A 57,671-nucleotide genomic window follows, 5' to 3' on the forward strand; every position below is an offset into this window, starting at 1 on the left:
GATAAGCTCGACGAACTAAATCTGCAGTCACTCCCCGATTTCCGTGCCGTTAATGGCCTTGTGCCCAATGTGGCCGCCTACTGTTCCGAAATCGAGAATAGGTGCACAGAGTATAATCTGTTCCGTTTAAATAACGAGCGCACCTACGCGGCGTCGTGTATGGGGCTGCTGGCCCAGATTGCAGGCAATGCCCGTTTCTCGGCTGCCGAATTGGAGCGCCAGAAGCAGTTGGCCATCAACGAAATCACCAACAGCCGTTACAATCTTGCCCTGTCCGAGGCCAACTACTTCAAGGCCGCCTTCGTAGATGGATGTACCCTCGATGATCTGATGAACAAACAAATCGCCAGCATTCGCAGTATTACCCTCCAGCAGCTCCAGTCGTACTACCAGCGCTGGTATGTGCCGCAGAATCAGTGCCTGTATGTGTTTGGCAAGGCGCCCGCCAATATTGTTGATATCATCAAGCAGCAGTTCGGCAGCCGCCCCAGTATGCCCGCTCCCGAACCAACACCTATCCAGCTGAGCAACCAGTTGGTGCTGATGATCCAGCAGGATGTGCCTGCATGTATTATTCAGTTCTGTTTCCTGAAGCCTCGTGTGGCGCCATCCGATACAAAGAATCTCGATGATCTTCGTAAGGCAGCGGCTTACAATCGTCTTGGCGAGGTGATTGGTACAGCTTTTAATGCACATGTTGTGTCGGCGTTCGATGATAACCACAAGCTTTTCAACCGCCCAGTATTCACCTTGACTGTTGTAAAGGGCTTAGAGCCTAATGCCGACCAGCAGCAGTTTGGCGATTTTGCTGATGAGGTTATTCAAAATCTCAATGATGTCATGCGTAACGGCGTGCAGGCCCATATCACCCAGTTGCCCATCGAAAAGCGAAAGCAGCTTCAGCAGCAGGAGTTAGCCCGTGTTCGCAACTATACGGTGCTCGACACTCATACCTGTATTAAGAACAATTTCGTGTATGGCAAACCACTGCTCAAGGAGACTATGCCTTACCAGTATTTCAAGCACGAGGTGAGCGATCAGGATATCCGCAACTGCTGCCAGGAACTGTTCAGCAATGCCGATCTGCGCGTTGTGTGCGTCACTCCCAATGGCTATCCCGATGCCGGCATCAATGCTAAACTCGAAGCTTTCTTGACTGGTAAGTAAGGACTAAAGCGAGGTGAGGCGGTAATTATCCATGCGTGGATAGTAATCGCCTTGCCCTTCGCTGAATATTCTTGCTGTTTCTTGTTCGGCTTGGTATTGCTCCAGCATATCCTCCCATGCTCCAATGGGTTCGTCGTAGTAACCATCGTACTTTTCGGCAAACAGGTAATAATAGCTGGTGCCAAAGTTGGTGCTGGTAAGGCGTTCGGTCCGTTCGTCCCACCAGGCATACTCCTTAAAACCCAACTTACCCCAGAGGTCGATCCATCTGCGTTCAAGTAGCTCGTACTCTGGTTCCGATATCACATCGCGAAGCCTCACCCGGTTGTTGTCGAACCACACATACCGCCAGTCGTCGTAGTCCTTGCTCTCTATCAGCATGGCGGTAAAGCGCCAAACCTTACGCGCCCACCCAAAGTGCCCCGTTTCGGCACACAAATCACCTATCCGCATGCCCCGTTTGTATTTCACTTTGCAACTCTCGGCACAGCGTATCGGGTGAATTTCTCTGTTTACAATCTCCCTCAACAGCCGTGCTTCAAGATGCGTCACAACACCATCGGGCATGCATCTGCACACCCGATAAGGAATCTTTCTTCTCATACCAATAAAAACTAAAAACCGATTTTGGCTTTGGGGCGCGGAATCTCGATGGGCACGATGTCATCTGCTGTTAACTGGCGCCATTCCTGCTTGTCATCTGGCTTCTGCATCACACATCTTGTGGCGTGCTGTATGTAGATGCGCTCCAGTTGGTTGGCTACAAATCGGGCATTACCCCAAGTCTGAGGGTCGCGGACCTGATACGCCTGCGCCATCATGTTGCGATACTTTTCCCAAGCCCCATCTGTAAACTGATACTCGTAGTCCTTAATCCTGCTTTTGGTTATTTCTAGCAGTTCGTTCACGCTGAAGTCCTGAAACTCAAATTTGTTGGGGAATCTTGACTGCAGTCCAGGGTTCATGTCCAGCAGTTTCAGCATCTGGTCCTTGTAGCCGCATAGCACGATGGCGATATCACGCTGCGTTTCGTCGGCCAGGATGTTCATCAGCAGTTGTATCACCAGCTTGCCTGGGTCGTTTTCATTCTTGCCGTTCAGCAGATAAGCCTCGTCAATCATCAGTACGCCACCCATGGCCTTTTCTATCACCTGTCGCAGCGATCGTTCCTCGTCGCCCCAAAGTGTGCCGATAAAGGTTCCACGGTCGCACACCACCACATGTCCTTTCGATAGTGCACCTGCATCATGTAGCAGCGAGCCGAATATCTTGCAAACGGTTGTCTTGCCAGTACCCGGCCTGCCTAAGAACACGCTGTGAAGCGACACTTCGTGTTGTTTGCTGTTAGGAAACATCTCCTGCATCACCCTGTTGTAACTGGTTAGCGCCACCAACTCATCCATGCGGTGCTTAATGTCCTCGCAACCTATCAGTTTGTCCAGTTCCTCGCGCGGATTCTCGATGGGATCCAGTATTTTGATATCAACACTTAGGCCCATATTCTGGTCTATCGTCTCGCTCTTGGTCGTAGGCGTTGCTGGTTCCTCTGGCTCATGCGCTTCAGGCTCTTCTTCATCAGCATCCTCTTCATCCTCTGTGGTATAGTCTCTTATTGACAGTCCCATGATGCCATCAGGTTCTTCGTTCAAGTGATCATTCGCAAGGTCGAAGAGCATCTGTTCGAACTCATCGTAGTCTTCATCTGCTGTTTCTACCTTTGGCTCCGGCTTAGCATCAATACTTTCGTCGGTCACAATATCGAAGTACACCTTACCAGCAAGATCGTCGTCATCATTCACCCCAGCCCTACGAAGTTTCAGGTTACTGCAGTTGCTGATCACCTTGATGTCGTTCTTTTCCCAGTCATCCTCCAGTTCGTAAGCGTTGTTGATGGCATCCTCTGTCAGCAGAATGCCGTAAACTTTCAGACTGGCTTGAGATTTTGTCAGCCGACTTTTCATGATAGCCATCGTCTCCTTTAGCTTCCACACAGTACTTTCGCGAGGTTCGCATCCAGGTTCATAAATCATCATGTCTATGTTCTGCGTTTCCTCGTAATATTGTTTTTGTCGGTGCTTGTTGCTGTCCACGCATACCACCACCATGTTTATTGAGTCGGCATAAATATAAATATCGCAGTTGTACAAATACGGGGCAAAGCCCTTTATCCGATTAGAGTAGACGGCATAGTTGACCGCCATAGCGTTCATATGTTTCCAGATAGTAAGATTTGTCTGGTTTCTAAAGTCGTTAATCAGTCTGTTCAAGTTTCTCATAAAACTAAAATCAATACATCGTTCATATATATAAAATAGGTATGCCCCTGTGTGTGAAAGGGGCGCAAGAGTCATCGGGCCAGACGTTTGCACACCTGCCCCTTGGTATTATAGAGGTTTCCTTTCAGATTTCTCTATCACATCATCCAAACAATTGTAGCAAAATGTCAAAGAACGCGCAAGCCGAATGCAATGCGAAAGCTCGCTTTCAGGCTTTGCTGAGTGACAACGCACAATCCACCTGTCGATTCTCAGATTCAGTTTTACCCTCGTCTTAGAACCGCTCGGCACTTGATTGCAGTCATTGTCATTCTGTTCATTTTGCTTTTAAAATTTTGTTTGTTTTGTGATAGAATTATGTTTATCGGCGGCAAATGTAGATAATTTCCTCGAAACTTCCAAATTTTTTCGCAAAAATCGGTCGAAAAAAACAAAAAGTGATATTCGGAGCGAAAAAAAATAATAAAAATGACAAGAATTCAGAAAATTGTTTTATTTTTGCACTCAGTTACCAATACTTAAGCCAGATGTTTAAAATATATATCACCGAAACTATCTACCATCATGTTGTCGATGCTGAAGCGCAAAAGGCAGCATCAGCTTGGTCTAACCTCTATAAACTATTAAAACAACAGCCCGTAGAGATCCTTTCGGTAGCTGATACTGAGAGATATAAAGCTCATCCTGAAGATGTACTAAAGCACCCTTCGGCTCTTTATATCCTGGATGTGCCAAGTGTTGAGGCTTTGGCCATACAAAAGCAATATGGTGTGATGTGTCTGAGTGGTGCTAATCCTGATATTTCTTCCTTGATAGATGTTAATGATATTCATATATCAAAGGAATACGAAAAGTTAGGTCGAGGATGGGATACTGTTCTGGATAGTGTCGAAACGCTGCCGTCAAATGCTTTGCTTCTTACAGATCGCTATCTGTTTGCTTTCAGAAAGCCAACGGCTGGTGATGGTATTGCTAACATCCGTGATATCCTTAACGAGTTGTTACCCAAGCAGTTTCTTGGTGGTAATTACCATGTTACTATCATCTTTGATAATATGGCAAAAGATACAACATACACCTTTAATGAAATCGCTTCTCAATTAGAACTGGTAAAGCAGCAGCTTAAGCGCGACTATTCTATTACGATGGAGTTGCTTGGTATCACCCCAGATTGCTCTATCTATAATAAACTTCATAACCGTATGATTATATCAAACTATTATATGGTAGAAGCCAGTCATAAGTTAGCTGCATTTAATAAAGAGGTAAGTACTGCTCGTCAGTTGCTTTTTCCTTTATCACTCTTTACGGAGAGTAGTTTAAACAATAATTCAACTCCACCATTGGACGCGATAAACCAAACGCTTACTACTCTTCGTGACTTCTCAAAAGCTCTTTCGTTACCATACACCAATCACGATAGCTACAACTATGCTGTTAATGGTAAGTTGATGGAAAAGTGCATTGCAATTAGAAATAGGCTCATCAAATAATAGCATACAGGATTATGGGAATCATCGGAACAGTCATTTTAGTCATTATCGTTATCGTTGTTTTCTTAGCTTTAGTAATAATAAGAAAAGGTAATGTTTTAACATCGTTAAAAACACAGACGTTGAAAGTATTAAAGGGTATAATATCATATACGTTGCCTCCATTTAAGCAATCTTTGAAACAACTTGTTTCTATCCGTTCCTTGTTGGCATGTATATTGGCTTTATTATTCTCTTTAGTGTTTAAACTAATGCTTTCTTCTTGTTTTTCAAGCGAATTAGGTGAAAGAGAAATTATTGATCCTATAAGTAGCGATTGGTACATAAATGCTTTTTTTACAAAATGCAATGAGAACCAGGATTCTATTCCGTCTGGTGATGAAGACATTGTGATAATTAATATATTGGATTCCGTTTCTAGTCGATCGAATATAGCTAAAATAATCGAGACTATTTCAGATCAACATCCCAAGGTGCTTGGTATAGATATTTTTTTATCAGAGAACAATGATTCGACAAACGAAGCTGTTTTGAAGGCTATATTACACGCTAAGGACTCTACAAATATAGTAGTCTCTGCGTATTGGGATGATGTAATGGATGAATTGCGTATTCCTTTTTATTCTTCTGTTCTTGATTCTACAGATTATGGCCTGGTTAATCATGTTAGTTACACTCAACTATGTACAAATTATAATAATCACCCCACGTTCTCTGCGCAGGTCGCAAAAAAATATGGCATTGTTTCTATCCCCACCGATAAAATTGTTAACTATAGATATAAAGAATTTAGTGCAGATTGGATATCCGATGTAGATAGTATTTCCGTTGGCGACATCAGTAACAAAATAGTTTTGTTAGGGAATACATTCACTCCAAGTGACAAGAAAGACCTTCCTTTTGTAGTCGGAGGAGTCAATCAGTTGTCCGGCGTCGAAATGTTGGGCTATGAGATTTCCTCTTTATTGGCGTTGAATAAGAAAATGGATATTTTTAAAACGCCTTTAGATTACTTAAGTCCTGTGATAAATCTGGCTGTATGTATATGTTCTCTCATGCTCTACTTATTCTTTGTTTTTATCATTAATTATATCGGAGAATGCAGAAATAATTGGTGGTGGAAAATTATTATGATAATTGGAAAACTGTTTTTCTTGATAATTTGTGAATTATTGATAATTCAGTGTTGTTTCAGGCTAACAATGTATTGGCTAATTGTTCCTGATATTACATTGTTTATTATTGCAATTATATTTGTTGAAGAAATCCACAAGAATTTACCAAATATTACTATAGGAAGATTATATTTACTACAAAAAAAATGATGCGTATGAATACTTTAAAGTTCATGTTAATCGTTTTGATGTCAGCGATTCAAAACGTTTCATTTAGTCAAAATTACAAGTTGTACAGTGCTTATATGCCTGTAGAATTTCAAAAAGACGGGAAATGGATGAAGGTGATGCGTGGTGAAACAAAACTTAATAGCAATACTTATTTGCGTTGTAAAAGTGATTTTACAATTAGGGAAATAGGCGGTGCCGAAAAATTGCATTTCTGTTCTCCATCTAAATCAGGTAAGAAGTTGGGTGATTTGATAGAAAAGGTTGTTAATAAGAAAAAACAATCGACTGTAACTACGTGGTTTAGAAGTGGAAGTGCCTATGAAATATTGGAAATCGATTTACCAATAAAGAGTGACAGCTTGGATAATGTACCATACAATTTCCAATACCTCATAGTCGATGTAAACCATTTTGAAGATAATACTTGGGGTAATTTAGGTTTTCCTGCATTAAACGTGGATTCAATCGATCATTCAATACGATTTATCATGTTGCCAGAAACTGGTTATAATCTCAAAATGCGCAAGGTTTTATGCTCTCCATATAATACAACAGCAGATTCTATCAATTGGCATATTAATGACTTGATTGAGAAAGTGGATGATAATCAGAAAAATATTGTGATGCTTTACCTTTCTAGTCATGGAGAACGAACAAAAGATAAAAAGTTCTGCTTTATAACATCTGATACAAAGTACGATTTTATAAATAAAGGAAATCTTACAAATTATATTTCTGGCACAGTAATTAACGATTATGTTCGCAAACTTGTAGAAAAACGTGCTATTGTTTTATTATTTGTAGATGCTTGTTATGCTGGTTCTTTGATTTCGGAATTAAATAATGACGATATTATTAAAAATGGAAGTGTTGCATATTTTATGTCAACAGATGGTGATTTGAAAGCGTATCAAGACTCGGATGGAAGTCCGTTTGCTGACGCTTTAATAAAAGTTTTAACAAATGAGGAACAATTGTTCTTTGGCGAGAATGATAACAAAGTTACTCCATATTACTTAGAACTATACTTGCAGAAACATGTTAATAAAAAGCATATAGGACAGAATCCAAAGTCAATGCGTGGAAATGGACTTGATAAAGATTATGAATTATGGAAAATTAAACCTCTATTTACAAGAAGTTTGATTGATGATTTAATAGAAAAGGCTGAGGGCGGTGATACTGAGTCAATGGTCAAGTTAGGCGATATATTCCTTTGTGGTAATGATGATAATAGCATTAGCCCTGATTATGGAAAGGCATACAATTATTATAAGACTGCTTATGTCAGAGGTAATCAAAACGCAACAGCAAAAGTAGGATTATGCCACTATTATGGCTATGGTGTTGATATAGATTATGATAAAGCCTTTGACCTCTTTTCTTTAGGAGAAAGTGAAGAGAAAGATTTGGCTAGATATTATTTAGGTGTTTGTTATGCCAAAGGATTAGGAACCAAAAAGAACAAGAAACTTAGTAAAAAAGTTCTCTTGAAAATTGAAAAATGGTCTGATAAAGAGATAGTATCAGCGATGGAGAAAGAGCAGATCCAGATTCCTGGTGTCGCGATTCTGTACAACGATGGTGCATTGTCGCATTTGTTTGAAAAAGAGTTGAATGAAGATAAAATTGTGGTCAAGTTTGAACGTGCTGTTACTGATGGTACAACTGTTCCTGATATAGAATTTCAAGCCTCACTAGGTAAAGAAAAAGCACAAGCAATGATAGGAAAAATATATTTATATGGATTAAGAAATACACCAGTTAATTATGATAAAGCCATTAAGTGGTTGTCAAAAGCCGTAAAGGCAGGAAATGCATCAGCTATGTGTGATATGGGGTATTGCTATGCTTATGGTTATGGCGTACAAAAAAATATTCAAAGAGCATGGGAACTGTTCCAAAAAGCAGCTAATAAAGGCTATTCTTTAGCATATGTTATTATTGGTAATTACTATTTCATTGGTTCAGAAAACGTTGAACAAAACGATAGAGAGGCTGCTGAGAATTGGCTAACAGCTGCGCGTATGGGCGATGTTATCGGTTTGTACAAATTAGGCTTATGTTACAAATATGGAATCGGTGTCGAACAGAATGATAAAGAAGCCGTTAAATGGCTAACAAAATCAGCAAAAAAAGATTATGAGAAAGCCCAATACGAATTAGGTAACTATTATCTTTTTGCAGGTGACTATAAGACCGCTTATAAGTGGTTGAGTAAGTCAAAGAAAAATGGTGTTCCCGAAGCAAAGAAATTGATAGAACAGCATTTTTATGTTGATGGTAGGGTAAAACCTGCAAATTGATATGCAACATACAAGTTTATGTTACTTAAATTAAAAACATATAGTATTATGAGTAAAGAATGCAAAAAACAGCGGCAGGAGAAGAAACGTAGACTACAGAAAGCCAACTTCAGTATCAGTCTAACGGGCAAGCATGTTTTTGGCGCCTATTTTAATATGGCGCGTACCAATTTTGTTAAGACCATCAACTATATTTTGCCGATTGCAGGAGTACGTGGAAACTATTCCGAAAACCAAATAAACAAAATGCTTCATGCTCTGTTTTTGATACAGGCAGGACGCAATGAAGAATTGACTACTGAGCAGAAACAATGGGAGAAGAAACTGCGTCTTAATCCAGAGCAGCAAACTAAATTCCAAAAGCTCCTCTTCAAACATTTCCCTGTACTCGGCCCAATGATGGCAGATGTGGCTGACCATAAAGCCTATCTCAATAAGAAGAAATCAACGGTGCAGACAGAGGATGAGACTTTTGCCATGCTTAAAGGTGTGTCATTGGCTGACTGCTTGGATATCATCTGTCTCATGGCTGATACTCTCACAGAATGCCGCAATTTCTATACCCACAAAGACCCTTACAACAAGCCGTCGCAATTAGCTGATCAATATCTGCATCAGGAGATGATTGCCAAAAAGTTGGATAAGGTAGTGGTTGCAAGCCGGCGTATTTTGAAAGACCGCGAAGGGTTGTCTGTTAATGAAGTAGAATTCCTAACTGGAATCGACCATTTGCATCAAGAGGTGTTAAAAGATGAATTTGGTAATGCGAAGGTAAAAGATGGCAAGGTGATGAAGACTTTTGTTGAATACGATGATTTCTATTTTAAGATCTCTGGTAAACGTCTTGTCAATGGCTATACCGTCACAACTAAGGACGATAAGCCTGTTAATGTAAACACTATGTTGCCAGCCCTTTCCGACTTTGGACTACTATATTTCTGCGTCCTGTTCCTTTCAAAACCATACGCTAAATTGTTTATTGACGAGGTTCGTCTTTTTGAATACAGCCCGTTTGATGACAAAGAAAACATGATTATGAGCGAGATGCTCAGTATCTACCGTATTCGTACTCCACGCCTGCATAAGATTGATAGTCATGATAGCAAGGCAACACTGGCTATGGATATCTTCGGAGAACTGCGTCGTTGCCCCATGGAACTCTATAACTTGCTCGACAAGAATGCTGGACAGCCATTCTTCCACGATGAAGTGAAACATCCCAATAGTCATACACCTGATGTTTCAAAACGATTGCGATATGACGACCGTTTCCCAACGTTGGCCCTTCGTTATATCGACGAAACTGAGTTATTCAAGCGCATTCGCTTTCAGCTCCAGTTAGGTTCTTTTCGTTACAAGTTCTACGATAAGGAGAATTGTATCGACGGAAGAGTACGTGTGCGTCGTATCCAGAAAGAAATTAATGGATATGGACGAATGCAAGAAGTGGCTGACAAGCGTATGGATAAATGGGGAGACCTGATTCAAAAACGAGAAGAACGTTCAGTGAAGCTGGAACACGAAGAACTATATATTAACTTGGACCAGTTTCTTGAGGATACAGCCGATTCAACTCCTTACGTTACAGATCGGCGACCCGCCTACAATATTCATGCTAATCGTATTGGATTGTATTGGGAAGATAGCCAGAATCCTAAACAATATAAAGTGTTTGATGAAAACGGAATGTATATTCCAGAACTAGTTGTGACTGAAGATAAAAAGGCTCCCATTAAGATGCCTGCACCTCGTTGTGCACTTAGCGTCTACGACCTGCCTGCTATGCTTTTCTATGAATACCTTCGCGAACAACAAGATAATGAGTTCCCTTCTGCCGAGCAAGTTATTATTGAATATGAGGACGACTACCGCAAGTTCTTCAAGGCTGTAGCAGAAGGAAAACTGAAGCCATTTAAGAGGCCCAAAGAGTTCCGTGATTTTTTGAAGAAAGAATATCCGAAACTCCGGATGGCTGATATACCCAAGAAATTGCAACTTTTTTTGTGTAGTCATGGTTTATGTTATAACAATAAGCCTGAAACGGTGTATGAACGTTTAGATAGACTTACTTTGCAGCATCTTGAAGAACGCGAACTTCATATTCAGAATCGTTTGGAGCACTATCAGAAAGATCGTGATATGATAGGCAATAAGGATAATCAATATGGAAAAAAGAGCTTTTCCGATGTTCGCCATGGTGCTCTTGCACGTTATCTGGCTCAAAGTATGATGGAGTGGCAACCTACCAAACTTAAGGATAAAGAAAAGGGTCATGATAAGTTAACGGGATTAAACTATAATGTTCTTACAGCCTATCTTGCCACCTATGGCCACCCCCAAGTTCCAGAAGAGGGTTTTACACCTCGCACTTTGGAGCAGGTTTTAATAAATGCACATCTCATAGGAGGCAGTAATCCTCATCCTTTTATAAATAAGGTTTTGGCTCTTGGCAACAGGAATATTGAGGAACTATATCTGCACTATTTGGAAGAAGAACTCAAACATATCCGCTCTCGTATACAGTCATTGTCGAGTAATCCTTCTGACAAGGCATTATCTGCATTACCTTTTATTCATCACGACCGCATGAGATACCATGAACGTACCAGCGAAGAGATGATGGCTTTGGCAGCACGCTATACCACTATACAACTGCCAGATGGTTTGTTTACTCCATATATCCTGGAAATACTGCAAAAGCATTATACTGAGAACTCTGATCTGCAAAATGCTCTCAGCCAAGATGTTCCAGTCAAGCTTAATCCAACGTGCAATGCTGCTTATCTCATAACATTATTCTATCAGACAGTATTAAAGGATAATGCCCAGCCTTTCTACTTGTCAGATAAGACCTACACTCGGAATAAAGATGGTGAAAAAGCAGAGTCATTCTCGTTTAAACGCGCCTATGAATTGTTTTCCGTATTAAATAATAACAAGAAGGATACTTTCCCATTTGAAATGATTCCGCTGTTCCTAACAAGCGATGAGATTCAGGAACGCCTGTCTGCAAAACTCCTTGACGGCGATGGAAATCCTGTCCCAGAAGTAGGAGAAAAAGGTAAACCTGCAACAGATAGTCAGGGTAATACTATCTGGAAGCGACGCATCTATTCTGAAGTGGATGATTACGCTGAAAAATTGACTGACAGGGATATGAAAATTAGTTTCAAAGGCGAATGGGAAAAACTGCCACGCTGGAAACAAGATAAAATTATTAAGCGAAGGGATGAAACTCGCCGGCAGATGCGCGACGAACTGTTGCAACGGATGCCACGTTATATACGTGATATCAAGGACAACGAACGTACACTTCGTCGCTATAAGACGCAGGATATGGTATTGTTTCTCCTGGCTGAGAAGATGTTTACAAATATCATCAGCGAACAGAGCAGTGAATTTAATTGGAAACAGATGCGGCTTTCCAAGGTATGTAACGAGGCTTTCCTGCGTCAGACGCTTACTTTCCGTGTTCCAGTAACAGTTGGTGAAACAACCATATATGTAGAACAAGAGAATATGTCGCTCAAGAACTATGGTGAGTTCTATCGTTTCCTTACAGATGATCGTCTGATGAGTCTGTTGAATAACATTGTGGAAACGCTAAAACCTAATGAGAATGGCGACCTTGTTATCCGTCATACCGATTTGATGAGCGAGCTGGCTGCATACGATCAGTATCGTTCTACCATCTTCATGTTGATTCAGAGTATCGAGAACTTGATTATTACGAACAACGCTGTACTTGATGACCCTGATGCAGATGGCTTCTGGGTTCGTGAAGATCTTCCTAAACGCAATAACTTTGCATCATTATTGGAACTGATAAATCAGTTGAATAATGTGGAGTTGACTGACGATGAACGTAAGTTACTCGTCGCCATCCGTAATGCCTTCAGTCATAATAGTTATAACATTGACTTCTCTCTGATTAAGGATGTTAAGCATCTGCCAGAAGTCGCCAAAGGCATTCTGCAACATCTGCAATCGATGCTTGGCGTAGAAATAACGAAGTAGTTGTATAAAAGAATGGGTTTATGGCAACAACAAAATATTCACATGCATTCCTGGTGGGTAGTTTTAACGGAATAATTACGCCCCAAGAATTGGATCAAGAATGGGAGAGAGTTAATAATCAAGACGAGTATGAGTGGATCTGTTCTATATATTATAAAGGACATGTAGATGCCATGCTTGATGTTAATAATTGTCGTCCTCCTTTTTTGAAAGACGTATGTCATTACAAATTGTCTTTTGGCGGAATAGATGCCAAAGGCGAGAATATCGTTGGTAAGGAGATTGAGATGAAGATGAAAAAGAACATGGGGAAAGACGAATTTATGTATCGTTTCCGCTTAATGAATCTTCATTTGTACTTCTTTCCATATAATATTGCGCTTCTTGCTATAGAAATAGATGATACAGGAACAGAGCTTAATGAACTGACTGCTGCGCATTCTTCTTTGACACAATGTAACACATATGCTAGAGAAGAAATTAAATTCGCTTTTTCTTCTTTATCTCGTTTTCTTTCTAATCCTTCAGGTATTCTGGGGGTAGGAAACAAGTTTAAGTTATATCAAGTAATTGAGATAAATTCAGAGAAGATAGAGGATAGAATGTTGTACGAAATTGCAACCTCATCGCCTATCGGCTGTGTTGGCACCAGACATCCGTTAGCTCCGTCAGAGCAATACTATAATAAAATCATTGGACTTAATACTGTTTCGGCTTTTAATGACTGGAAGGGTCTGGCATTGATGGATAGTTTTACGATGATAAGCAATGCAGAAAAACGTGATGATTCATGGGATAAACATTTCTATTTGTGGAACAATCATTACTTCCAATTAATATATCTACGTTGCTTATTTGAGAAAACGTTCTGTTTTCGTCAGAATATTGCCTATAGAATGGGTGAAAGTTCACCAGATCTGTCAAAGATGATATCAGATATGGAAAGGTATTATTTCTATAACAAAATATCATATAATTTCCTTCCTAATCTTCTTTATGAGTCCATGTCCAAGGGCATGGAACTTAAAGAAGAACGAGATGAATTGTCAAAACAGATTAAAGAAAGGGCCAAGGAAGAAGAAGCAATAACAAAGGAACAAGAGAAAGCTGCAGCCCAAACTTTAAAAGAACAACAGGAGGAGCAGAAAGAAAAGGATGACAAAAGGTTTAACAACATTCTTGCTTATGTTTCAATCTTCGCTGTGTTCTCAGTAATATGGGATATCTGTTCTATTCTTATGGCTTCTTCATATATGTTAAAAGAATCTGTTTGGACAGCTAGAACTCTATTTTTGTTTGGGGTCGTATTATCATTGTTCTTTATTTGGCTAATCAAGTATAACAGCAAAAAAAGAAATGAAATTAAATAGAATAAATATCTCTCCAGAAGTCCGCTCACATCTTGCTACGCACTTCCATCAAGATCTTCCGGGCTCAAAATTCTATAGCGAATCGCCTGAGGATTTGTTAGAGGAAGCTATGCGATTATTTCCAGACACCTTCCGTAGGGCAATACCTGATGATGATGGACGTATTCGCATCTCCCTGACATTTCCCAGAGAAATTGGTACTAGTAATGTGGCGAGCATTGGAGAGTTGTCTGATGCAGAAATAAAACGGATAGAGATGGTTGATAGGAATGGCAGGAAGGTTCGTTTTGTTAATTCTGATAGGATAATTCCAACCCATGAATGTCAGATTATCCTTTCTTCTGATTGGCAACTTATTACAATGTTTCCCGGTGAGTTGGCTCCACCATTGCCAGAATCTCCAGATATTCATGATGACTACTGGGATAATCATGTATTTGTAGAGCCAGAATCTTAGAATTATACGTATTTTGTGATCTTTGACATGTTGATACCTCGAAATTAGGTGTGAGTTATTGTGGCAAATAATCCGCTATAATTAAGAGTTAATTATTTAAGAATAATATTATGTCCAACCGACTTCTTCAAAGTCCTATAAACAGGGTTGTTGTAGAAGCTTATCGTTTGGATAGGTATGACAACATTTTTTTACTACGCCTGATATAACCGACTACATGTTGTAGAAGCTTATCGTTTGGATAGGTATGACAACTAACTCAATATGTCTACGAGACTCAGGATAATCAGTTGTAGAAGCTTATCGTTTGGATAGGTATGACAACTTGCAACTTTGAGCTCCAGTTTCCAAGGCTCCAGTTGTAGAAGCTTATCGTTTGGATAGGTATGACAACTTGTACGAGGCTCACACCAGTGGTCGTGAGACTTGTTGTAGAAGCTTATCGTTTGGATAGGTATGACAACTTCCAATTGTAGATAGCTTGCATTTTTTTGTTGCGTTGTAGAAGCTTATCGTTTGGATAGGTATGACAACTTATTTATATTTTACCTGTCATAAAGTTGTTTAAGAGTTGTAGAAGCTTATCGTTTGGATAGGTATGACAAACTTGTAATGATTTTTGCCTTTATACTGTGAGGGTGTTGTAGAAGCTTATCGTTTGGATAGGTATGACAACAGTTGATTAAAACAAAAATCCCCGCATTGCTTTTTGAATTTGCAATACGGGGATTTGTATTTTTGTTTAAAAATGTTTGTGAATTAAAAGATTTATTGTATTTTTGCAATCGAATGTTTGTGTAATGTTTTATGGCTTATACTTATGCATAAATACCTGATACTATTGGTGCTGATGATGTGTATGTTCATTGGCGTATTACCTGCAAGGAGCGAGAATAGGCTCCCTGCGGTATGTATTACTACGTCCAATCTGAATGTAAGAGAGTATGCAAGTACGAATAGTCGTAAACTAGAGACGTTGCCTTCAGGAACAAAGGTAAAGGTTTTGAGAATGACAAACGATGAATGGGCTGTGATAGATTATAATGGCAGCACAGCTTATTGCTATGCTAAATATCTGATGTATTGGGAGTATATAGATACAACTCCTCCTCCTGTTGAGACACAGAGAGATAGCGATGGCGTAAGATTGGCTCTTTAATTCACTTGCAATTAAAGATATTTTTGATTGAATAATCCCTCTCGGTTAGTTATCTACTTACATCTTATCCTTCTCTACCAGTGCCAGGATTTTGGCGTGGGCGCGCTTGTGCATTTTGATGCAGAAGTAGATGAGGACGACGTAGCAGATGCTGCCAATGTATGGATTCACCATTCCCGTCATGGCTAGGGCGTCGTAAATGCCATGGGCTAATACGGGTGCCAACAGCGTGCAAACTGCTATCTTGGGCGAATGGTTTACAAAATGGTAAACCGAGTAGTAATAACCCATCAGTACGGCAAAGGCATAATGACCTGGTACTGCCAAGAGCGAACGGCTTAATGCTACTGATACCCAATCTTCGGACGAGAATACGTACGATATGTTCTCAACAGCAGCAAACCCTAAGCCTATGCAAACAGCATATACGATGCCATCAAAATGCTCGTCGAAATATGGATTCTTACGCAACACTATCCAAAAATTATTCCGATGCCCCACGTCACAGCCTTAATCAACATATAGGACGGCTCTTTCTGTGTATCCTTATTCCAGATATACAGCAGCAGTAAAACGGCTGGCAGCAGTGCTGCGATTAACATTAATATCATATTCTTTTTACTTTTTGACCACAAAAATACGATGTTTTCATGATATGAACAAGAATAATTGGATATTTTGAATAAAAAACGAGGGTGTGCCTGTTGTTTAGCACACCCTCTGATTCTTACTTACATGCCCATGCAGCTCGTGGCGCCTAGGGCCGTTACAATCGCCGTTGCGATACTTGCTATCATCTGTACGATGAACTTTAATGTCTCTTTCTTACTCATAACTTCTTAGTTTTTTTCATTCTTACATTTTTTCATTTTTACATTGGTAGAGTAGGCTGGGGCCTAAGCCCCAAGCCTTACCCCTTAGTCGCCGTTGGGCTCGTCGATAGGCTCGTAGCCACCGCCACCGGTATTGCCACCAGTGTTTCCACCGGTATTGCCACCGCCATTGCTTGGCTCGTCGGGGTCCTCCACCGTACCAGGGTCAGTACTGGTCACACGCTTAATCTCCTTACCATCGCGGTCGTAGCAGGTAATCTGGATGGCTGTGCCTGCCAGCTCGTCCTTCAGATCCACCGCAGGGGTGAAGATGATGCGGCGACTGGTTACGAGGCCCGCTTTCACCTCATCTACTTTGGCCACACTCTTGGCGCGGATACCGAATCGCATGGTTCCCAAACCTGGCAGCGCAACCGAGTGACCCTCAGTGGCCCATGCCTTAATCACCTCGCCAGCAGCATCCCAGCAGGCCTGCATAATGCCTTTGCTAACTCCGCTGCGCAGGGCAGCCTCCTTAATCACCTTTTCCTGAGAGAGTGAGGTGTACAACTCCGGCATCATGATGTAGCGATAAGTGCCCTCATACTTGCCAATCTTCTGCAACTTTTCCTGTGCTTTAACTTTCAATGCCATAATTCTAGTTTAATTTTTGTGTTGTTGTAAAATAATTTTTAATTATGAATGTTTAATGTTTCATGTCTCAACTCCGATGTTGGTTTTGCGGCCACGTGAGGGAGATTTTCTTAGTGCACGTGGGAGAATCTTTTTCCTCGTGTGGGAGCATTATCTCCATCTTCATCTTGACAATGCAAAGGTACGAAATTTTCGTCATATAATACAATATCAACTGTTAATGAATTGTTAAAACCTGTGAGTATACCGACATGAGCACAGAGCACAGAGCACAGTTTTCTCATGAGTACCTCAAAAATGTAAACACAAAACATACTTTATATATAATATATATATTATATATAAAGTAATTAATAATTGTATAAATCCTCCTCATAATTGTACCCCCTCCACAAATAAACTGTGCTCTGTGCTCTGTGCTATTTTCGATATTTTATGTTATGTTACACCCTTTTGGGGGGGAATTTTACATAAATTCCACTCCATTTCAAAATTTTATTTAAAATTATTCCTGCAACTAATTTTGTTTGTAGGAAAATGGTTAAATTTGTAGCCAATTATATATCAACAGATGAACTGAGGATTTAGAATAGAATGATTAATATAAGAAAACTTGAATCAGAACTGTGGGAGTCAGCCGACCTGCTACGTCAGGGAAGCAAATTAACAAGCAGTCAGTATTGTATGCCTGTGCTGGCCCTGCTGTTCTTACGCTACGCATATAGCCGCTACAAAATGGTAGAGGCAGAGATCTTGGAAAATCGCCCCAGCCGTGGTGGTCGTGTGATGCCTGTAGAGGCCAGCGACTTTGCGGCAAAAAGTGCATTGTTTCTCCCTAAGGAAGCACAGTTCGACTATTTGGTAAATCTGCCAGATAACATTATTTCGGCAGGTTTAAAAACAAAAGATGGTCAGGACATCAATTCGTTAGGAGAAGCCGTAAACAATGCCATGCAGCTTGTGGAAGACCAGAGCGAACAGCTGACAGGTGTTTTGCCTAAGACCTATACCAGCTTTGCTGACGACCTGCTGCGTGAACTTCTTCGTATCTTTAATAATAAAACGATTGATGAGGTAGGAGGCGACGTGATTGGCCGTATCTATGAATACTTCTTGTCGAAGTTTGCCAAGGCTGTCGCCAGCGACGATGGTGTCTTCTTCACGCCAAAGTCATTGGTGAAAATGTTGGTCAACGTACTGGAACCTAAACAGGGCGTCATGCTCGATCCTGCTTGTGGTAGTGGTGGCATGTTCGTACAAACAGGTGACTTCGTAAACCAGGCTGGTCTCAGCGCCAATACACAGATGACATTCTTTGGTCAGGAGAAAGTGGAATACAACGCCCAGCTCTGTTTGATGAACATGGCCGTTCACGGACTCAACGGAAGAATCATTTCAGGCGACGAAGCCAACTCATTCTATCACGACGCGCATAACCTGGCTGGTAAGTGCGACTATGTGATGGCTAATCCTCCATTCAATGTGGATAAGGTAAAGGCTGAGTCAGCTTCTGCTGCCGGTCGTTTGCCATTTGGTTTGCCTGGCGTAAACGCTAAAACCAAAGAGATTGGTAACGCCAACTATCTTTGGATTAGCTATTTCTACGCCTACCTGAACGAACACGGTCGTGCAGGTTTTGTTATGGCCAGCTCAGCCACCGACAGTGCAAACAAGGATCGTGATATCCGCGAGAAACTGGTTCGTACAGGCGACGTAGATGTGATGGTAAGTGTGGGTAATAACTTCTTCTATACACTCTCGCTTCCTTGCTCATTGTGGTTCTTCGATCGCAACAAAAACGCAGATATCCGTGATAAGGTGCTCTTTATTGATGCCCGCAACTACTATACAGTAGTAGATCGTACGCTGAATGAATGGACGGAATGGCAATTGCGTAATCTGCAGGCCATTGTACATCTGTATCGTGGCGAGAAAGGTAAGTATCAGCAGTTGTTGGCCGATTATAAGGCTGTATTAGGTGACACAACGGTTGCTTCTGCTCAAAAGGCACTTGATGAGCAGAAGGCCGCAGCCAAAGAGGCAATTGCAAACGCTCAGCGCAAGGAAAAGAAACGCATTGAGGCAGAACAAAAAGTTATAATTGACGAACTGGAAGATACACTCGAGACTGCTCGTCAACATGAATGGCTCACAGAAAAGTTTGGCGATGGCGAATATCAAGACGTGCTGGGGCTCTGCAAGATTGCAACCATACAAGAGATTGAGGAAAAGAACTATTCGCTCACTCCGGGAGCCTACGTCGGTGTTGCTGAAGTCGAGGACGATGGCGTTGACTTCCATGAGCGTATGAATGAAATCCATGCCGAACTCGCCTCTCTCAACAAAGAAGCCAATGTGCTAATGAGTGAGATCATGAAGGAATGGGAAACTCTTAACACGAAGTAAATCATGGCAAACGAGATAAAACCAATAGGGGCAACCGATATTTCAGCAATGAACGCAGTAGTTGGAATTTTGATGACTGACCTCCGCCAAATCATTGACGAAGCGCGAATTCATGTGGCATCTACAGCCAACTATGAGCTTACCATGATGTACTGGCATATTGGCGAGCGAATTAACCGCGACGTGCTTGGAAATGAACGAGCTGATTATGGAAAGCAGATTGTCGCGACAGTGTCACGACAATTACAGAATATCTACGGACACAAAGGATTTGACGTAAAAAGCCTGTATCGTCATATGCAGTTCGCAACCCTTTTTCCTGATTCTCAGATTGTCTCGACAGCGTCGCGACAATTATCATGGTCGCATTTCGTGGAGCTACTGCCATTGAAAGACGAACTGCAACGTGATTATTATTTCACGCTGGCATCAGCCAATAGATGGAGCGTTCGTCAACTTCGCAAAGAAATTGATGGAATGCTATACGAGCGTACTGCATTGTCTTCAAAGCCTGAGGAAGTTGTAAAACAGGAACTTGCCAATGTCAGAGATAATAAAGTTGTTTCTCCTGATGTAGTATTCAAAAGCCCTTATTTCCTTGAATTTGCTGGGTTAAAAGGCTTGTATAGCGAGAAGGACTTGGAAGACAGTCTTGTGGCACATCTGGAACAGTTCATTCTTGAACTTGGAAATGGGTTCTGCTTTGTTGAGCGTCAAAAGCGAATGATTATTGATGGAGAGGATTTCTATCTTGACCTGCTATTCTATCACCGCAAACTACATCGCCTTATTGCCATTGATTTGAAACTTGGTCGTTTCAAAGCTCAATACAAAGGTCAGATGGAACTGTATCTACGTTGGCTTGAACAGAATGAAATGGAGCCTGGTGAGGAAAGCCCGCTTGGGTTACTGCTTTGTACTGAGGGCAGTGAGGAACAGATTGAACTTCTCCAACTCGACAAATCGGGCATTAAGGTCGCTCAGTATATGACTGAACTGCCTCCGCGTGATGTCCTCGTGCAACAGATACAGAAGTCCTTTGAAGTTGCAAAAGCTAAATGGGGAAACGAAAGAAAGGAGGATGAGGTATGAGGAAGCCAATAACTATAGGTGATTTGGGCACTATCATTACAGGTAAAACACCTCCTACCACAAATAAGAACTATTATGGTGATTATGCGGTGTTCATTAAGCCTACTGATATTTCTGAGCAATGCAAGTTTACCTACGAGACAGAAGAAATGTATTCAAAACTTGCTGCAGAGAAGTATGAAAGTAGCTTAATTCCTAAAGGTGCTATCTGTGTTCCATGTATTGGAACAATAGGAACAAAGATGACGATGGCTCCTTGTGATTGTTATACCAACCAATCCATTAATTCTATCGTCTGTAATGATAGATATGATAATGAGTATGTTTACTATCTGATTAAAAATTTCCTACCAGGACTAAAATCCTATAATTTAGGAACGGCATCAGGTAGAGAATATGTTTCAAAATCTAACTTTGAGAAGATTGAGTTAGTTGCTGAGCAAGACAAAACAATTCAAAAGAAAATCGGAGAGTTCCTCTCTCGCTACGATTCTTTGATAGAAAACTATCGGAAGCAGATAAAGCTTTTGGAGGAAGCCGCGCAGCGCCTTTATAAAGAATGGTTTGTTGACCTCCATTTCCCCGGCCACGAAAACACAAAAATCGTAGATGGTGTGCCAGGGGAGTGGGAGAAGAAGAAACTGGTAGAAATTGCAGAACTAAAGGCTGGAGGTGATAAACCTGAAATAGTTTCAGCTAAAAGGACAAATGAATGTTCGGTACCTATTTTTTCAAATGGTACTACTAATGAGGGACTATATGGCTATACCAATCTTCCTGTAATTTTAGAACAAAGTGTGACAATATCTGCAAGAGGAAGTGTTGGTTATACAGTGTTTAGGAGAACCCCTTTTGTTCCTATAGTAAGGCTAATTTCTGTAACTCCTCATAATATCTATGTTGGTTACATATTTTACTGTTTAAAATCTACTACGCTAGATAGTAATGGGGCTGCGCAACAGCAAATAACTATACCAATGATTAGGAATAAGGAAATAATGATTCCATCAAAAGGTATACTTGAGTTATTCGAAAGTCAAACAGAACCAATTTTTAATCAAATAGACATTTTAAAAGAACTAATCCGCCTCCTCACCGAGGCCCGCGACCGCCTGCTTCCCAAGTTGATGAGTGGAGAAATAAAAGTCAGTTAAATATGGATAGATTTGATTTTATAGAAACGAGAGACGATGTGATTCGTAACATCAAAACGCTCTATCATTATTTACGTGATGAGAAAGATGATGATACGTATCAATGGGCAACAAGTATATTCAAAAATGGGAGAATATACGTGATTGAAATTATCGACTCTCACATCTGTTTTTCTCCAAGCCGTTTTGTTGGATATAAAGATAACACCAAGGACAAACATCAAAAAAATCATGGAGATGGGAATCAGACCAATGATATTTTAAAGAGTTTCTACCAAAAAGTGCAGGATGAGAGATTGGATGTTGTTTTTCAAAAAGAACTGTCCCGATATAACTTGTCGTCAGGCACAAAGAAATATTGGATTCCAAACGATCTTACAATCGAAGATATATTGAAATACGATAATAACAAATGTATGTCTATGAATAGCAAGCAAGACAAGTATTGGCACATACAGATGCACTTGCCTGATGGTAAGGGAGGCATGGAAATTGACTCAAAGCAAATGCTTTTAGAGAAAGAGCCTGTTATTGGCACTGGAGAATGGGAAGATAAGCAATGTGTTGATTTCAAAACGATTGCAAAAGGCAATATTGTCTTAGTTAGGAAAGGTAGTGAAGCTATTGCTCTATGTGAAATTATTGGAGATAATTTTAAAGATGAAAAATTGACAGAAAAGTATCATAACCTCAATTACAGAAAGGTTCGTATTCTTGGTTGGGCTGAGCATTATAAACAGCCCAGATCATCCCTCTTTTCACAAGGTTCGTTCAAATCTTGTAGTCCGTCTACAGAGCAATACAAATTTATCGACGAGTGGCTGAAGTACATACAGAGTCATTCATTTATAGGCAATTGTGCCAAACTGCTGAAAGAAAAGAAAAACATTATCTTACAAGGTGCTCCTGGCACAGGTAAAACATATAATACTGCAGCCATAGCCTTGACCGCATTAGGTATTACAGATGTGAACTTTAGCAATCACAAGGAGGTAATGGCTCGTTATGAGTCTTTGCAGGATAGTCAGATATTCTTTACCACATTTCACCAGTCACTTGACTACGAAGATTTTGTGGAGGGTCTTAAACCTCGCATCCAAACTGATGCTGCAGGGAATGGTATTGGGGTAACCTATGAACCAGAGGATGGCATTTTTAAACGTGCATGTCAGGCTGTCCAAAATGATGAATCTAAAGATATAGTTGAATGTATTGACAATTACTTAGAAAAGATAAAGGGGTTTGAGAATAGAAAGGAAATACCTACAATTACTGGTAGGTCTTCTCTATATGTTTGGTGGAAAGAAGGTAATACAACTATAAGTACACGTAGTACGAATTCTATAAGCCCCAAGGGAGAGGACTATACGCCTTCACCCCTTAACATCGAAAAAATTAAATTGCAAGCACAAGGTCGGGGAGCTGAGAATAACTGGCAGCAATATGCACAAGCTTTCATTGAAGCTGTAAAACGTGAATATGGAACTCAAAAGGACAAGCCTGTCGTACTTATTATTGACGAGATAAATCGTGGTAATGTTTCAAAGGTGTTTGGCGAATTAATAACGCTATTGGAGTCAGATAAACGTGATAGGGGAGAGCATCCTATTAAAGTTGTGCTTCCGTATTCGAAAACACTATTTGGAGTTCCGTCGAATCTGTATATTATTGGAACTATGAATACGACAGACCGTAGTACAGGCACGTTAGATTATGCCCTACGTAGGCGCTTTGCTTTTGTAACACTCAAATCTGATGTTACAGTTGTTGCTAAGTATTACGAGGACTTGGGTGATGATGACCTGAAGAATGTCGCTATATCACTCTTTGAAGATATTCATGCTTTTATCAAAGACCCTAAGCATCTCTGTGGTGATTATGGAATAGACGATTTGATGGTAGGTCATAGCTACTTCATGGCCAAATCCAAAGAAGAACTCACCAATAGAATTCAGTATGAGGTTATCCCCTTGATCAGCGAATATATCAACGATGGGATATTAAACGTCAAATCAACTGAAAAAGAAAACGCTTTTGCTTCATGGTCGAACTTATGTGTAAGACCTATAGCTAAAGATGATTCAGAAGACGATATTGAAGATTTAGACGAAGACGAGTAAAAAATGATACACCTTCAAGAACACGACATTATATCTGGCGTAAACGCTCAAATTGAAAAATTTGAGAAGTTGTCGCTCGTTTCATGGGACAAACCTGTGGACGGATGTCCTTGGGGGTACTATGCTTCTTTTAGAATAGGAGCCGAATGGATAGATGAAAACGAAGCATTGGTTGTGACGACAAAAAGGGGGATGGAGAACATAGATTTTCTCAGTATGTTTATGACTTGTTTCTCTTCAAATCTTGAAATTGATTCTTTTTCAGAGATATATTCTATACATGCGGAACAACCTCCTATAGAAGCCCCTGCGTTGAGAGGTGTTATCAGTCCACTCATTGTACTTCATTTTATAGGTGTGGTCAATAGAATTAAGGCACTAAAAAGGGGTTATGTTCATCGTAGTGAGAACCTGAAAAAGGTAAAAGGGAAAATCAATATACTCAAAAACGAAAGAACAAACATCTCCTTAAAACGATATGACCGCATTTATTGTAATTATGATGAGTATTCTGTCGACATTCCTGAGAATAGACTAATTAAAAAGGCTCTTTTGTTCTCTCAACGTATGGTTCAAAGAATGGGAGAACAACATCATTCATATAATAGTGTTAGACAAATGTTGGCAAAAAGTCTGTCAATGTTTGAGAATGTGAGCAACGATGTGGATATTAAATCAATTCGTCAAATAAAGGGACATAAGTTATTTAAGGAATACGCAGAAGCAATACGATTGGCAAAGTTGGTACTTAGTCATTTTGACTATAGTATTAACAAGGTTAGCGAAAGCGATAATAAGATAGTACCCTTTGTCTTGGATATGTCACTTTTGTATGAACATTATGTTTATGGATTGCTTTACGAGGCATATAAAAACAGAATCGTTTATCAGTATAAAGGGAAAACAGGATATCCCGACTTCTTGTATAGTTCAAATGGTTTTAAGGCCATCCTGGATACAAAATACATCCCCAAATATGAAATGGGGAACATTGATACATATGTTATACGTCAGCTAAGCGGGTATGGAAGGGATTTGCTTATATTGAAACGTCTTGGCTTTGTTGATATTGCCGAAGATTCTCCATCTCCATCCGTGCCTTGCGTTATTATATATCCAGAAGAGTCAACAGATGAAGGAAATCCGTTTAAGGGTAAACGTTTAAGCGAACTTTGTACACATCATATACGCAGAATATCTCAGTTCTACAAAATATCTATCCCTATACCAATAATACAATAACAACTTAATAATATGTCAAAGGATTATAGCGAAGACCAACTGATACAGAAAGCAACCGCCGACTTCATGGAAAAGGAGTTGGGGTGGGTGAGTATCTATGCTTTCGAACAGGAGACGTTAGGCCCCAGTGGCACATTGGGGCGCAGCAACTATCACGAGGTGCTGCTGAAGCGTCATTCCCTGAAAGCACTCAAAACGCTCAATCCATGGCTGACCGAAAAGCAGTTGCAGGAATGCGAGGAGCGCATGACAGAACACATGAGCTCGCAAACACTGATGCAGATTAACGAGCAAAAATATCAGTTGATTCGCGATGGCATACCCGTTACACGTATCAAACCCAATGGCGAAACTGAAGAGGTGCGTGCTAAGGTTATCGACTTTAATTCCCCTCAGAAAAATGAGTTCCTGTGCGTCAGAGAGTTAAAGGTGGATGGCGCCTTGTATCATCGCCGTGCTGACATCGTTGGTTTTGTAAACGGTATCCCTTTGCTTTTTATCGAACTGAAAAACCATGATGTGGAAGTAGAGGATGCATTCAACAAGAATTATCGCGACTATCTGGACACGATACCACAGCTGTTCTACCACAACGCCTTCATTATGTTTAGCAACGGACTGGAAGCACGTGTGGGCACCATCGACTCGAAGTGGGAGTTCTTCCATGAGTGGAAACGCCTAAAAGAGGAGGATGCTGGCTGCGTGGACTTGGAAACCATGCTGAAAGGTATTTGTAAGAAGGAGAACTTCTTAGACCTGCTGGAAAACTTTATCCTATACGACCACAGTGGAGGTAAAACGGCTAAGATCCTTGCACGTAACCACCAATATCTGGGTGTAAACCAAGCTGTAGAGAAATACCGCAATCGAGAGTTGCTTGATGGAAAACTGGGCGTTTTCTGGCATACACAGGGTAGTGGAAAGAGTTACTCGATGTTGTTCCTGGCTCAGAAGATTCGACGTAAATTCGAGGGCTCGCCTACATTCCTGGTACTGACTGACCGCGACGAGCTGAACAAACAAATCAGCGATACTTTCGAGAATTGTGGTTTACTGGGTAGTGTAAAGGCAAAGAAGTTTATTGCCAGCAGTGGTGAAGACTTGAAGGCAAAACTGAAAGGTAATCCTTCGTTCATCTTCTCGCTCATACAGAAGTTTAACGATCCGAATGCCGACCCCATATATCCCGACCACGATATCATCGTGATGAGCGACGAGGCACACCGCACGCAGAATGGTATTTTTGCCGATAATCTGATGCACATACTGCCAACAGCTCATCGTATTGGTTTTACCGGTACACCGCTACTGTCAAACGATAATATCACCGCCCGTACTTTTGGAGGCTACGTGAGTATCTATGACTTTAAACGTGCTGTAGAAGATAAAGCTACGGTGCCTCTCTATTACGAAAACCGAGGTGAGAAGCTGCAGGACTTGAAGAATCCTGAAATTAACGAGGAGATAGCAGCAGCCTTGGAACAGGCTGGCGACCTTGATGCCTCGCAGTTGGCCAAACTGGAACGGGAGTTCAGTAAGGAAGTTCATCTGCTGACGGCAGCTAAACGTCTAAGGTTGGTTGCCAAAGATTTTGTACATCATTATAGTGACCTGTGGACATCAGGAAAGGCTATGTTTGTGAGTTACAATAAAGTGACATGTGTCCGTATGTACAACTATGTGCAGGAGTATTGGCAGAAAGAGATAACGGAGCTGGAGAAGGCCATTGCCAAATGCGACTCGGATCAAGAAGTAAAAGAGATGGAACGCAAACTGGAGTGGATGCAAGATACTGATATGGCTGTTGTGGTTTCGCAGGAACAGAACGAGATACAGACATTCCAGAAGTGGGGACTTGATATCCTGCCACATCGTGAACGCATGGAGAAGGAGGAACTCGACAAGCTGTTTAAAGATGGCGAATCAAAACTGCGAATTGTATTTGTATGCGCCATGTGGTTGACGGGTTTCGACGTTAAGACACTTTCTTGTCTGTACATCGACAAACCCATGAAGGCTCACACCCTGATGCAAACCATTGCCCGTGCTAACCGTGTATCAGAAGGCAAAAACAACGGTTTGGTGATAGATTATATCGGTATTGTAAAGGCGTTGCGACAGGCATTGGCCGACTATACTGCTAACCCTAATGGCAAAGATAACGGTAACGATCCAACAGTTGATAAGAAAGAACTTATCAAACATGTTTGGGAGGCTATCGCTGCTGCTACTGCATTCTTACAAGAACACGATTTTGAGTTGCAGCACTTGATAGATGCTCAAGAATTCATGAAATTGTTCTTACTGAAAGAAGCCGCTAATGCCATGTGCGAGAGTGCAGAAATCCGTAAGACATATTGTACCTATGCTACGACATTGCTAAAGCTCTGGAAATATCTCGACCGTGAAGATATTACGGCAGATATGAAGCGGCAGAAGGATGCTGTTGAAGCTATCTTCAAAGAGTTGCAGAAAAAGCGTAAACATGCGGATATTACAGATTTGAGCGTAGCAATTAACGACATTGTTAACGAGCATCTACATGTTGTAGCCACAATGGCAGCCGAAGACGTACCTAACCGTCGTTTCGATATCAGCAAAATCAATTTTGATTTGCTGCAACGCGAGTTCGCAAAGAGTCGTGAAAGAAATTTGATATTAAAAGATATACAGGAGCTGCTTGAAGAGCGTATCGCAAGGATGCTGGCAGAAAACCCATCACGCGTGAATTTTTATGAGAAATATCAGGAGATTATTCGCGAATATAATCAGGAACAGGATAGAGTTTCTATCGAGAATACATTCACACAATTGATGGAACTGTCGCAGCAACTGACAGAGGAACAAGCACGCTATATTCGTGAAGGATTCCAGAGCGAAGAGCAGTTGTCGATGTTCGACGTACTGATGAAAGACGACCTGAGTAAGGAAGATATCAAGAGACTTAAAAAGGTGGCGGTTGATTTGCTTGAAAAAATCAAAGCACAACTGGCCACAATGGATCATCCTTTCGACAAACAGGAGACTAAAGCTGCCATTATCATCACAATCCGCGATGTACTTTGGCAAGAACTACCTGAGAGTTATAGCGAAGAAAGCATTACCCATTATCGCGACGAGGTATATAATTACGTCGCCCAGCATTATCAATGATTTGTAAGTAATAACGAAAACATTGAGTTTAAGTAGTGCAAAATTTGCGGGTTTCGCGATTTTGCACTATTTTTGTAGGCGTTTTTATTATAAAAACATAAAGATTATATGTACAACTTCAGTTATTTTAAGTGCCGGCTCGAAAGATGTGAGCTGGGCATTGGAGGGATGCCCTCATTACAAGGTAAGGGAGCACTGGTTGATATTCTCGACGCAGACTCCCGCGAAATAAAGTCTTTAATTTTTGCACATACGCAAAAGCAACTGGTTTATTATCATGAGTATGCTATGCCGCCCCAAAACGGTTTGTTTGTGGTGAGGGCTGCTAACAATAGGGTGAGGGAGTATGTTGGCGACCACTTTGAGGTGATTACCAAGGCCGACCATCCGTATGTGTATGTGGTGATTGATACCGAGCCCGATGAGCCACTTATTGCAATTGAGAACTGTATGTTTTGCAAACGAGCAAAGGACGAGGTAGCGCTCGTACTTGGGTACACGCTGTCTATAAACTTGGAAGGTGTGGGCTGGAAGGTGAAACTGGAACCTTATGATGCTAATCAAGAGGAAACAAGTAGGATTACGAAGGTGATGACAGAGATTCACGATCCGCAAAATGCCGAACGTTCACTTGAGAAAATGTATGGCATCAAGAAGACCGACCTCCTGATTCGTAACTGTCTGCATCATAAGGCAAAACAGATGGGGATGCGCAAATCGGATGAGTTACGAGATTATGTTTTGATTAAAGATGCCGAGCTGGTGATAGAACTGCTGGATGGGGTGCTGAGAAAGCTAAAGGGATCGAAGAATGTATCGCGTCCAATCAGATTCCTACAAGATCATGATATCATAGCCCGACCAACCTTTAAAGCATTAATAAAATGTTATCCTTACCTGAAAGACAATGTATCGGAATCGCGATTTAACGATTATACTAACACAGATAAAAAAGAATACTTTAAAGACGATAAACTCTACGACAAATACCACGAAACGTTTTCTACTATACTGAAAGATATAACTGAGTAAGAACTTACTTCAGATAACCGATTCTGGGTATTATTGGGTTGAACTGGTTTCGCTCATTAATACCCATTTTTTTTGCTCGTTGATTCGAGAAAATGCCCTATATTTGCCCCCCGGATTCCGAACTATAAATAATATGTCTAACAAGAAACAAGCATGGGCCCATTCTGTTTCGCAAACGTGAAGCAAGAATGAAACAAATTGTGATAGAAATTGAGGATGAGGCTTACGAGCCTTTTATGGGAATGTTGCGTCTTTGTCCTGCTGCAAAGGTGGTGGGTACGAACAGCTTTGCTGAAACACGCGATGTGATTGATCGGTGTTTTGCTGAAGCTATTAGGGAGTTGCAAGCCGATAAAAAGGTGTATAAGCGTCCCAGCGACCTGGCATACATCATGATAGGTGTAAACGATGGTGCTATTAATGGTGTGGATTATTATCTAACTCCTGATGCTTTTATTGGATATCTATTGCAGATAGGTGTTGACCAACTGCCTAAACGATCAACAATCTACAATAAGGTGAATGATACCGTGGGTAAGTTCCCTGATTGGAGCTTTGTACATGATGTAAAACCTAAAGAAAAGATAAGGAGAAAAAATCTGCTTTTGCGTTTTTCGAGTACATTTGGTAGGGCTAAACGCCAAAAGTTGGACGGATTTATGGACAAGTAACCGAAAGCTGGACAGGTTTCTGGACAATCGAAAAAACGGCCATTGTCGGCTCGAAAACTTGCTATACTTTTGCCGTCGCAAACAAGTTGCAACGGCGAGTGAAGGCTGCGGTTCAGCATAGCTCGAGCGACCTCGGCTCTGCGTTCACCTTGCACTTCACTTGCACTAGGAAATCAGATGATAGTCGTCTGATAAAGATTAAAAATTTAAAAGTAAAAATGGGAAAAGTAAAAATTAAAATTAGAAAAGAAGGCCGGGTGAAACGGATAGAGTATCTGAGATATCTGGCCAGCGTGAGAGCTGAAGAACAGCAAGCGTGGAATATCGGTATCCGCATCACGCGCAAAAGTATCGAAGAGATACGAGAGGAGTTCCAAGCTAAATACGGAAGTATTTATTTGGAATTTTAAAAATGTAAAAATGGTAAAATGTAACAATTTGTTTAACAATTTAAAAAGTAAAGTAATTATGAACACAATGATTTTAAGAGTGAAAAAGTGCGGGGTGATGACTACCGTGCAGAGTGAGAAAAGTGAGAATGGCGTACTTGACAAGCGTACACTGGTACTGCAGATGTTGGGTGGCAAGTATGAGGACAGCTTTGTGGTAACAGCCCTGGGCAGTTTGGCCACCATCGAGTGGACTGAGGGTGAGTTGGTTGCCTGCAGCATGAGCTTCAGAACCCGAGAGCACAACGGACAGGTGTACATGGACGTTATTGCAAATGAGATTTGCAAGATTAAACGCTGAAAAATGTAACAATTAAAAAATGTAACAATGTAAGATTTTGAGTTGAGGTGAGGAGGATATTCTCGAGTAAATGGCCAAGGAATCTGAAACTTCTTCTCGCTTTAAAACTCAAAAACAAAATGAAAACAAATAACAAATTAAACAAGACCGTGACTGTTAACGGCATGATGGCCGTTACAAAGAGTGAGTTGGAAATGGATTATGTGCAGTTCCTGCCAGATAATCCGAGTATAGGACAAACAGACGCATTTCGCGGGCGGGGCTTAGGCCAGTTGCTGAGAAATGGCTCGTTTGAGTTTGTGCGTATCAAGCGATTGCGCCATAAGCCTGAATTTAAAGGTGATTACGCTAGTTTGTCGTTTGGTGCAGATGGCAACGATCGCATAACATTTGTGGTGCCTAACGAACTGCGCGCACAGCTACCCACCATCCTGCGAAAGGGTATTTGCCCAATCATTAAACACCTGCAAAAGAAAGGATATAGTAAATGATTTACCGCATAATTAATAAGGGTAAGAAGTTTGCTTATCTGGTAAAGAATCGTGAAGATTTCTTGGCGCTCAGAAACACCAAGGAGAATCTGGAGAACTTAGCTAAAGCGCGCAAAGGTGACGAGAAAGCCAAGGCCCAATTGGTGCAGTTTGCTTATAACATTGGTGTATTGAAAAGCTCGGCTTTGGCTGGTTGCAAGAGCATCGGCAGCTACTTTTTCCACGATGTGGATTGCTACGATGCCGAACAGAGCTCAGCAATGGCACAGCAGATATTGGCCAAGAAGGATGAGATTGGCTTGATGATGCTGGAGAAAAGTGCGAGTGGGGGATATCATCTGGTTTGTAAGCGTCAGCCTGGCACTACCATCTTAGAGAACCAAGTGCGCATTTCTACTATCCTTCTGATTGAAATGGACACTAATGTGCATGATTTACAAAGGGTTTCGTTCAGTTCGAGTGGCAATGAAAATGATTTACTTTATCTTGATGACGAGCTGTTTAGTGAACCAATGACGGTTGATGAGTGCGAGGCGGAGTATGCCCGATTGAAAGAGCGCGAGCGTAAAGGTGAAGAGCAGGTGCCGGCTGGGGCTAAAAAGGCACGTAAGCATTATAAACCGTGGTTAGAAGAATTAGGCACGGATGACCGCGCGAATAGCCGCGAGAGCCGTGACGAGGGACAGGGCCCAGTCACATCCTGCGACAGGGACCAGCCCCTGGTCACAGCACCAGTCACAGCAATCGATGAGCGGGTGAGGTTTGTGATGGAGGCGGTGTTGAAGGCTAAGGGGCTGGAGAAGTCGGACTTTACGGATATTGGTGGTAGGCACAATGCGGTGAAGATATTCCTAAGTGGTGCCAACCAGTTGCTGAGTAAGGAGGAGGCCAATGGGGCATTGGCTGAACTGATGCCTGAACACTGGACTGATGAGAACATACAGGCGTGCGTGGCTGACTTCTATGATAAGTATTACAACCCCTCACGAAAGTTGAATAAGGATGAGGAGGCGATATTTACAAAGAGTAGGAGACTGGGTGAGGACAAAGAAACTGAAGTGGGTGAACATTCAAGTCCTATACCACCTGAGATGCCGGCAAAGCTACCGAAACTGATTAAACTACTTACCAAGAATACCCCCAACCAATACAAAGCTGCGGTGGCGCATGCGGTGTTTCCATCGCTTGGCACACATCTGAAAGAAGTGGAGTTTGAGTACACTGATCACGTGAAGCATGAGGCCACGCTGATGAACTGCCTGATGGCGCATACGGGCGCAGGTAAAGGTTGTATCGATGAGCCTATCCGTCATATCATGGCCGATATCAAAGCCCGTGATGCGGAGAACACCCGAAGAGAGGCCGAGTGGAAAAAGGATTGCCAGAAGAAGGGTGCCAATAAGGATAAGCAGGTGCGCCCCGAAGGACTGGTGATACAAGAGATTGATCCTGATATGACCAAGCCCGCATTGGTTACCCGCATGGACGAAGCCGAGGGGCACTTTGTATATGTAAAGCTGAACGAGATTGATTTGTTTGAACAATTGAAAGGTCAGACTGGCAAGCAGCATTTCCAGCTGATGTGCTTGGCTTTCGACCCAGGTGCCGAGTTTGGTCAGACACGTATCGGTACACAGAGTGTAACAGCCAGACCAAAGTGTAGATTCAACTGGAACGCTTGTACTACCATTCAGAAAGGTCGTCGCTTTTTCAGTCGTGTGCTCACCGATGGTCCTATCAGCCGTATCAACTTCTGTACCATCCCAGAGATGGAGATTGGAGCAGAGCAGCCCATTTACGGCAAGTACGACGAGGCGTTTGATGCTGAACTGAAAACGTATATCGACAACCTCGTGTCGGCTCATGGCGTAGTTGACTGTCCGCAGGCATTCAAACTGGCTAAAAAGCTACAGGAGGAATGTGCTGAATTTGCCCGATTGTCGCAGGACGAAACCTACTGGAACCTGTCGCATCGTGCCATTGTGATAGCCTGGTTAAAAGCCTGTGTGCTGTACGTTGCCAATGGCTGCCAATGGGAAAAGACGATTGAAGATTTTGTCCGTTGGAGTCTGCAGTACGATCTCTGGTGCAAGATGCAGTTCTTTGGTGAAGATATTGAAAAAGCCAACCAAGAAGGCGAGCGCATAGGAACTCGAGGCCCTCGTAATCTGCTGGAGCTGTTGCCTGATGAGTTTACGATTGACGATGCAAAGCGCGTGCGATTGCAACAAGGCCTGAATGCAGGCTATAAGGAAACTGCACACATGGTTAGAACTTGGCGTATGCGAGGATACTGCGCACAGAGCACAGAGCACAGTTTTGTTAAGAGCGAGAAATACAAAGAAAAATGTAAAAATTAAAAAAAGAGAAAATGTAAAAATGGAAATAGTACAGTTAAATAGTAATGCAAATCTCTCCGAGCACTTTTTGCTCGGGGAGTTCACGAGGAGCAGGCGGTCATGCCTACCGAAAGATACAATATTTTAGCAATTGTACAACAAAACTTGTTAAAATCTATTAAAACGGATTTGTTTTCGGATTAAAATATGTACTTTTGCCCATGAAATAATAGGTAGAAAAATTAAATGTAATTAAGATGAATAATCATTCAGTTGTAGGTGCTAAAATCAAGGGCCTCAGAGAAACCAAAAACCTCACATTAGAGGAAATCGCAGAGCGCAGCGGATTGTCCGTTGAGCAGATCCAGAGTATAGAAAATGATGTGAACCTGCCATCGCTAGGTCCGCTGATTAAGATTGCTCGTGCCTTAGGCGTTCGCCTGGGTACATTTATGGACGATAATGATGCCCTTGGACCTATTGTTTGTCGCGCCAAAGATCGTGAGAAGGATAGCAGCATCAGCTTCAGCAACGGAGCTACAGATGCACGTAAGCACATGGAGTATCACCCATTGGCACAGCAGAAGGCTGGTCGCCATATGGAGCCATTCGTAATCGATATCAACCCCGAGGAGAATCCCAACTTTCAGTTGAGCGACCACGAGGGTGAGGAGTTTATCTACGTGATGGAGGGTGAGGTAGAACTGGTGTACGGTAAGGAGACTTACCACCTGACTGAGGGTGACACCATTTACTACGACTCAATCGTGAAGCACCATCTGCATGGAGCTCCCGGAAAGAGCGCAAAAATTCTGGCAGTAGTTTATATTCCTTTCTAATTGAGTGTTGATCGTTTAGTATTTAGAGTTATGAGCAACGTAAGATTAGATATGGCGGGCAGACCGCTGCCCGATAGAACATACCCTGCTGAGACTGGCTCAGAGGGATACAAGCTTTGGGAAAGAACTCTGGGCGAATGGCTGGAGTACTGGGCTGAAACTACTCCTGATAAGGAATACATTGTATATTCGGATAGAGACCTGCGTTTTACTTGGAGCAAGTTTAACGAGCGTGTGGATAATCTGGCTAAAGGCCTGATTTCTATTGGCGTGAAGAAGGGCTCTAACGTGGGTATCTGGGCCACCAATGTGCCCGATTGGCTTACTTTCCTGTATGCAACCGCTAAGATTGGTGCCGTGCTGGTAACAGTTAACACCAACTATAAGCAGAACGAGCTGGAGTATCTCTGTAAGGACTCGGATATGGAAGTGCTCTGCATCACCGATGGTACATGGGATTGTAACTATGTAGATATGACCTACACCATGCTGCCAGAGCTGAAGACTTGCGAGCGCGGACATCTGAACAGCGAGCGATTCCCATACCTGAAGAATGTAGTATATATCGGTATGGAGAAGTATCGTGGTATGTATAACACCGCCGAACTGCTGCTGCTGGGACAGAACATTGAAGACGAGACGCTGAATGAGATGAAGAAACAGGTGAGCTGCTACGATGTGTGCAACATGCAGTACACTAGCGGTACCACTGGCTTCCCTAAGGGCGTGATGCTCACTCACCATGGTATCTCTAACGACGGTTACTTTACTGGCGAGAATATGGGCTTTACGCAGGACGATAAGCTCTGCGTGTGTGTGCCTCTGTTCCACTGCTTTGGTGTGGTACTGGCCACGATGAACTGTCTGACCCATGGCTGTACCGAGGTGATGGTTGAGAAGTTCGACCCACTGGTGGTGCTGGCTTCTATCCATAAGGAGCGTTGTACCGCCGTTTACGGTGTGCCCACAATGTTTATTGCCGAGCTGAACCACCCGATGTTCTCGATGTTCGACCTGAGTTGCCTGCGCACAGGTATCATGGCCGGCAGTCTCTGTCCTATCGAGTTGATGAAGCAGGTGAGCGAAAAAATGTATATGACCATCACCAGTGTGTATGGACTGACTGAGAGCTCGCCTGGTATGACGCAGACCTGTCTGAACGACAGCTTCGAGCAGCGTTGCACTACTGTAGGTCGCGACTATCCATTTGTGGATGTGAAGGTGCTCGACCCAGAGACGGGCGAGGAGTGCCCCGTTGGTGTGCAGGGTGAGATGTGCTGTAAGGGCTTCAACGTGATGAAGGGCTACTATAAGAATCCTCAAGCCACAGCCGAAGTAATCGACAAGAACGGCTATCTGCACTCAGGCGATCTGGGTGTGAAAGACGAACAGGGATTCTATAAGATTACAGGTCGTATCAAGGATATGATTATTCGTGGTGGTGAGAATATCTACCCACGCGAAATCGAGGAGTTCCTGTATCACATGCCAGGCATACGTGATGTGCAGGTGGCTGCTGTACCTTCAAAGAAATACGGCGAGGCTGTGGGTGCCTTTATCATCCTGGAAGAGGGTGTTAAGATGACGCCTGAGGATGTGCAGCTGTTCTGTAGAGGCAAGATAGCACGCTACAAGATTCCTAAGTACGTGTTCTTTATCAAGGAATTCCCGCTCACGGGATCGGGCAAGATCCAGAAGTTTAAACTGAAGGAAATGAGCCTGAAGCTTTGTGAGGAACAAGGAATTGAGGTCGTTTAGACAATGGAAAATTTAATAACTGGAGCCTATGACGAAAAGATACTTGTTAATACTACTAACGGCGCTGCTGTCGGTGATGACAGTAGAAGCAGGGTTAGTGTCACCGCGTCGTTTCCGTATCTATACGTCGGCTAATGGTCTGGCAGATAACAGTGCCCAGACCATTCATTGCACACGTACGGGACGACTGGTGATTACCACCATGGGACAGATAAACTTCTATGATGGGTCAACTTTTACCTATATCGACCCTATCGAGGAGAATGTATATTCCCTTTCTGAATATCAGGGCAACTACCATCTCTACTTTGACAAGTATCATCACATGTGGCTGAAAAACAACCACAGCGTGACGTGTGTTGATTTGCTGGTGGAGCGTTTTGCCAAGTCGATTGAGGATGTGTTCCGTGAGTTTGGGGTAAACGAGCCTGTAAACGATCTGTTTGTTGACGAAAGTGGTGTGGTTTGGCTGCTGACACAAAACGGCCTGTACTCCGTTGCTACCAAGAAATATATCGTCCCACGCAAGAATCTGAATCTGCAGGATGTTGAGCTCTTTAAGGGTAAGTATGTGATGCTGTTCTATGCGAATGGCTTGATGGATGTGTACGACGTAGCTACCGGTAAGAAAGTGAGCGAGAGCCGCCCTTATGCTGATATGGATGCCCGCCATTTTGATGTGTCGTCGCGGGTACTGACGGATAGTACATCTAATCGTGTGTACCAGTTGCGAAACGGTGCGACCGATGGTGTCCTGCTATCGTATAATATGGCTAAAAAGGAGTGGACTGAGATTCTGCGCACACCTTACCACCTGAACCATTTAACCAGGCGCGATTCGATATTGTACGTGCCTTGTGAGCAGGGATATTGGACATTCAACGTGAATAACGGTGACTTGAATCATGTTGAGGCCATCCTCCTTGATTCTGGCCAGGAACTGCATACCGACATCAACGTGATAACCTTTGATAAGCAAGGTGGCATGTGGGCTGGTACAGAGAAGCGTGGACTGCTTTATTCGAGGCCCTATAAACCGCCATTCCAGACCTATCGGATTGGAAGTGCTGAGGCAGGTAAGCTCAGTGCCATGATGAAGAACATAGACGAGAGTCCGCGATTCCGTAATCGTCGTGTGAACTGTGTATTCAAGGACTCGCGTGGCTGGACATGGGTGGGCACCCCGCAGGGTCTGCAGGTATATCGTCGTGAGAGCGATATGCTGCCACAGGTATATACCACCAAGGATGGACTGTATAACAACATCGTACACTCGATAACTGAAGACCGTCTGCACCATATCTGGGTAGCCACCAGTTATGGTATCTCAGTGGTGCTGTTCAAAGAGGATGGTCACGTGCATTATATCAACAGTTATAATCAGTATGACCATGTGCCCAACGAGGTGTTTGTGAATGGTAAGGCCATCTGCCTGCCTGATGGAGAGATAGCTATGCAGTCGCTCGATCATGTGGTGTTGTTCAATCCTGAGAAGATGACTACGCTGGATAGCGATTATCCATTCAAGATTTATCCTAAGCTTATCAAACTGATGGTGAACGGTATCGATGTGCTTCCAGGAACAATGATAGATGGCAAAGTGATCCTGGATAGGGCACTGAGCCGCACGCGAGAACTGAATCTGAACTACGATCAAAACTCGCTCACGCTGACATTCTCGGCACTCAACTATTTCCGCCCTCAGCAGACATTCTATCGCATCAGGATGTTGGGATTTGACGATGAATGGCGTGTGATGTCATCATTCAACTCAGAAGGTACGGTGGATAAGAATGGCTTGCTGCATCTGCCGCTGATGGCTCTGCAACCTGGCTCGTATGCCTTGCAGATACAAACCTCGCTGGCACCCGACGTGTGGGATACCGAACCCTATGAATGGATTATCAATGTGAGTGAGCCTTGGTGGCGCACCACGGGTATGTTTGCCGGACTGTGTGTTGTGTTGTTGGCACTGCTCTTTGTTAATCTGTATTACTATATGCGCAATGCCAACTTACGTGCACAGCGCAATAGCGAGGAGTTGGGACTCATCAAGCGTATCTACCAGTTCGTGGAGCGCTGCAACTCTCATGTAGAGATTCTGGAACCAGGACCTGAGGAATACAGCACCGACAAGATTGACCCGCAGTTTGAACTGGAGCCAGAATTCGTGGCTATATTTAAGAAGATAGTACCACTGGTGGAGGTTGAGAAAAAGAAGAAGATGACCATGCGCCGACTGAGCAATGCTGCTGGTGTGGATGGCAAGACCTTCTACTCGCTCATTACGGCTAATATCTATAAGAGTCCGCATTCGCTCATCAAGCAGGCCCGCTTGTTGCAGGCTGAGCGTATGCTGCGCAATACGAAGGCTCCTATCGATGTGGTGGCCAAGGAGTGTGGATTTGTATCGGCCAACTATTTCATTGGCTCGTTCTTCCAGATGTACCACGTCACTCCCGAGCAGTATCGCAGAAAGCGCTAAGTCGCCAGGTGCGGTCGGTAGTACCTTTATAATAAATCAATGCCTCATATTGATTCTCTGTCTGGTAGTAGTTGCCCTCGCTGGGTAACAACTGCCCGTCGGCTGTGAGGTATTGGTAGTTATAATAGCCTTGTTTCTGCAGAATGCTGGCTGTGTATTGTTCGTTCACAGGGTCGTAATACAGCATGTAGTCGTCGGTGCCGGTAGCGGTAGTCCAGCGGCCGCTGATATAGATAGGTCCTTGGCGTGGCACGCGCAAGCGATAGTTTACCCATACATACTGACCTGTGGTGCTGACTTCATGGTAGTCGCTGTTGCGAATACAGAAGGCACCGTTGGCATCCTCATCATATAGGTAGTTGGGGCGGGGCGCATCTACAAAGGTATAGGCCTGATAGTTCTCGCCGTCCCAGGTGATGTGATCGATACCCATCGTGGGATGACTCACATCCAGCACCTCGAACTTTCGATACTCGTTGCCTGCATCAAAGATGAGTTGGCGGTTATGCGTCCACTCCAGACCATTGCGGGTGATGATGTCGGGCTTGACGCCTTGACGCATCTGGTGCTGCTGGTGGTTCTGCATCACCACGGCATAAATCTGTGTATCGGGGTTGGTCACCGGCAGGCGACCGTAATCAAGCGTCATCGTCACCTGTTGGTGGCTCACTCGGGTGTCGATATCGGTGTTGGGCGAGCTACTCAGACTAACGCGCATGGATTGTTCGGTAACCATAAACTCGGTTACCAACACCTCACGGTTGTCATCATCCTCGTCCAGAATATACAGACGGTAGTTGCCACTTATTTTCAGCTGGCAGCGATCGTTGGGCAGCTGCAGCTGGTAGTGGGTATAGGGCACGATGGTATTCACCGAGTGTGCGTAATCCTCTATGGGGTTGTTGTTAAAGCCTGTCAGCCAGTCGCTTTCAAATAGCTCTTCGGATGGTGTCCAGTCGGCTTCGCAATGTTCTAGTCGATACACATAGCGATGGTAGTCGTGCGACAGTTCGTCGAACTCTACCGTGAGCACATCATCGCTGTTCAAGCGCATCACGGGTGCATTCAGCCAGTTGCCATTCACCATTGTCACCAGTGTTTTGATGTTGGGCTGGTTGATGTGGTTTTCGGCTTGCGCAGCTAGAGGCAGCAACCACAGCATGAGTAACAGGCAGCGGTTGATCATCGGCGGCGTTCGGTAATGATTCCATGACGATAGGCATACAGCAGCTCCTTGAGGTCGGCTATCTGACTGCGCAGTTCTTCGCCCTTATCGGTGTCGGCTACCAGCATGCGGTGGGTCGACATCTCCACAATCTGTGTGGTTGACTTAATATCAATCTCGCGCATAATAGCGTCGCGGGCAGATGTGAATGGCTCGTGCTGCACCAGTTGGAATCCGCGTGAGTGATATACCAGCGTGTAGCCGGCAATACCCGTCTCCTTATGATAGGCTTCGCTGAAACCGCCGTCGATAACCATCAGTTTGCCGCCTGCCTTGATGGGGTTTTCACCTTTGGAGGCATGTACAGGCACATGACCGTTGATGATATGACGCACACGGCCTTTCACGCCGAAGGCGTCAAGAATACGGTCGCACACCTCCTCGCTGTCGCGCAGTTTGAAGTAGTTGCCTTTCTCCTCTTTGAAGGTTTCCTTATCTGTCAGGAAATAACGTTCAAAAGTGGCCATCTTCGACTTGCAGAACAAGGGTGAGTCAACACCGCACCACAGATATAGGAAATAGTCGCGGGCATATTCCCTGTCGATAGAGTCGGTTTGGAAAGCCTCGCGAACCATCATGCCGATGTTGTGCATGAGCTCCTTGCCAGCAAAACGTTTACCTGGGTATATCTCAATCTCCTTGAGCGAGCCGTCGTCGTTGAGAGGGATAGCGGCATGGAACAGCAGGTTAGAGTTGCTGATGGCATACATGCAACCATGTGAGAGCAGTGTGCGCACGTGTTTCTGCAGTTTTTCGCTGATGCGGAATGAGTGGTGCAGTTTCTGCATCAGATCCACCTCCTCGGCAGTGAGCTTGTTAGGATTCTGTGGATCTACTGTGGGGAAGTTGCAACTCTTCATCTCATACTGTTTGCCGTCGAGGGTGCAAAGTCCCTTCTCGTAGTCTATCGTGCTGAGCATGCAGCGATGCTGCATCTGCCACTCCGGGCGTCGCATAAAGATGGCAGCCTCGGTCTTGAACTGCAGCACGGCAATGGCCTTGTGCATCTTGGCGGTGAGCTGTTGTGTCTTTTCATCCATCGTGTTGCCCGGCATCAGCTTTGGTTGGAACTCCAGACAAGGGTCATCACCATAGACATCGAGTGCAAAGGTGGCCAATGGCACCAGGTTGATGCCATACTCTTCGATGGTGGTGAGGTTGGCATAGCGCAGACAGAGGCGCAACACGTTGCAGATGCAGGCATCATTGCCGGCCGAGGCACCCATCCATAGCACGTCGTGGTTTCCCCATTGTATGTCCCATGAGTGATATTGGCGTAGTGTGTCCATGATGATGTGTGCGCCAGGTCCGCGGTCGTAGATGTCGCCTAAGATGTGCAACTGGTCGATGGCCAGACGCTGGATGACATTGCAGATGGCACAGATAAAATCATCAGCACGACCTGTAGAGATAATCGTATCTACGATCACGTTTACATAGGCGGCCTTATCATTGTCGCTCAGGCTTTCGTGCAGTAGCTCCTCGATGATGTACGCAAAGTCCTGTGGGAGCGATTTGCGTACCTTTGAACGTGTGTATTTGCTGCTGACGTCGCGACACACTTTCACCAGTTGATGAATGGTGATGCGATACCAGTCTTCGATATCCTGTTCCTGTGCTTTGATAAGCTCCAGTTTTTCTTCTGGGTAGTAAATCAGGGTGCACAGTTCCTTCTTTTCGCTTTCGCGTATATTGTTGCCAAACAGCTCATTCACCTTTCGCTTGATGTTACCCGACGCATTCTTCAGGATATGGCGGAAAGCCTCGCTCTCGCCGTGGATATCGGCCAGGAAGTGCTCGGTACCCTTAGGTAGCGCCATGATGGCCTCGAGATTTATAATCTCGGTAGAGGCATCGGCTATCGTGGGAAAGGATTGTGATAGCAGTTGCAGATAGTGTAGATCAGTTTCTTTATCTGAGAAGTGTTTCATATCTTCAAGTGGTTTTTAAGATGGTTGCGCAGTTGGTTGGTAAGCCGGTCGTCAAGCGGGTCGATGGGCATGTAGCCCTCATCGAGCAGCACCTGTTCCTTGAGCACCTGAATCAGTCGGGCTGCCCGTTTGGTCAGGTTGGCATCTTCTAGTGCCTCGGCCAGTTTATCGTCGTTCACGTTTTCACGATATAGCTCGCGTGTTAGTTCTATCAAGTTGAGTAGGGTAGGCACCTTGAGCACCTGTCGTATCATGCGCAACAAATAATCGGTTTCATCGCCCTGATAGTCGCCGATCAGTTCTTTGATGGGTTGTGGGGCATGATATTTTGGTGGAAAATAGGCCGCTATCCGTGACGTGTCGATCAGTGGCATGTTCAGGTCGAGGATGCGTATGCCGTAGTCCACATAGTTGCGTATGTTTTCATGATCGGCAAAGATGAGCAACCGGCGCCAGTCAATAAGTCGGTCGTCAATCTCTGAAGTGTCAACCCATCGCTTGTCGCCTAGGATACCAGCCTTCAGGATGCCCGAAAGTGCTTTCAGGGTGTACTGGTCCATTTGCTCTAGCGTATTAGAGTCGAGCACTTTCTGGTAGATGGCAAATGTCTGGGCTGCCATCTCAGCAGGGGTGATGGTGTTGGTGGTGACAGCATTGTGCACCTCCTCAACGCGCGGGTTCCATCCCAGTTTCATAAAGCCAAGACGCTCCATCTTGCCTAGGGTGATGACGGCATAAGCCCCTTCGATAAACTCGCTCTGCACCAGTGACATGGCTGCTCGCTGCTGTGCAGGCAGCATATCGAGTGCAAAGGGTTGCAACTGTCCATGTGGAGTTACTACGCAGCGTATGTTCAGTTTGCGGGCACACCGCATGGCTTTGGTTTGCACTATTTGGTTAGCGCCATGTATGTGTATGATGTCGGCCTGCATGTCGCGAGCTTGCTGGTAGAAGGATTTGTTGTTGTCGGCCACCATGACGGTAGCGCTCTGTTTCAGTCCTTCTACCAACAGCTCAACATGACGCTGTATAAGCTCAAGATTCTTTGGGTAGATATGTAATACGTTCATAATGACTCGCAAAATTCTTCCAGAATATTCGCCAGCGTATCATCTGTCGTTCCACAAACGACGGTCTGAGTTCGTAGTATTTCAGGATATTGATAGCCACATCCTTGCGTACTATGATAAAATTATAGCGCCCCCAGCGGAAATTGCGTCGCTTACGGATGCGCACTTTCTGCAGCAGGCGTTCTATACGTACAATGTGGTCTTCGGCCTCATGGTAGTTGGCAAAAGCCTGCAGTTTGATGCCCTTGCGATTCAGATAGCCCAGTGTCAGGTCGGCACTGGCATCCATCGTGTTGCTGATAGCCTGCAGAATATCTTCGGCCACGGGCTTGTTGTTGATGTTAGTAAAAATAATCCAATCATTCTTGGCCGCCTTGACACCAATGTTGAAAGCCTGCTTCTTGCTCAGCTTGTGGCCTTCTGATTTGGGCAGGAAGGTGGTGTAGAGGTTGGAATAGTCTTTTTTGAAGAGCTTCAGCACATCTGAAGTCTCATCAGTAGAAGACTCGTCGATCACGATAACCTCATAGCCAGGCTCGTATTGCTGAGTGAGAAAAACCGGCAGGTTTTCTCTCAGCTCATACGCCTGGTCGTATGCGGTCATGATGATCGAGAATCTTCGTTCGTTACTGCTCATTTTTCAATTCTTGAATTCTTTTAAAGTTCGTCGCTCATATAGCCTTTAGGCAACTTGCGACAATTGTACTGCGACGCCATAATCTCGCCGTAGGCACCAGCCGAGCGGATGGCCAGCAGGTCGCCGCGCTTAGCCTTGTTCAGGTCTATCTGTTTGGCAAACACATCGGTGCTCTCGCAGATGGGGCCTACCACGTCGTAGGTTTCTGGAGTCTCGTCGCTGGTGATATTTTCTATCTTGTGATAAGCCTGATAGAGCGCAGGGCGAATCAGATCGGTGAAACCGGCATCTACGATGGCAAACTTCTTGACGGCACCTTCCTTTATATATAAGGTGCGTGTAATCAGGCTTCCGCACTGTGCTGTAACGGCTCGTCCCAACTCGAAATGCAGTGTCTGTCCAGGCTGCAGCTTGAGCTTCTTGGCATAAGTGTCGAAATAGGCCTTGAAGTCGGGGATGGGCACACGGTTAGGGTGCTCATAGTCGATGCCAAGACCTCCACCCACGTTGATGTGCTCTACGCGGATACGATGGCTGATGAGCTCCTGCTGCAGTTCGTTCACACGATTGCAAAGGGCCTCAAAGTCGCCCATGTCCAGGATCTGCGAACCGATATGGAAGTGCAGGCCCACAAACTTCACGTTCTGCATCTTCTCTGCCTCACGAATCACTTTCACCATATCGCTCATGGCGATACCAAACTTATTCTCGGCCAGTCCTGTAGTGATGTTGGCATGAGTGTGAGCACCTACATTGGGATTCAGTCGGAAGGCCACACGAGCCACCTTGCCTTGCTGGGCTGCCAGCTCGTTGATCACTTCGAGCTCGGGTATGCTCTCTACGTTGAAGCAGAAAATATCGTTGTCCAGTCCGAGTTTGATTTCCCAATCACTCTTGCCTACGCCTGCATATACAATTTTCTCCTTGGGAAAGCCTGCTTTGATAGAGGCTTCTACCTCGCCGCCACTCACGCAGTCGGCTCCCAGTCCGGCTTCGCGGATGATGCGCAGGATGCGTGGATTGGCATTGGCCTTTATGGCATAGTGCACCACAAAGCCTTCGTGCTTGCTGGCCTCTTGATTAATCGTTTGTAGCGTCTGGCGCAGCAGAGCTGTGTCATAATAGTAGAAGGGAGTCTCAATGTCCTGAAACTTTTCTACTGGGAATATTCCTTTAGTCATTGTCTTGTTTGTTCTTTCAATTCTTAATTCTTAACTCTTAATTCTTAACTCTTAATCCTTAAAAATCGTGTCGCTCAATTTCTGCAGCGCGCGTTTCTTGTCTTCCTCACGAATCAGGAATGAGATATTGTAGTTTGAACCACCGTAGCTAACCATGCGAACGGGGATGTCCTTCAGGGCATCGAGTGCGATGGTCTCAAAGCCAACGTTGCTCCAATCCAGGTCGCCCACTACGCAGATGATACACATGTTAGTATCTACGTTTACGGTGCCATACTTCTTCAGCTCGTCAACAATCTCACCCAGGTGGGCTGAGTTGTCGATACTCATTGACACACCAACCTCTGAGGTACAAACCATGTCGATAGGTGTCTGGTAGCTTTCGAAGATTTCGAATACCTTGCGCAGGAAACCAGTAGCCAGCAGCATGCGGCTCGACTTGATTTTGATAGCAGTGATGTTGTCTTTAGCAGCGATAGCCTTGATCTTGCCATACTCAGTCTTGTTGCTGATGGTTGTTCCCTCGGCATCAGGATCCATGGTGTTGAGCAGACGTACGGGGATACCAGCATACTTGGCAGGCTGAACGCATGTGGGGTGCAGGATCTTGGCACCAAAGTAAGCCAGCTCGGCTGCCTCTTCGAAGTGCAACTGGTGTACAGGCTTGGTGTTATCTACCACGCGTGGGTCGTTGTTGTGCATGCCATCGATATCAGTCCAGATCTGGATTTCTTCGGCATTAATGGCAGCACCAATCAGCGAGGCTGTATAGTCGCTACCACCGCGCTGCAGGTTGTCAATCTCGCCATAAGCGTTGCGGCAGATGAATCCCTGTGTGAGGTAAACCTGAGACCCCTCGTTCTCTTTCAGGAGAGCGGCCAGTTTCTCTTTGATATATACAGGATCGGGCTCTGCATTCTTATCGGTGCGCATAAAGTCGAGCGCGTTGAGCAGAGTGGCCTTGATGCCAATCTCGTTCATGTAGTTAACCACCATGTTGGTGCTCATAATCTCACCCTGAGCCACAATACTCTTCTCCTCGAAGCTGGTGAACAGCTCTTTGGTGAATGAGCGCAGATAGTCAAACTCGCTCTTCAGGAATTCGCGGGTTGCGGCTTTGGTCTCCTCCTTGCTGTAGAGTTCCTCTACCACCTTGTCGTATTTCTGCTCCAGGCGGTTGATAACCTCGTTGGCGCCATCAGGGTTCTTTTTGTAAAGATAGTCTGAAATCTCCACAAGACTGTTGGTGGTGCCTGCCATAGCTGAGAGCACTACGAAAACGGGTTCGTTAAACTTGGTAACAAGTGCTGTTACCTCCTTCATTCTCTCTGGTGAGCCGACGGATGTTCCGCCGAATTTCATTACTTTCATAAGCCTTATTTTTTTAGTCTCAATCGTCAATTTTCAATTTTCAATTTTCAATCTTCAATTATATCAAGCCTTTGGCTTTATCACCACTTGCTCTATCTTGCCATCCTGGCACTGGAAAGCCTTGCCTGGATATTTGTTTACCAGCGCAATGTTGTGGGTTGACATAATGACTGCAGTGCCAGTGTCGGCAATGCTCTTTAGCAGGAGCATGATGTTGTCGGCAGTCTCCTTGTCAAGGTTGCCGGTAGGCTCATCGGCCACGATGAGTTGTGGATGGTTCAGGATGGCACGTGCTATCGCCACACGCTGCTGCTCACCGCCCGACAGCTCGTTAGGCATCTTGTCGGCTTTGTCGCCCAGGCCAATCATCTCAAGCACCTCGGCTATACGGTCATTGCGGCGCTCCTTGTCACGCCAGCCTGTGGCTTTGAGCACAAACTCCAGGTTCATGAAAACCGTGCGGTCGCCCAGCAACTGGAAGTCCTGAAACACCACGCCAACTTCGCGGCGCAGAGCAGGAATCTCCTTGCGGCGAATGGTTTTTAAGTCGTAATCCAGCACTGTAGCCTCGTCGGCCTCGTCGATATCAAGGTCGCAATAGAGTGTCTTGAGAAGTGTACTCTTTCCAGAGCCTACGCGCCCGATGATGTACACCAGTTCACCCTCGGCCACTTCGAAGTTAACGCCGTGCAGCACCTCAATGCCGTGTCGCTGGTAGATATTTGCGTTCTTATATGATACTAACATAATTGTCAATTATTTCATTTTTCCTGCTGCCTTGGCTGCTCGGCGCTGCTTGTCCCAGTTGGGGTCGTGGCGCTTGTGCAACTCGTCGGCCACCTGCTCTATGCGGAGATGCTTGCTGGCCAGCAGCACGGTCAGGTGGTAAATCAGGTCGCTAGCCTCGTAAACCAGGTGCTCGTCGGTGCCGTTGGTAGCCTCGATGACAGTCTCAAGCGCCTCTTCGCCCACCTTCTGAGCTATTTTGTTGATACCATCCTTAAAGAGTTTGGTGGTATATGAGCCCTCGGGCATCTGCTCGTGGCGCATGTTGATAAAGTCCTGAAGCTCGGTGAGGAAGAGTAGGGGATTGCTCTCGTTGGTCTCGCCCCAGCAGGTGTCGGTGCCTGTGTGGCAGGTAGGACCGTCGGGAGTGGCTTTCACCAGCAGTGTGTCGTTGTCACAATCCACCATGATATCCACCAGATGCAGGAAGTTACCACTGGTTTCGCCTTTGGTCCAAAGGCAGTTGCGACTACGGCTCCAGAAGGTCACCTTGTGGGTGGTGATGGTCTTCTGATAGGCCTCTTCGTTCATATAACCCAGCATGAGTACGTTCTTGGTCTGGGCATCCTGGATAATGGCAGGAACAAGTCCGCCACCCTTTTCAAAATCTATCTTCATTACTTCAATTTTTACATTTTTACATTTTTGCATTTTTACATTCTTACATTAATGCCTTCTCCCTTGAGGTAGGCCTTCAACTCGGGAATGGGAATCTCGCCGAAGTGGAACACACTGGCAGCGAGCGCTGCGTCGGCATGACCTTCAATAAAGGTGTCGCGGAAGTGCTCTTTCTTTCCTGCGCCGCCACTGGCGATGATGGGTATAGAGAGGTTGTCGGCCAACTGTCGCAGGGCTTCGTTGGCATAGCCTTCTTTCACACCGTCGTGATCCATCGAGGTGAAGAGAATCTCTCCAGCTCCGCGCTCCTGTGCTTCGTGAGCCCATTCAAACAAGCCGCGCTCTGTGCGCTCACGTCCGCCCTTCAGATAGCAATGCCATCCATCGGCATCCAGTCGGGCGTCGATGGCACACACGCATACCTGCGAGCCGAAACGGTTGGTTATCTCATCAATCAGTTCTGGGCGGCGGATGGCAGCGCTGTTCACGCTCACCTTATCAGCACCGGCATAGAGCAGTCGCTCCACGTCGGCTAGCTCATTGATGCCTCCACCCACAGTGAAAGGTATGTTTATCTCTTTGGCCACACGTGTCACCATGTCGGTAAACGTTTTACGGCCCTCAAAGCTGGCTGTGATGTCGAGGAAACAGAGTTCGTCGGCTCCCTGCTCGCTGTAGGCCTTGCCCAGCTCCACTGGGTCGCCCGCCGAGCGCAGGTTCACAAAGTTGGTGCCTTTTACGGTCTCACCATCTTTTACGTCCAAACAGGGTATAATTCTTTTTGCTAATCCCATAAATCGTTAACTTCTTTTTCTATCCCTGTAATTTCACTAATTCCTTCAGATCTATTTTACCTTCATAAATGGCCTTTCCAAACACCACGGCAGGTACGCCGATGGCATCCAGAGCCTTGATATCGTCGATCGACGACACACCGCCGCTGGCTATCAGGTGCAGATCGGGATATTTCTTCATCACGTCAGCATAGAGTTCAAAGGCAGGTCCGGTCAGCGTTCCGTCTTTTGATATATCTGTGCACAATACGTTCTTCACGCCGGCATCCACATATTTCTTGAGGAAAGGCAGCAGGTCTTCGGTAGAGTCATCTTTCCATCCGTTGATACTGATTTTACCGTTGCGCACATCGGCACCCAGGATAATGCGGTCGGGGCCGTATTTCGAGAGCCACCAGGTAAAGAGGGTGGGCTGTGTAACGGCTATCGAACCGATGGTCACCATCTTGGCACCAGCTTTGAATGCGGCCTCAATGTCGTTATGCGTTTTGATGCCGCCACCAAAATCCACAGTCAGACTGGTTTCAGAAGTAACCTGCGAGAGCACCTTGCTGTTTACTATATGTTTTGATTTGGCGCCATCCAAATCAACCATATGCAGGCGCTTGAAACCGATGCGTTCAAACTCGCGTGCCATTTCAATAGGCTCGCCGTATTCACTCTTCTGGTCATAGTCGCCCTTGGTCAGGCGTACGCACTTACCAGCAATGATGTCGATGGCAGGAATCAGTTCTATCATAGATCTATAAAATTTTTAATGATTTGTTCACCCACGCGACCACTCTTTTCGGGGTGGAACTGGCAGGTGTAGAAATTGTCTTTGTGCATAGAGGCCGAATAGGGCAGGATATAGTCGGCTGTAGCGATGGTCTCCTTACACAGAGGCACATAGTACGAATGCACGAAGTAAACGTAAGGAGCCTCACCTAAATTCTTAAGAATGGGGTTAACTGTCAACTTTAACTCGTTCCATCCCATGCATGGCACCTTGTCTTCGTGGCGCTCTGGTTGGAAACGCTTCACTTCGGCATCAAAAATGCCGATGCAGTCGGTGTCGCCCTCTTCAGAGTGCCGGCACAGCAGTTGCTGTCCCACACAGATGCCGAATACGGGCTGCTTCAGGTCGCGGATCACTTCATCCAGTCGGCGGGCTCTGAGATAGTCCATAGCCTCGCCGGCATGTCCTTGTCCGGGAAACAGTACCTTATCGGCCTTCTTAAGCAGCTCGGCATCGTCGGTCAGCAGGGGGTCGATGCCCAGACGTTTCAAGGCATTGACAACCGAATAGATGTTGCCGGCGTTGTATTTTACTATTGCTACGTTCATTTTAAATTCCTTTTAACTTCCTTTCCATTCCTAGCTAAAAATGATTGTTTTGTTTTTGTAGGTGAGGATTTTGCGCTGGATATGCTTGCTTACAGCGTGCGAGAGCACAATCTTCTCCAGGTCCTTTCCTTTGAGCACAAGGCTCTCGGGGGTGTCCTTATGGGTGATGCGCGTCACATCCTGCTCGATGATAGGTCCTGCATCCAGCTCAGCTGTTACGTAGTGACTGGTGGCGCCTATAATCTTCACACCGCGCTCGTAGGCCTGATGATAGGGCTTGGCGCCGATGAATGCAGGCAGGAACGAGTGGTGGATGTTGATGATGTGGTGAGGATACTCAGCTATCATCTCATCGCTGATAATCTGCATGTAGCGGGCCAGCACGATAAACGAGATGTCCTCCTTCTTGAGCAGCTCCATTTCGGCCTTCTCTACCTCCTCCTTGTTGCTGTGGTCTTTCTTGATGCTCCACACATAGTAGGGGATGCCGAACTGATCGGCCACGTAGCGCAGATCCTCGTGATTGGATACAATACAAGGAATGTCGCATTTGAATTCGCCAGCCTTCCATCGTGCCAGCAAGTCGTACAGACAGTGGCTCATCTTAGATACGAAGATAGCCATACGTGGACGCTTATCGCTGAAGTACAAGCTGAATTTCATTTGGTAACGCTGCGCATAGAGGGTGGTAAGATAGTCATAGAGCTTTTCGCGAGGAATCAAAAATCCGTCCAGTTCCCATTCTATACGCATAAAAAACATACCGTCAACCTTATCCACATACTGGTCAAGGTAAACGATATTTCCCTTATTGTCGGTAATAAACTTAGTTACTTCCGAAATAATGCCCTGCTGATCAGGGCAGTGGAGTAGCAGAATTGCTGTTGTTTCCATCTGTCTTACTTATTTTTTTTACCTATAAAATTCAAGGTGCAAAGATACAAAAAAAGATTGTAAAATTGCACTTATTCGGAAAAAAGTACTAATTTTGCACCCGAAATCATAGAATTATTGCATAAATATGGAATATATGTCGCAAGAGGGCTGGGATAAGCTCGTAAATGAACTGAAACAGTTGGAGACTGTAGATTTGCCAGCCTGCAAGGATGCCATCAGCGAAGCTCGCGATAAGGGCGACCTGAGTGAGAACTTTGAGTATCATGCTGCCAAGCGTGAACAGGGCCGTCTGCTGGGCCGTATCAGCTTCCTGCAGAAGGTGCTGGAGAATGCCCGTGTGATTGATACCGCTCTGTTGGGTAAGGACTGCGTGGGTTTGCTCAGTAAGGTAGAGATGACCAATTTGAATAACAATGCCAAGATGACTTACACCATCGCCAGTCCGCATGAGGCCAACCTGCGCGAGGGTAAGATCAGTATCAAGTCGCCCATCGCTCAGGCCCTGCTGAATAAGAAGGTTGGCGATGTGGTAGAGGTGCGTGTGCCGGCTGGTATGGTGAAACTGAAGATAGAAAGCATAACGTTAGAATAATAACACAAAAATTATGAAAAAGATTGTATTGATTACTGGTGCCACAAGTGGCATTGGCGAGGCATGTGCCCGCAAGTTTGCCCAGAATGGTGACAAGGTGATTCTTACTGGTCGTAACCAGGCTCGTATGACAGCTATTGCCGATGAGTTGAAGGCTCAGGGCACCGAGGTGCTCACTTTGATGTTCGACGTGCGCGACCGCGAGGCTGCCCGTCAGGCCATCGAGGGTCTGCCTGCTGAGTGGCAGGAGATCGACGTGCTGGTAAATAATGCTGGTCTGGCCTTAGGTCTGGAGCCAGAGTATGAGGGTGCGAGCGACGACTGGGATGGTATGATTGATACCAACGTGAAGGGTCTGCTCACGATGACCCGTCTGATTGTGCCCGGCATGGTGGCTCGTAATCGCGGTCATGTGATTAACATGGGTTCGGTAGCAGGCGATGCTGCCTATGCTGGCGGTAATGTATATTGCGCTACCAAGGCTGCTGTGAAGGCGCTGAGCGATGGATTGCGTATCGATGTGGCCAACACTGCCGTACGTGTCACCAATCTGAAGCCCGGACTGGTAGAGACCAACTTCAGCAATATCCGTTTCCACGGCGACGAGGAGCGCGCTGCCAATGTGTATAAAGGCATTAAGCCGCTGACAGGCGACGATATTGCCGACGTGGCTGTTTACGCTGCCAACGCTCCCGCTCACGTGCAGATAGCCGAGGTGCTGATCCTGGCCACCCATCAGGCAAGCGGAAGCGTAATCGTTAGAAAGTAAATATACCCGTAGCGCTTATTGCGCTGTGGCTTGCTTCATCCCCTCAACAAACTTGGCCTGCAATTTCAGCGCCAGGGTGTTGTGGGGATTTTGTTTGAGTGCCCGCTCATAATACTGCATCACGTCGAGATAGTATTTCTGTCCGTTCTGGGCAGGGTCTTGCACGATGCGCACCATGAGCAGGAAACCGCGCAGGGTATTGAGGTCCGACTGGTCGGCACCTTTCAACTGTGCCATCTGGTCGATGGTTTCCTGGGCTTGGGTCAGCATCTGCTCTGTCTGTGGCGCATGAGGGTAAGTGATGGCGTAGTTCAAACTGGCTAAGGCCAACTGATACTTCGGTCCAACACTGTCGGGCTGCATGGCTTCCAGGCGTTTCAGCATGCCAATCTGGTTGAGCATGTCGTCGGCCGATGGCTGCTGGGCATGAAGGTTCATAACGCTTACAAAAACTAACACTACTGTAGCAGCTATGTGCTTAAAAATTGCACTAAGTGCGATTCTAAAAATTACTGATGTCATAAGCTTTATTATTTTTAAGTGAAACAAATATAGCGATGTAGAAAAATCGGTCTCTCGAAGAGGTGACGGCTCGGCCTGCAGCGTCATAGGCATGGATGTTGGTACGCCCTAGCAGATTGCTCATCGAGGTATAGATGATCACCTTGGGTGAGAGCAGATAGGTAAGGTTTACATCTACGCTGTTGTAGTGAGGCGTGGTGCCGGTAGCAAAGTGTCGGCCAGTGGCATAGCTTTCGGCCAGTCCGACGATCAGTTTGCCTAAGTTGTATTTGGCAGTAAGTCTCAGATTATGGCGCGAGGCAAAGCTAGGTGTGCGCATCTGGGTGTAGTCCTGATACAGTCGCTCAGAGTCGTTGAACGAATAGGCCAGTGTGGTGGTGAGTCGGTGGCTGATAGAGTGGTCTTCCAGATACACATCCACACCGCGACTATTACCGTGTCCGCTGCGGATCCAGACACCCTGCTGCAACAGGGGCAGGTGCTGATAGTGCTTGTAGTAAGGCTCTATGCGCAGTAGTGATGATCCCTGTTTGTATTGCACCGACAGGATGGCGTGTTGGGCGGTGCTCTGTGCCAGTGTGTAGTGGCTTTGTGCCAGCTGGTCGTCATTGGCAGTCTGACTGTAGCGTCCTGCCACGAGCGACAGCTGCCATTGCTTGTTGGGCAGATAGCTCAGCGTGGCTCTTGGCATCAGCAACCACTGTCGGCGCATATTCTCCATGCGCACCGATGTGTTCAGGAATAGCTTGGGTACGATGCGCCATTGGGCATCGATATGGGCTGCCAGCAGGTTGTAGTCGATGGTGTAATGATGGGGCTCCAGACTCAGCGTGCTGTGGCGCAGATAGTTCTCAATGCCTGCCTGCAACTTCAGTTGCTGGTTCACCGTCTTGCGCAGTTCTGTCTTCAGGTGGAGTTCGCTGCGGAAGTTGCGATAGCAGTCGCCAGCAGCAACGGCATCATCGATATGATTCCATACGGCCGACTGGGCGATGCCTGCAAACAGGGTGTAACCATGAGCCATACTGGTTTTATAGGTCATGTTGGCATAGAGGTTGTGCTCTTTCAGACTGATGAATCGGTCGTCCTCGTGCAGACCTACCGATGTGAGATCGTAGCCCACATAAGATTTCAGCACCCCTCTGCCCATGAATTCATGCTTGTATTGCGCCTCGCCCGACAGTTTGCGATAAGGTCGTGTGAAATCTTCGCGCTGACTGAACAACTGGTCGTAGAGGCCCATGCTGGTCAGTGCGGCATTAAACGACAGGGCACTGTTGGTGAATGCCTTGGTGCCGCCGATGTTCCAATCCACCAGCGATGCACTCACACCCAGTTTGTCGCTCGTAGCCATGTCGGTGGTCTCCATGGGCAGTACGGCACTCAGTGCCTGTCCATATTCACCGCCATAACCTCCTAATGAGAAGTTGATGCCCTTGAAGAGAAAAGGTGAGAAGCGTCCGCGAACAGCAGTATTCTCGGTATTGGTGCTGTAGGGTACGAGCACGTGCATGCCGTTGACAAATGTCTGGCACTCCTCGCTCTCACCGCCTCGCACGTAGAGCTTGCCGTCCTCGCCCACCTTCTGTGTGCCGGGCAGCGACTGCAAGGCTGCCACCACGTCGCCACATGAGTTGCCGCTCATCACCACGTCGAGCGCATCCATCGTTTTGAAGTTGTCGCTCTTGCCAAAACTGAAGGTACTGGCTGTCACCACCACCTCGTTGATGCTGGTGGCGCGCTCTTTCATGCATACCTCTATATCGTGCAGGCTGCTGGCAGGGGCAGTCAGGGTGTAGTCGTCGTAACCTATATAGGTGGCTTTCAGTGTCAGCTGACCCGTCTTGCTGGTAGTAAAACTGAATCGTCCCAGCGTGTCGGTGAGACAGCCGTCGGTGGTTCCTAAAATAAATACGTTGGCGGCGGGCAGCGGTGCGCGTCCGTCGGTCACTGTGCCTGTTACGATGGTCTGAGCCTCCATGTGGCAGACTGCCATCAGCATGATTACGATATGTGCAAATGTCTGTTTCATGCCGCAAATGTACGGCAAGTTTTTCATAGCTCCAAATTTTGCTGACCATCAGCTAAAAATGCTGACGGAGAACTAAGCCTACTGACGAATGACTAAGAAAAATGACGGTTGACTAAGCGATGAAAGTCTTCAGTCGGGGCACGTATTGGCGCGATACGGGGATGGTGTTGTGACTAGTGCCCAAGCGTAGTTGATAGCCATTGCTGTTGCCCTTGGCTTGCGTAATATTGTTCACGTTTACCACAAACGAACGATGGCATTGGAAGATGTTCTCGTAGGCTTTCAGCTCGTCAATCACAGCCGATAGGGTGGTGTGCAGTTCTACGGTGGTGGGCTTGTCGTCGCGCAGGTAGCAAACCAGCACGTTGTTTTTCTGTGCCTCTATGTACAGCAGGTTGTTGATGGGCAGTTCCAGGTCGTTTCCACGCACGTTCTGGTCGTGTATCGTGATGTTGATGTCGCGCTGCTCCTCGGTGGTGTTGCTTAGCAGTGCTTCCATCTGGTGCTTCAGGTAGCGGTTGTACTCAATGCCTACCGACATGGCTGTGATGGCGGCACCGATAATCAGCGTCCACCAGAGAAACTGGAGAAACAATCCCAGTGTGACGGGCATATTAAACAGTGCTACCAGCAGCAGAAAATTGCCAATGGCAATACATAATATCAGTCCTAACACCGCAGCACCATCATGCCATATGCGCAGGGGCTTTACCAGTTTGGGTAAACTGCGCATCACGGTGTAGCCATATAGCACGTAGCACACCATTGTTACCACACCAAAGGCGGCTGCTATCATACATTTGTTGCCCTGATACTGACTGAACCCGAATGGTTGCAGCAGGTAGAGGATAGCCCAGATGATGAGGCCGTAGATCACGCTGTCTCTCAACCAGTGGTTGCTCTGCGTAAAAGGATATTTTCGTGTCAACAGATTCTTCATGGCGCCTTAATCCAGTATCACCTCCATCGTTGTTTTTTGTGGTTGCATGCCCATATTCTCGTAGAAGCGCTGTGCGGGCTCATTGCCTGTCCACACGTTGAGCGTGATGTTGTGGCAACCTATCTCCTTGGCATAAGCGTGAACATGCTCATAGAGCTGTTTGCCCACATGCTGTCCGCGCGCCTTTTCGTCCACGCAGATGTCGTCGATATAGAGTGTCTTGGCATCCTGCAGTAGTAGGTGGTTCTTCACTTCAGTCACCATACAGAAGGCATAGCCCTGCACGGTGTTGCCATCGTCGAGCACGAAGATGGGCTTGTGCGCATCCGAAAGCAGGGCCTCCAGCTGTTGCTCATCATATTTCGTGGTGTAAGGTTTAAACAAGTCGGGGCGCAGCACGGCGTGCACCATGTTCACCTGATGCAGCAACTCTATGATGCGCGCTATATCGCGTTTCTCTGCCAGTCGTATCATATTGTGTTAAAGCTTAAATGTTTATAATTCGGTGGCAAAATTAAACAAAATTATTGAGATTGGTGTGTTATTCTTCAAAAAAAGTATTATCTTTGCTGCGTGATATCTTGAAAAGAAAGAAACCTAAAGCAATATAATTATGAATAAGAACGAGAAATTTGTGATAACCATCAACCGCGAAGTGGGCAGTGGTGGACGTACGGTGGGCCGCAAACTGGCCGAGCAGTTGGGCGTGAAATATTTCGATAAGGCCATCGTTGAGGGACTTACCCATAAGTTTGGTCTGAGTATCGAGCGTATTGAGGAGATCAAGGCGCAGAAGAAGTCGTGGTGGAATGATATCAACACCTATTACAATACGCTGGTGAACAGTGCTTCGCAACCCATGGATGCTGAGGTGAAACTCGACAATAAAACCATGTTTGCCACCGAGAAGCGCATCCTGCAGGAGTTGGCCACGCAAACATCATGTGTGGTGGCTGGACGCACTGGCTTCATGATATTCCGCACATGGCCCAACCATCTCAACATCTTTATCCAGGCCTCTTTAGAGCATCGCATCAAGCGCATCATGGCCCGCCAGAACGTGACGGAGCAGCAGGCGCGCGATATCATAACCAAACTGGATGCCGACCGCGAGACTTACATCCAGAAATATGAGGACACTTCGCGCTACGACACACGCAACTATCAGTTGGTAATCTCGATGGACGACCTAAGCGAAGATGCTGCTGTGGCCGTTATCATGGCCTATATCAACGGCATGAAATAAAAAATGGCACCATGACGGTGCCTTTTTTTATTTTTTGAGTGTTTCGATGATAGCATCCAACGTCTCAGCTAGATTTGTATAATCGTCGAGCTGCAACGGACAGGCCTGCATCTCCTTGCCCATACCAGTAGGAATGATGCTGAAGGCTTGCTCCTCCATAGCCTTGCCTTTCTCGGTAAGACTTACTATCTGCTGTCGCTTGTCCTCTTTACCGCGCTGGCGTTTCACAATGCCCATCTTCTCCATGCGCTGAAGCAGGGGAGTTACGGTATTTGTTTCCAGCAGCAGTCGGTGGGCAATATCGTTCACCGGCAGACTGTCTTCTTCCCAAAGCACCATCAGCACCAAGTACTGAGGGTAGGTGATGCCCAGCTCGTTGAGCAAAGGCGTATAGGCCTGTGTGATAAGGCGTGCAGCCGTGTACAGACGGAAACAAATCTGATTTTTAAGTTGTAATTCTGCGTGAGCCATAATTATCAATTATCCATTGTCAATTATCAATTGTAATTATCCCAGCATGGCCTCAATGTCCTTTTCAAAGTCCTTTGGCTCGGTGGTGGGAGCGTAGCGCTTGATGGTATTGCCATCCTTAGAGATGAGGAACTTGGTGAAGTTCCACTTGATATCGCTATCTTTCTCTACACTGTTGCTGATGGTTTTGAAGAGAGCCTTGGCAGCTTTAGCCTTCAACCCGTGATACTCCTCGGTGGGAGCCTGAGTCTTCAGATACTCGAAGATGGGCTCGGCAGCAGCGCCGTTCACGTCGATCTTCTTCATAATCTGGAAGCTTACACCATAGTTGATCTGGCAGAACTCCTCAATCTCGCCATCGGTACCTGGATCCTGCTCCTTAAACTGGTTGCAGGGGAAACCGATGATAACCAGTCCCTGGTCCTTATATTTCTTGTAGAGCTCCTCCAGTCCTGCAAACTGTGGGGTGAATCCGCACTTGCTGGCAGTGTTGACAATCAGCAGTACCTTGCCTTCAAACTCAGAGAAATCTATCTCCTTACCTTTGCTCGATAGAGCCTTGAAATCATAAATCTTACTCATACTACTATTCTTTTTATTGTTTTAATCTTCTACTAATTTCCTTTTGACGTTGCAAAGATAAGCAGAATATTTTATATCGCAAGCGATTTATG

At 45.1% G+C, this 57,671-nt stretch carries 50 protein-coding genes and 1 CRISPR repeat array (1 of these 51 only partly in view); of the genes, 26 read left to right on the plus strand and 24 right to left on the minus strand.

All coding sequences use genetic code 11. The features are described from left to right. Positions 1-1,167, plus strand: partial view of a pitrilysin family protein gene (locus T360_RS0107705; RefSeq protein WP_081772733.1) — the 3' portion only. 309 nt of this gene lie to the left of the window's left edge; 1,167 of the gene's 1,476 nt are visible here — the last part of the coding sequence; the start codon falls outside the window, past its left edge; the stop codon is at positions 1,165-1,167. 3 nt (positions 1,168-1,170) lie between these two features. Here the strand turns inward: T360_RS0107705 and T360_RS0107710 are convergent, their stop codons facing one another. Beyond that, positions 1,171-1,770 (minus strand): hypothetical protein, encoded by a 600-nt coding sequence (locus T360_RS0107710; RefSeq protein WP_155949428.1) that lies wholly within the window; start codon positions 1,768-1,770, stop codon positions 1,171-1,173. A gap of 11 nt (positions 1,771-1,781) precedes the next feature. Next, a complete protein-coding gene (locus T360_RS0107715) occupies positions 1,782-3,434 on the minus strand; it encodes an AAA family ATPase (protein WP_197019284.1) in 1,653 nt (550 codons plus the stop codon). Between the two features lie 446 nt (positions 3,435-3,880). Here T360_RS0107715 and T360_RS0107720 point away from each other — a divergent pair, with 446 nt between their 5' ends. The 7 genes from T360_RS0107720 (at position 3,881) to T360_RS0107750 (ending at position 15,591) form a co-directional block, all read left to right on the plus strand. After that, positions 3,881-4,936 carry a hypothetical protein gene (locus T360_RS0107720; protein ID WP_155949430.1) on the plus strand — a complete coding sequence of 352 codons (1,056 nt, stop codon included), beginning with the start codon at positions 3,881-3,883 and terminating at the stop codon, positions 4,934-4,936. Between the two features lie 14 nt (positions 4,937-4,950). Continuing rightward, positions 4,951-6,261, plus strand: coding sequence for a CHASE2 domain-containing protein (locus tag T360_RS14905; protein ID WP_028912269.1), 1,311 nt, complete (start codon positions 4,951-4,953; stop codon positions 6,259-6,261). Further along, positions 6,258-8,588, plus strand: a complete 2,331-nt coding sequence (locus tag T360_RS0107730) for a caspase family protein (protein WP_028912270.1) — start codon at positions 6,258-6,260, stop codon at positions 8,586-8,588. The genes T360_RS14905 and T360_RS0107730 overlap by 4 nt, the downstream gene beginning before the upstream one ends. A gap of 18 nt (positions 8,589-8,606) precedes the next feature. Next, positions 8,607-12,605: a type VI-B CRISPR-associated RNA-guided ribonuclease Cas13b gene (gene cas13b / locus T360_RS0107735; protein ID WP_028912271.1), complete on the plus strand. Its 3,999-nt coding sequence runs from the start codon at positions 8,607-8,609 to the stop codon at positions 12,603-12,605. Between the two features lie 20 nt (positions 12,606-12,625). Then, positions 12,626-13,975, plus strand: a complete 1,350-nt coding sequence (locus T360_RS14910; RefSeq protein ID WP_036929178.1) for a hypothetical protein — start codon at positions 12,626-12,628, stop codon at positions 13,973-13,975. Beyond that, complete coding sequence (locus tag T360_RS0107745; RefSeq protein ID WP_028912272.1) at positions 13,962-14,432, plus strand: hypothetical protein; 471 nt, start codon at positions 13,962-13,964, stop codon at positions 14,430-14,432. Before T360_RS14910 ends, T360_RS0107745 begins: the two co-directional genes overlap by 14 nt. A gap of 149 nt (positions 14,433-14,581) precedes the next feature. After that, a CRISPR array of direct repeats spans positions 14,582-15,108; the repeat unit is 36 nt; unit sequence GTTGTAGAAGCTTATCGTTTGGATAGGTATGACAAC. A gap of 183 nt (positions 15,109-15,291) precedes the next feature. After that, positions 15,292-15,591, plus strand: coding sequence for an SH3 domain-containing protein (locus T360_RS0107750; RefSeq protein WP_231488138.1), 300 nt, complete (start codon positions 15,292-15,294; stop codon positions 15,589-15,591). 57 nt (positions 15,592-15,648) lie between these two features. Here the strand turns inward: T360_RS0107750 and T360_RS14915 are convergent, their stop codons facing one another. From T360_RS14915 to T360_RS0107765, 4 genes are all read right to left on the minus strand, one after another. Next, on the minus strand, positions 15,649-16,062 hold the full coding sequence (locus T360_RS14915; protein WP_197019286.1) for a PrsW family intramembrane metalloprotease: 414 nt from the start codon (positions 16,060-16,062) through the stop codon (positions 15,649-15,651). Positions 16,063-16,064: 2 nt separating this feature from the next. Beyond that, complete coding sequence (locus tag T360_RS16170) at positions 16,065-16,202, minus strand: hypothetical protein (protein ID WP_155949433.1); 138 nt, start codon at positions 16,200-16,202, stop codon at positions 16,065-16,067. Positions 16,203-16,322: 120 nt separating this feature from the next. Further along, entirely contained in the window at positions 16,323-16,424 is a 102-nt protein-coding gene (locus T360_RS16175) for a smalltalk protein (RefSeq protein ID WP_155949436.1), read from the minus strand. 84 nt (positions 16,425-16,508) lie between these two features. Then, entirely contained in the window at positions 16,509-17,057 is a 549-nt protein-coding gene (locus T360_RS0107765) for a DNA-binding protein (RefSeq protein ID WP_028912274.1), read from the minus strand. A 594-nt stretch (positions 17,058-17,651) separates the two neighbouring features. Here T360_RS0107765 and T360_RS0107770 point away from each other — a divergent pair. The 15 genes from T360_RS0107770 to T360_RS0107840 all read left to right on the plus strand — a co-directional run bounded on the left by T360_RS0107770 (position 17,652) and on the right by T360_RS0107840 (position 38,589). Next, positions 17,652-19,463 (plus strand): class I SAM-dependent DNA methyltransferase, encoded by a 1,812-nt coding sequence (locus T360_RS0107770; protein WP_028912275.1) that lies wholly within the window; start codon positions 17,652-17,654, stop codon positions 19,461-19,463. Positions 19,464-19,466: 3 nt separating this feature from the next. Further along, positions 19,467-20,555 (plus strand): YhcG family protein, encoded by a 1,089-nt coding sequence (locus T360_RS0107775; RefSeq protein WP_197019287.1) that lies wholly within the window; start codon positions 19,467-19,469, stop codon positions 20,553-20,555. Continuing rightward, positions 20,552-21,709: a restriction endonuclease subunit S gene (locus T360_RS15760; protein WP_051523465.1), complete on the plus strand. Its 1,158-nt coding sequence runs from the start codon at positions 20,552-20,554 to the stop codon at positions 21,707-21,709. The genes T360_RS0107775 and T360_RS15760 overlap by 4 nt, the downstream gene beginning before the upstream one ends. A 2-nt stretch (positions 21,710-21,711) precedes the next feature. Continuing rightward, positions 21,712-23,829, plus strand: coding sequence for an McrB family protein (locus T360_RS0107785; protein WP_231488133.1), 2,118 nt, complete (start codon positions 21,712-21,714; stop codon positions 23,827-23,829). 3 nt (positions 23,830-23,832) lie between these two features. Next, on the plus strand, positions 23,833-25,071 hold the full coding sequence (locus T360_RS0107790) for a TonB-dependent receptor (RefSeq protein WP_028912278.1): 1,239 nt from the start codon (positions 23,833-23,835) through the stop codon (positions 25,069-25,071). A 12-nt stretch (positions 25,072-25,083) separates the two neighbouring features. Further along, on the plus strand, positions 25,084-28,224 hold the full coding sequence (locus tag T360_RS0107795) for a type I restriction endonuclease subunit R (protein ID WP_028912279.1): 3,141 nt from the start codon (positions 25,084-25,086) through the stop codon (positions 28,222-28,224). 168 nt (positions 28,225-28,392) lie between these two features. After that, positions 28,393-29,256 carry a hypothetical protein gene (locus T360_RS0107800; RefSeq protein WP_155949438.1) on the plus strand — a complete coding sequence of 288 codons (864 nt, stop codon included), beginning with the start codon at positions 28,393-28,395 and terminating at the stop codon, positions 29,254-29,256. Positions 29,257-29,444: 188 nt separating this feature from the next. Then, positions 29,445-29,927: a hypothetical protein gene (locus T360_RS0107805; protein ID WP_028912281.1), complete on the plus strand. Its 483-nt coding sequence runs from the start codon at positions 29,445-29,447 to the stop codon at positions 29,925-29,927. A 218-nt stretch (positions 29,928-30,145) separates the two neighbouring features. Beyond that, a complete protein-coding gene (locus T360_RS16180) occupies positions 30,146-30,337 on the plus strand; it encodes a hypothetical protein (RefSeq protein WP_155949440.1) in 192 nt (63 codons plus the stop codon). Between the two features lie 58 nt (positions 30,338-30,395). Beyond that, positions 30,396-30,677 carry a DUF3127 domain-containing protein gene (locus T360_RS0107815; RefSeq protein ID WP_028912283.1) on the plus strand — a complete coding sequence of 94 codons (282 nt, stop codon included), beginning with the start codon at positions 30,396-30,398 and terminating at the stop codon, positions 30,675-30,677. Between the two features lie 119 nt (positions 30,678-30,796). Further along, complete coding sequence (locus tag T360_RS0107820) at positions 30,797-31,168, plus strand: hypothetical protein (RefSeq protein WP_028912284.1); 372 nt, start codon at positions 30,797-30,799, stop codon at positions 31,166-31,168. Beyond that, positions 31,165-33,528 carry a hypothetical protein gene (locus T360_RS15765; RefSeq protein WP_051523466.1) on the plus strand — a complete coding sequence of 788 codons (2,364 nt, stop codon included), beginning with the start codon at positions 31,165-31,167 and terminating at the stop codon, positions 33,526-33,528. Before T360_RS0107820 ends, T360_RS15765 begins: the two co-directional genes overlap by 4 nt. Before the next feature lie 236 nt (positions 33,529-33,764). Next, on the plus strand, positions 33,765-34,346 hold the full coding sequence (locus T360_RS0107830) for a helix-turn-helix domain-containing protein (protein WP_028912285.1): 582 nt from the start codon (positions 33,765-33,767) through the stop codon (positions 34,344-34,346). Between the two features lie 51 nt (positions 34,347-34,397). Beyond that, on the plus strand, positions 34,398-36,104 hold the full coding sequence (locus T360_RS0107835; protein ID WP_051523476.1) for an AMP-binding protein: 1,707 nt from the start codon (positions 34,398-34,400) through the stop codon (positions 36,102-36,104). A 28-nt stretch (positions 36,105-36,132) separates the two neighbouring features. Next, positions 36,133-38,589 carry an AraC family transcriptional regulator gene (locus T360_RS0107840; RefSeq protein WP_081772737.1) on the plus strand — a complete coding sequence of 819 codons (2,457 nt, stop codon included), beginning with the start codon at positions 36,133-36,135 and terminating at the stop codon, positions 38,587-38,589. Here T360_RS0107840 and T360_RS0107845 read toward each other — a convergent pair. The 12 genes from T360_RS0107845 to purU all read right to left on the minus strand — a co-directional run bounded on the left by T360_RS0107845 (position 38,558) and on the right by purU (position 50,422). Then, positions 38,558-39,775: a DUF5103 domain-containing protein gene (locus T360_RS0107845; RefSeq protein WP_028912288.1), complete on the minus strand. Its 1,218-nt coding sequence runs from the start codon at positions 39,773-39,775 to the stop codon at positions 38,558-38,560. The two genes, T360_RS0107840 and T360_RS0107845, sit on opposite strands and share 32 nt — an antisense overlap. Beyond that, positions 39,772-41,745 (minus strand): fructose-bisphosphatase class III, encoded by a 1,974-nt coding sequence (locus tag T360_RS0107850; protein ID WP_028912289.1) that lies wholly within the window; start codon positions 41,743-41,745, stop codon positions 39,772-39,774. Before T360_RS0107850 ends, T360_RS0107845 begins: the two co-directional genes overlap by 4 nt. Continuing rightward, the gene (locus T360_RS0107855; RefSeq protein WP_028912290.1) at positions 41,742-42,815 is read right to left on the minus strand and encodes a glycosyltransferase; all 1,074 of its coding nucleotides are present in this window, start codon (positions 42,813-42,815) and stop codon (positions 41,742-41,744) included. Before T360_RS0107855 ends, T360_RS0107850 begins: the two co-directional genes overlap by 4 nt. Next, positions 42,781-43,452, minus strand: a complete 672-nt coding sequence (locus T360_RS0107860) for a glycosyltransferase family 2 protein (RefSeq protein WP_028912291.1) — start codon at positions 43,450-43,452, stop codon at positions 42,781-42,783. Before T360_RS0107860 ends, T360_RS0107855 begins: the two co-directional genes overlap by 35 nt. 20 nt (positions 43,453-43,472) lie before the next feature. Continuing rightward, positions 43,473-44,633 carry a diaminopimelate decarboxylase gene (lysA, locus tag T360_RS0107865; RefSeq protein ID WP_028912292.1) on the minus strand — a complete coding sequence of 387 codons (1,161 nt, stop codon included), beginning with the start codon at positions 44,631-44,633 and terminating at the stop codon, positions 43,473-43,475. A gap of 51 nt (positions 44,634-44,684) precedes the next feature. After that, a complete protein-coding gene (locus T360_RS0107870) occupies positions 44,685-46,004 on the minus strand; it encodes an aspartate kinase (RefSeq protein ID WP_028912293.1) in 1,320 nt (439 codons plus the stop codon). 63 nt (positions 46,005-46,067) lie between these two features. Continuing rightward, a complete protein-coding gene (locus T360_RS0107875; RefSeq protein ID WP_028912294.1) occupies positions 46,068-46,751 on the minus strand; it encodes a cell division ATP-binding protein FtsE in 684 nt (227 codons plus the stop codon). 9 nt (positions 46,752-46,760) lie between these two features. Further along, positions 46,761-47,408, minus strand: a complete 648-nt coding sequence (gene hisIE, locus T360_RS0107880) for a bifunctional phosphoribosyl-AMP cyclohydrolase/phosphoribosyl-ATP diphosphatase HisIE (protein WP_028912295.1) — start codon at positions 47,406-47,408, stop codon at positions 46,761-46,763. A 35-nt stretch (positions 47,409-47,443) separates the two neighbouring features. Beyond that, positions 47,444-48,202: an imidazole glycerol phosphate synthase subunit HisF gene (gene hisF, locus T360_RS0107885; protein WP_028912296.1), complete on the minus strand. Its 759-nt coding sequence runs from the start codon at positions 48,200-48,202 to the stop codon at positions 47,444-47,446. Between the two features lie 19 nt (positions 48,203-48,221). Continuing rightward, entirely contained in the window at positions 48,222-48,941 is a 720-nt protein-coding gene (gene hisA / locus T360_RS0107890; RefSeq protein WP_028912297.1) for a 1-(5-phosphoribosyl)-5-[(5-phosphoribosylamino)methylideneamino]imidazole-4-carboxamide isomerase, read from the minus strand. Then, positions 48,938-49,528, minus strand: a complete 591-nt coding sequence (gene hisH, locus T360_RS0107895; RefSeq protein ID WP_028912298.1) for an imidazole glycerol phosphate synthase subunit HisH — start codon at positions 49,526-49,528, stop codon at positions 48,938-48,940. The genes hisA and hisH overlap by 4 nt, the downstream gene beginning before the upstream one ends. A 30-nt stretch (positions 49,529-49,558) precedes the next feature. Further along, positions 49,559-50,422: a formyltetrahydrofolate deformylase gene (gene purU / locus T360_RS0107900; protein WP_028912299.1), complete on the minus strand. Its 864-nt coding sequence runs from the start codon at positions 50,420-50,422 to the stop codon at positions 49,559-49,561. A gap of 127 nt (positions 50,423-50,549) precedes the next feature. Here purU and greA point away from each other — a divergent pair, with 127 nt between their 5' ends. Then, the gene (gene greA / locus T360_RS0107905; RefSeq protein WP_028912300.1) at positions 50,550-51,017 is read left to right on the plus strand and encodes a transcription elongation factor GreA; all 468 of its coding nucleotides are present in this window, start codon (positions 50,550-50,552) and stop codon (positions 51,015-51,017) included. A 13-nt stretch (positions 51,018-51,030) separates the two neighbouring features. Further along, complete coding sequence (locus T360_RS0107910; protein ID WP_028912301.1) at positions 51,031-51,786, plus strand: SDR family oxidoreductase; 756 nt, start codon at positions 51,031-51,033, stop codon at positions 51,784-51,786. Positions 51,787-51,801: 15 nt separating this feature from the next. On the opposite strand, the gene T360_RS0107915 is transcribed toward T360_RS0107910, so the two are convergent. The 4 genes from T360_RS0107915 to T360_RS0107930 form a co-directional block, all read right to left on the minus strand. Continuing rightward, positions 51,802-52,245, minus strand: coding sequence for a hypothetical protein (locus T360_RS0107915; protein WP_197019288.1), 444 nt, complete (start codon positions 52,243-52,245; stop codon positions 51,802-51,804). 43 nt (positions 52,246-52,288) lie between these two features. Next, positions 52,289-54,340, minus strand: a complete 2,052-nt coding sequence (locus T360_RS0107920; protein WP_028912303.1) for a TonB-dependent receptor — start codon at positions 54,338-54,340, stop codon at positions 52,289-52,291. A gap of 112 nt (positions 54,341-54,452) precedes the next feature. Beyond that, entirely contained in the window at positions 54,453-55,280 is an 828-nt protein-coding gene (locus T360_RS0107925) for a LytTR family DNA-binding domain-containing protein (protein WP_036929185.1), read from the minus strand. Positions 55,281-55,286: 6 nt separating this feature from the next. Then, on the minus strand, positions 55,287-55,754 hold the full coding sequence (locus T360_RS0107930) for a GNAT family N-acetyltransferase (protein WP_028912305.1): 468 nt from the start codon (positions 55,752-55,754) through the stop codon (positions 55,287-55,289). Positions 55,755-55,893: 139 nt separating this feature from the next. Between T360_RS0107930 and T360_RS0107935 the strand changes: the two genes are divergently transcribed. Further along, positions 55,894-56,526, plus strand: a complete 633-nt coding sequence (locus tag T360_RS0107935; RefSeq protein ID WP_028912306.1) for an AAA family ATPase — start codon at positions 55,894-55,896, stop codon at positions 56,524-56,526. Positions 56,527-56,553: 27 nt separating this feature from the next. Here T360_RS0107935 and T360_RS0107940 read toward each other — a convergent pair whose 3' ends face one another. Further along, positions 56,554-56,997 (minus strand): MarR family winged helix-turn-helix transcriptional regulator, encoded by a 444-nt coding sequence (locus T360_RS0107940; RefSeq protein ID WP_028912307.1) that lies wholly within the window; start codon positions 56,995-56,997, stop codon positions 56,554-56,556. Positions 56,998-57,033: 36 nt separating this feature from the next. Then, the gene (locus tag T360_RS0107945; RefSeq protein ID WP_028912308.1) at positions 57,034-57,579 is read right to left on the minus strand and encodes a glutathione peroxidase; all 546 of its coding nucleotides are present in this window, start codon (positions 57,577-57,579) and stop codon (positions 57,034-57,036) included. Positions 57,580-57,671: the final 92 nt, after the last annotated feature.

It is taken from the genome of Prevotella sp. MA2016 (assembly GCF_000619825.1).
Lineage (GTDB): Bacteria > Bacteroidota > Bacteroidia > Bacteroidales > Bacteroidaceae > Prevotella.

Excerpts from the sequence above, each read along its gene's own strand:
- T360_RS0107710 (WP_155949428.1), bottom strand. The coding sequence starts at position 1,770 with ATGAGAAGAAAGATTCCTTATCGGGTGTGCAGATGCATGCCCGATGGT.
- T360_RS14905 (WP_028912269.1), top strand. The coding sequence starts at position 4,951 with ATGGGAATCATCGGAACAGTCATTTTAGTCATTATCGTTATCGTTGTT.
- T360_RS0107730 (WP_028912270.1), top strand. The coding sequence starts at position 6,258 with ATGATGCGTATGAATACTTTAAAGTTCATGTTAATCGTTTTGATGTCA.
- cas13b (WP_028912271.1), top strand. The coding sequence starts at position 8,607 with ATGTTACTTAAATTAAAAACATATAGTATTATGAGTAAAGAATGCAAA.
- T360_RS14910 (WP_036929178.1), top strand. The coding sequence starts at position 12,626 with ATGGCAACAACAAAATATTCACATGCATTCCTGGTGGGTAGTTTTAAC.
- T360_RS0107745 (WP_028912272.1), top strand. The coding sequence starts at position 13,962 with ATGAAATTAAATAGAATAAATATCTCTCCAGAAGTCCGCTCACATCTT.
- T360_RS0107750 (WP_231488138.1), top strand. The coding sequence starts at position 15,292 with ATGTTCATTGGCGTATTACCTGCAAGGAGCGAGAATAGGCTCCCTGCG.
- T360_RS16170 (WP_155949433.1), bottom strand. The coding sequence starts at position 16,202 with ATGATATTAATGTTAATCGCAGCACTGCTGCCAGCCGTTTTACTGCTG.
- T360_RS16175 (WP_155949436.1), bottom strand. The coding sequence starts at position 16,424 with ATGAGTAAGAAAGAGACATTAAAGTTCATCGTACAGATGATAGCAAGT.
- T360_RS0107765 (WP_028912274.1), bottom strand. The coding sequence starts at position 17,057 with ATGGCATTGAAAGTTAAAGCACAGGAAAAGTTGCAGAAGATTGGCAAG.
- T360_RS0107770 (WP_028912275.1), top strand. The coding sequence starts at position 17,652 with ATGATTAATATAAGAAAACTTGAATCAGAACTGTGGGAGTCAGCCGAC.
- T360_RS0107775 (WP_197019287.1), top strand. The coding sequence starts at position 19,467 with ATGGCAAACGAGATAAAACCAATAGGGGCAACCGATATTTCAGCAATG.
- T360_RS15760 (WP_051523465.1), top strand. The coding sequence starts at position 20,552 with ATGAGGAAGCCAATAACTATAGGTGATTTGGGCACTATCATTACAGGT.
- T360_RS0107785 (WP_231488133.1), top strand. The coding sequence starts at position 21,712 with ATGGATAGATTTGATTTTATAGAAACGAGAGACGATGTGATTCGTAAC.
- T360_RS0107790 (WP_028912278.1), top strand. The coding sequence starts at position 23,833 with ATGATACACCTTCAAGAACACGACATTATATCTGGCGTAAACGCTCAA.
- T360_RS0107795 (WP_028912279.1), top strand. The coding sequence starts at position 25,084 with ATGTCAAAGGATTATAGCGAAGACCAACTGATACAGAAAGCAACCGCC.
- T360_RS0107800 (WP_155949438.1), top strand. The coding sequence starts at position 28,393 with ATGCCCTCATTACAAGGTAAGGGAGCACTGGTTGATATTCTCGACGCA.
- T360_RS0107805 (WP_028912281.1), top strand. The coding sequence starts at position 29,445 with ATGAAACAAATTGTGATAGAAATTGAGGATGAGGCTTACGAGCCTTTT.
- T360_RS16180 (WP_155949440.1), top strand. The coding sequence starts at position 30,146 with ATGGGAAAAGTAAAAATTAAAATTAGAAAAGAAGGCCGGGTGAAACGG.
- T360_RS0107815 (WP_028912283.1), top strand. The coding sequence starts at position 30,396 with ATGAACACAATGATTTTAAGAGTGAAAAAGTGCGGGGTGATGACTACC.
- T360_RS0107820 (WP_028912284.1), top strand. The coding sequence starts at position 30,797 with ATGAAAACAAATAACAAATTAAACAAGACCGTGACTGTTAACGGCATG.
- T360_RS15765 (WP_051523466.1), top strand. The coding sequence starts at position 31,165 with ATGATTTACCGCATAATTAATAAGGGTAAGAAGTTTGCTTATCTGGTA.
- T360_RS0107830 (WP_028912285.1), top strand. The coding sequence starts at position 33,765 with ATGAATAATCATTCAGTTGTAGGTGCTAAAATCAAGGGCCTCAGAGAA.
- T360_RS0107835 (WP_051523476.1), top strand. The coding sequence starts at position 34,398 with ATGGCGGGCAGACCGCTGCCCGATAGAACATACCCTGCTGAGACTGGC.
- T360_RS0107840 (WP_081772737.1), top strand. The coding sequence starts at position 36,133 with ATGACGAAAAGATACTTGTTAATACTACTAACGGCGCTGCTGTCGGTG.
- T360_RS0107845 (WP_028912288.1), bottom strand. The coding sequence starts at position 39,775 with ATGATCAACCGCTGCCTGTTACTCATGCTGTGGTTGCTGCCTCTAGCT.
- T360_RS0107850 (WP_028912289.1), bottom strand. The coding sequence starts at position 41,745 with ATGAAACACTTCTCAGATAAAGAAACTGATCTACACTATCTGCAACTG.
- T360_RS0107855 (WP_028912290.1), bottom strand. The coding sequence starts at position 42,815 with ATGAACGTATTACATATCTACCCAAAGAATCTTGAGCTTATACAGCGT.
- T360_RS0107860 (WP_028912291.1), bottom strand. The coding sequence starts at position 43,452 with ATGAGCAGTAACGAACGAAGATTCTCGATCATCATGACCGCATACGAC.
- lysA (WP_028912292.1), bottom strand. The coding sequence starts at position 44,633 with ATGACTAAAGGAATATTCCCAGTAGAAAAGTTTCAGGACATTGAGACT.
- T360_RS0107870 (WP_028912293.1), bottom strand. The coding sequence starts at position 46,004 with ATGAAAGTAATGAAATTCGGCGGAACATCCGTCGGCTCACCAGAGAGA.
- T360_RS0107875 (WP_028912294.1), bottom strand. The coding sequence starts at position 46,751 with ATGTTAGTATCATATAAGAACGCAAATATCTACCAGCGACACGGCATT.
- hisIE (WP_028912295.1), bottom strand. The coding sequence starts at position 47,408 with ATGAAGATAGATTTTGAAAAGGGTGGCGGACTTGTTCCTGCCATTATC.
- hisF (WP_028912296.1), bottom strand. The coding sequence starts at position 48,202 with ATGGGATTAGCAAAAAGAATTATACCCTGTTTGGACGTAAAAGATGGT.
- hisA (WP_028912297.1), bottom strand. The coding sequence starts at position 48,941 with ATGATAGAACTGATTCCTGCCATCGACATCATTGCTGGTAAGTGCGTA.
- hisH (WP_028912298.1), bottom strand. The coding sequence starts at position 49,528 with ATGAACGTAGCAATAGTAAAATACAACGCCGGCAACATCTATTCGGTT.
- purU (WP_028912299.1), bottom strand. The coding sequence starts at position 50,422 with ATGGAAACAACAGCAATTCTGCTACTCCACTGCCCTGATCAGCAGGGC.
- greA (WP_028912300.1), top strand. The coding sequence starts at position 50,550 with ATGGAATATATGTCGCAAGAGGGCTGGGATAAGCTCGTAAATGAACTG.
- T360_RS0107910 (WP_028912301.1), top strand. The coding sequence starts at position 51,031 with ATGAAAAAGATTGTATTGATTACTGGTGCCACAAGTGGCATTGGCGAG.
- T360_RS0107920 (WP_028912303.1), bottom strand. The coding sequence starts at position 54,340 with ATGAAACAGACATTTGCACATATCGTAATCATGCTGATGGCAGTCTGC.
- T360_RS0107925 (WP_036929185.1), bottom strand. The coding sequence starts at position 55,280 with ATGAAGAATCTGTTGACACGAAAATATCCTTTTACGCAGAGCAACCAC.
- T360_RS0107930 (WP_028912305.1), bottom strand. The coding sequence starts at position 55,754 with ATGATACGACTGGCAGAGAAACGCGATATAGCGCGCATCATAGAGTTG.
- T360_RS0107935 (WP_028912306.1), top strand. The coding sequence starts at position 55,894 with ATGAATAAGAACGAGAAATTTGTGATAACCATCAACCGCGAAGTGGGC.
- T360_RS0107940 (WP_028912307.1), bottom strand. The coding sequence starts at position 56,997 with ATGGCTCACGCAGAATTACAACTTAAAAATCAGATTTGTTTCCGTCTG.
- T360_RS0107945 (WP_028912308.1), bottom strand. The coding sequence starts at position 57,579 with ATGAGTAAGATTTATGATTTCAAGGCTCTATCGAGCAAAGGTAAGGAG.